Origin of the sequence: Phenylobacterium sp., assembly GCF_036963605.1 — a bacterium.
Classification (GTDB): Bacteria; Pseudomonadota; Alphaproteobacteria; order Caulobacterales; family Caulobacteraceae; genus Phenylobacterium.
Genome location: NZ_JBALUY010000008.1, coordinates 929 through 53,175, shown reverse-complemented (window position 1 = coordinate 53,175; position 52,247 = coordinate 929). Strand labels below are relative to the sequence as shown.

Annotated in this window: 76 protein-coding genes, 1 tRNA gene and 1 pseudogene (1 of these 78 cut by a window edge); 51 read left to right on the top strand and 27 right to left on the bottom strand. The window is 66.4% G+C overall.

Translation table 11 applies throughout. The annotated features are described in order from the left end of the window. The coding region annotated (locus V7702_RS03105; RefSeq protein WP_335648681.1) for an autotransporter-associated beta strand repeat-containing protein crosses the window boundary (this coding region is incomplete at its 3' end): on the bottom strand, positions 1-4,601 show 4,601 of its 7,184 nt. The annotated region extends 2,583 nt beyond the left edge of the window. 671 nt (positions 4,602-5,272) lie between these two features. Here V7702_RS03105 and V7702_RS03100 point away from each other — a divergent pair. Beyond that, positions 5,273-5,464: a hypothetical protein gene (locus V7702_RS03100; protein WP_335648680.1), complete on the top strand. Its 192-nt coding sequence runs from the start codon at positions 5,273-5,275 to the stop codon at positions 5,462-5,464. 55 nt (positions 5,465-5,519) lie between these two features. Continuing rightward, on the top strand, positions 5,520-5,837 hold the full coding sequence (locus tag V7702_RS03095; protein WP_335648679.1) for a hypothetical protein: 318 nt from the start codon (positions 5,520-5,522) through the stop codon (positions 5,835-5,837). A gap of 41 nt (positions 5,838-5,878) precedes the next feature. Here the strand turns inward: V7702_RS03095 and V7702_RS03090 are convergent, their stop codons facing one another. From V7702_RS03090 to V7702_RS03005, 18 genes are all read right to left on the bottom strand, one after another. Beyond that, positions 5,879-6,082, bottom strand: coding sequence for a hypothetical protein (locus V7702_RS03090; RefSeq protein ID WP_335648678.1), 204 nt, complete (start codon positions 6,080-6,082; stop codon positions 5,879-5,881). Continuing rightward, a complete protein-coding gene (locus V7702_RS03085) occupies positions 6,079-6,384 on the bottom strand; it encodes a hypothetical protein (RefSeq protein ID WP_335648677.1) in 306 nt (101 codons plus the stop codon). The genes V7702_RS03090 and V7702_RS03085 overlap by 4 nt, the downstream gene beginning before the upstream one ends. Then, positions 6,381-6,884 (bottom strand): DUF4326 domain-containing protein, encoded by a 504-nt coding sequence (locus V7702_RS03080; protein ID WP_335648676.1) that lies wholly within the window; start codon positions 6,882-6,884, stop codon positions 6,381-6,383. Before V7702_RS03080 ends, V7702_RS03085 begins: the two co-directional genes overlap by 4 nt. After that, entirely contained in the window at positions 6,881-7,378 is a 498-nt protein-coding gene (locus tag V7702_RS03075; protein WP_335648675.1) for a hypothetical protein, read from the bottom strand. Before V7702_RS03075 ends, V7702_RS03080 begins: the two co-directional genes overlap by 4 nt. Beyond that, positions 7,356-7,568 carry a hypothetical protein gene (locus tag V7702_RS03070; RefSeq protein WP_335648674.1) on the bottom strand — a complete coding sequence of 71 codons (213 nt, stop codon included), beginning with the start codon at positions 7,566-7,568 and terminating at the stop codon, positions 7,356-7,358. The genes V7702_RS03075 and V7702_RS03070 overlap by 23 nt, the downstream gene beginning before the upstream one ends. After that, positions 7,568-7,759, bottom strand: a complete 192-nt coding sequence (locus tag V7702_RS03065; RefSeq protein ID WP_335648673.1) for a hypothetical protein — start codon at positions 7,757-7,759, stop codon at positions 7,568-7,570. Before V7702_RS03065 ends, V7702_RS03070 begins: the two co-directional genes overlap by 1 nt. Beyond that, complete coding sequence (locus V7702_RS03060; protein WP_335648672.1) at positions 7,756-8,085, bottom strand: hypothetical protein; 330 nt, start codon at positions 8,083-8,085, stop codon at positions 7,756-7,758. The genes V7702_RS03065 and V7702_RS03060 overlap by 4 nt, the downstream gene beginning before the upstream one ends. Beyond that, positions 8,082-8,462, bottom strand: coding sequence for an HNH endonuclease (locus V7702_RS03055; protein ID WP_335648671.1), 381 nt, complete (start codon positions 8,460-8,462; stop codon positions 8,082-8,084). Before V7702_RS03055 ends, V7702_RS03060 begins: the two co-directional genes overlap by 4 nt. After that, positions 8,459-9,574, bottom strand: a complete 1,116-nt coding sequence (locus V7702_RS03050) for a recombinase RecT (protein ID WP_335648670.1) — start codon at positions 9,572-9,574, stop codon at positions 8,459-8,461. Before V7702_RS03050 ends, V7702_RS03055 begins: the two co-directional genes overlap by 4 nt. Before the next feature lie 2 nt (positions 9,575-9,576). After that, complete coding sequence (locus V7702_RS03045) at positions 9,577-10,593, bottom strand: PD-(D/E)XK nuclease-like domain-containing protein (RefSeq protein WP_335648669.1); 1,017 nt, start codon at positions 10,591-10,593, stop codon at positions 9,577-9,579. Between the two features lie 70 nt (positions 10,594-10,663). After that, entirely contained in the window at positions 10,664-10,936 is a 273-nt protein-coding gene (locus V7702_RS03040) for a hypothetical protein (protein ID WP_335648668.1), read from the bottom strand. Then, a complete protein-coding gene (locus V7702_RS03035) occupies positions 10,933-11,598 on the bottom strand; it encodes a hypothetical protein (protein ID WP_335648667.1) in 666 nt (221 codons plus the stop codon). The genes V7702_RS03040 and V7702_RS03035 overlap by 4 nt, the downstream gene beginning before the upstream one ends. Then, positions 11,595-11,717, bottom strand: coding sequence for a hypothetical protein (locus V7702_RS03030; RefSeq protein WP_335648666.1), 123 nt, complete (start codon positions 11,715-11,717; stop codon positions 11,595-11,597). The genes V7702_RS03035 and V7702_RS03030 overlap by 4 nt, the downstream gene beginning before the upstream one ends. Next, positions 11,717-11,941, bottom strand: coding sequence for a hypothetical protein (locus V7702_RS03025; RefSeq protein WP_335648665.1), 225 nt, complete (start codon positions 11,939-11,941; stop codon positions 11,717-11,719). Before V7702_RS03025 ends, V7702_RS03030 begins: the two co-directional genes overlap by 1 nt. Further along, a complete protein-coding gene (locus V7702_RS03020) occupies positions 11,941-12,177 on the bottom strand; it encodes a hypothetical protein (RefSeq protein WP_335648664.1) in 237 nt (78 codons plus the stop codon). Before V7702_RS03020 ends, V7702_RS03025 begins: the two co-directional genes overlap by 1 nt. A gap of 205 nt (positions 12,178-12,382) precedes the next feature. Continuing rightward, on the bottom strand, positions 12,383-12,706 hold the full coding sequence (locus V7702_RS03015) for a hypothetical protein (RefSeq protein ID WP_335648663.1): 324 nt from the start codon (positions 12,704-12,706) through the stop codon (positions 12,383-12,385). After that, on the bottom strand, positions 12,706-13,002 hold the full coding sequence (locus V7702_RS03010; protein ID WP_335648662.1) for a hypothetical protein: 297 nt from the start codon (positions 13,000-13,002) through the stop codon (positions 12,706-12,708). Before V7702_RS03010 ends, V7702_RS03015 begins: the two co-directional genes overlap by 1 nt. Positions 13,003-13,585: 583 nt before the next feature. Then, positions 13,586-14,260 (bottom strand): S24 family peptidase, encoded by a 675-nt coding sequence (locus V7702_RS03005; protein ID WP_335648661.1) that lies wholly within the window; start codon positions 14,258-14,260, stop codon positions 13,586-13,588. Between the two features lie 84 nt (positions 14,261-14,344). On the opposite strand from V7702_RS03005, the gene V7702_RS03000 reads away from it, so the two are divergent. The 44 genes from V7702_RS03000 to V7702_RS02785 all read left to right on the top strand — a co-directional run bounded on the left by V7702_RS03000 (position 14,345) and on the right by V7702_RS02785 (position 45,367). Then, positions 14,345-14,611: a hypothetical protein gene (locus V7702_RS03000; protein WP_335648660.1), complete on the top strand. Its 267-nt coding sequence runs from the start codon at positions 14,345-14,347 to the stop codon at positions 14,609-14,611. Further along, positions 14,608-14,844 (top strand): hypothetical protein, encoded by a 237-nt coding sequence (locus V7702_RS02995; protein ID WP_335648659.1) that lies wholly within the window; start codon positions 14,608-14,610, stop codon positions 14,842-14,844. Before V7702_RS03000 ends, V7702_RS02995 begins: the two co-directional genes overlap by 4 nt. A 110-nt stretch (positions 14,845-14,954) precedes the next feature. Further along, complete coding sequence (locus V7702_RS02990) at positions 14,955-15,275, top strand: hypothetical protein (RefSeq protein WP_335648658.1); 321 nt, start codon at positions 14,955-14,957, stop codon at positions 15,273-15,275. 53 nt (positions 15,276-15,328) lie between these two features. Beyond that, positions 15,329-15,805, top strand: coding sequence for a hypothetical protein (locus V7702_RS02985; RefSeq protein WP_335648657.1), 477 nt, complete (start codon positions 15,329-15,331; stop codon positions 15,803-15,805). A 46-nt stretch (positions 15,806-15,851) separates the two neighbouring features. Then, complete coding sequence (locus V7702_RS02980) at positions 15,852-16,466, top strand: hypothetical protein (RefSeq protein ID WP_335648656.1); 615 nt, start codon at positions 15,852-15,854, stop codon at positions 16,464-16,466. Continuing rightward, the gene (locus tag V7702_RS02975) at positions 16,466-17,002 is read left to right on the top strand and encodes a hypothetical protein (RefSeq protein ID WP_335648655.1); all 537 of its coding nucleotides are present in this window, start codon (positions 16,466-16,468) and stop codon (positions 17,000-17,002) included. Before V7702_RS02980 ends, V7702_RS02975 begins: the two co-directional genes overlap by 1 nt. Further along, complete coding sequence (locus V7702_RS02970; RefSeq protein ID WP_442958387.1) at positions 16,999-17,604, top strand: GcrA family cell cycle regulator; 606 nt, start codon at positions 16,999-17,001, stop codon at positions 17,602-17,604. Before V7702_RS02975 ends, V7702_RS02970 begins: the two co-directional genes overlap by 4 nt. Then, the gene (locus V7702_RS02965) at positions 17,601-17,795 is read left to right on the top strand and encodes a hypothetical protein (protein WP_335648654.1); all 195 of its coding nucleotides are present in this window, start codon (positions 17,601-17,603) and stop codon (positions 17,793-17,795) included. The genes V7702_RS02970 and V7702_RS02965 overlap by 4 nt, the downstream gene beginning before the upstream one ends. Continuing rightward, positions 17,796-18,140: a LexA family protein gene (locus tag V7702_RS02960; RefSeq protein WP_335648653.1), complete on the top strand. Its 345-nt coding sequence runs from the start codon at positions 17,796-17,798 to the stop codon at positions 18,138-18,140. It begins immediately after the preceding gene. After that, positions 18,140-18,481 (top strand): hypothetical protein, encoded by a 342-nt coding sequence (locus V7702_RS02955; protein WP_335648652.1) that lies wholly within the window; start codon positions 18,140-18,142, stop codon positions 18,479-18,481. Before V7702_RS02960 ends, V7702_RS02955 begins: the two co-directional genes overlap by 1 nt. Continuing rightward, complete coding sequence (locus V7702_RS02950; protein WP_335648651.1) at positions 18,478-19,077, top strand: MT-A70 family methyltransferase; 600 nt, start codon at positions 18,478-18,480, stop codon at positions 19,075-19,077. Before V7702_RS02955 ends, V7702_RS02950 begins: the two co-directional genes overlap by 4 nt. Continuing rightward, positions 19,074-20,555: a replicative DNA helicase gene (locus tag V7702_RS02945; protein ID WP_335648650.1), complete on the top strand. Its 1,482-nt coding sequence runs from the start codon at positions 19,074-19,076 to the stop codon at positions 20,553-20,555. The genes V7702_RS02950 and V7702_RS02945 overlap by 4 nt, the downstream gene beginning before the upstream one ends. Next, positions 20,552-21,559: a YdaU family protein gene (locus V7702_RS02940; RefSeq protein WP_335648649.1), complete on the top strand. Its 1,008-nt coding sequence runs from the start codon at positions 20,552-20,554 to the stop codon at positions 21,557-21,559. Before V7702_RS02945 ends, V7702_RS02940 begins: the two co-directional genes overlap by 4 nt. Continuing rightward, on the top strand, positions 21,556-22,203 hold the full coding sequence (locus tag V7702_RS02935) for a hypothetical protein (RefSeq protein WP_335648648.1): 648 nt from the start codon (positions 21,556-21,558) through the stop codon (positions 22,201-22,203). The genes V7702_RS02940 and V7702_RS02935 overlap by 4 nt, the downstream gene beginning before the upstream one ends. Positions 22,204-22,349: 146 nt before the next feature. Further along, positions 22,350-22,583, top strand: coding sequence for a hypothetical protein (locus tag V7702_RS02930; protein WP_335648647.1), 234 nt, complete (start codon positions 22,350-22,352; stop codon positions 22,581-22,583). Then, positions 22,580-23,401: a hypothetical protein gene (locus tag V7702_RS02925; protein ID WP_335648646.1), complete on the top strand. Its 822-nt coding sequence runs from the start codon at positions 22,580-22,582 to the stop codon at positions 23,399-23,401. Before V7702_RS02930 ends, V7702_RS02925 begins: the two co-directional genes overlap by 4 nt. Positions 23,402-23,405: 4 nt before the next feature. After that, positions 23,406-23,648 (top strand): hypothetical protein, encoded by a 243-nt coding sequence (locus V7702_RS02920; protein WP_335648645.1) that lies wholly within the window; start codon positions 23,406-23,408, stop codon positions 23,646-23,648. A 167-nt stretch (positions 23,649-23,815) separates the two neighbouring features. After that, complete coding sequence (locus V7702_RS02915) at positions 23,816-23,953, top strand: hypothetical protein (protein WP_335648644.1); 138 nt, start codon at positions 23,816-23,818, stop codon at positions 23,951-23,953. A gap of 2 nt (positions 23,954-23,955) precedes the next feature. Continuing rightward, positions 23,956-24,405 (top strand): hypothetical protein, encoded by a 450-nt coding sequence (locus V7702_RS02910; protein ID WP_335648643.1) that lies wholly within the window; start codon positions 23,956-23,958, stop codon positions 24,403-24,405. Next, a complete protein-coding gene (gene terL, locus V7702_RS02905; protein WP_335648642.1) occupies positions 24,341-25,891 on the top strand; it encodes a phage terminase large subunit in 1,551 nt (516 codons plus the stop codon). The genes V7702_RS02910 and terL overlap by 65 nt, the downstream gene beginning before the upstream one ends. After that, a complete protein-coding gene (locus tag V7702_RS02900) occupies positions 25,891-27,717 on the top strand; it encodes an anti-CBASS protein Acb1 family protein (protein WP_335648641.1) in 1,827 nt (608 codons plus the stop codon). Before terL ends, V7702_RS02900 begins: the two co-directional genes overlap by 1 nt. A 1-nt stretch (position 27,718) precedes the next feature. Then, positions 27,719-27,892: a hypothetical protein gene (locus V7702_RS02895; RefSeq protein WP_335648640.1), complete on the top strand. Its 174-nt coding sequence runs from the start codon at positions 27,719-27,721 to the stop codon at positions 27,890-27,892. Between the two features lie 7 nt (positions 27,893-27,899). Next, a complete protein-coding gene (locus tag V7702_RS02890; RefSeq protein ID WP_335648639.1) occupies positions 27,900-28,985 on the top strand; it encodes a DUF2213 domain-containing protein in 1,086 nt (361 codons plus the stop codon). Positions 28,986-28,998: 13 nt separating this feature from the next. Then, entirely contained in the window at positions 28,999-29,445 is a 447-nt protein-coding gene (locus V7702_RS02885; RefSeq protein WP_335648638.1) for a structural cement protein Gp24, read from the top strand. 12 nt (positions 29,446-29,457) lie between these two features. Then, positions 29,458-30,549 (top strand): DUF2184 domain-containing protein, encoded by a 1,092-nt coding sequence (locus tag V7702_RS02880; protein ID WP_335648637.1) that lies wholly within the window; start codon positions 29,458-29,460, stop codon positions 30,547-30,549. A gap of 57 nt (positions 30,550-30,606) precedes the next feature. Continuing rightward, positions 30,607-30,921 (top strand): hypothetical protein, encoded by a 315-nt coding sequence (locus tag V7702_RS02875; protein WP_335648636.1) that lies wholly within the window; start codon positions 30,607-30,609, stop codon positions 30,919-30,921. 3 nt (positions 30,922-30,924) lie between these two features. Continuing rightward, the gene (locus V7702_RS02870; protein ID WP_335648635.1) at positions 30,925-31,416 is read left to right on the top strand and encodes a DnaT-like ssDNA-binding protein; all 492 of its coding nucleotides are present in this window, start codon (positions 30,925-30,927) and stop codon (positions 31,414-31,416) included. 58 nt (positions 31,417-31,474) lie between these two features. Continuing rightward, a complete protein-coding gene (locus tag V7702_RS02865) occupies positions 31,475-31,669 on the top strand; it encodes a hypothetical protein (protein WP_335648634.1) in 195 nt (64 codons plus the stop codon). A gap of 3 nt (positions 31,670-31,672) precedes the next feature. Continuing rightward, positions 31,673-32,695, top strand: coding sequence for a hypothetical protein (locus V7702_RS02860; protein ID WP_335648633.1), 1,023 nt, complete (start codon positions 31,673-31,675; stop codon positions 32,693-32,695). Then, complete coding sequence (locus V7702_RS02855; protein WP_335648632.1) at positions 32,692-33,060, top strand: hypothetical protein; 369 nt, start codon at positions 32,692-32,694, stop codon at positions 33,058-33,060. The genes V7702_RS02860 and V7702_RS02855 overlap by 4 nt, the downstream gene beginning before the upstream one ends. Continuing rightward, positions 33,057-33,668 (top strand): hypothetical protein, encoded by a 612-nt coding sequence (locus tag V7702_RS02850; RefSeq protein ID WP_335648631.1) that lies wholly within the window; start codon positions 33,057-33,059, stop codon positions 33,666-33,668. The genes V7702_RS02855 and V7702_RS02850 overlap by 4 nt, the downstream gene beginning before the upstream one ends. Next, complete coding sequence (locus V7702_RS02845) at positions 33,622-33,981, top strand: hypothetical protein (RefSeq protein WP_335648630.1); 360 nt, start codon at positions 33,622-33,624, stop codon at positions 33,979-33,981. The genes V7702_RS02850 and V7702_RS02845 overlap by 47 nt, the downstream gene beginning before the upstream one ends. After that, positions 33,978-34,160: a hypothetical protein gene (locus V7702_RS02840; RefSeq protein ID WP_335648629.1), complete on the top strand. Its 183-nt coding sequence runs from the start codon at positions 33,978-33,980 to the stop codon at positions 34,158-34,160. The genes V7702_RS02845 and V7702_RS02840 overlap by 4 nt, the downstream gene beginning before the upstream one ends. A 1-nt stretch (position 34,161) precedes the next feature. Further along, positions 34,162-34,596 (top strand): hypothetical protein, encoded by a 435-nt coding sequence (locus V7702_RS02835; protein WP_335648628.1) that lies wholly within the window; start codon positions 34,162-34,164, stop codon positions 34,594-34,596. A gap of 83 nt (positions 34,597-34,679) precedes the next feature. Next, the gene (locus V7702_RS02830) at positions 34,680-35,111 is read left to right on the top strand and encodes a phage tail tube protein (RefSeq protein WP_335648627.1); all 432 of its coding nucleotides are present in this window, start codon (positions 34,680-34,682) and stop codon (positions 35,109-35,111) included. A gap of 4 nt (positions 35,112-35,115) precedes the next feature. Next, entirely contained in the window at positions 35,116-35,502 is a 387-nt protein-coding gene (locus V7702_RS02825; protein ID WP_335648626.1) for a hypothetical protein, read from the top strand. Next, on the top strand, positions 35,454-35,756 hold the full coding sequence (locus V7702_RS02820; protein WP_335648625.1) for a hypothetical protein: 303 nt from the start codon (positions 35,454-35,456) through the stop codon (positions 35,754-35,756). Before V7702_RS02825 ends, V7702_RS02820 begins: the two co-directional genes overlap by 49 nt. Further along, on the top strand, positions 35,749-38,328 hold the full coding sequence (locus tag V7702_RS02815; protein ID WP_335648624.1) for a tape measure protein: 2,580 nt from the start codon (positions 35,749-35,751) through the stop codon (positions 38,326-38,328). Before V7702_RS02820 ends, V7702_RS02815 begins: the two co-directional genes overlap by 8 nt. Beyond that, entirely contained in the window at positions 38,328-39,017 is a 690-nt protein-coding gene (locus V7702_RS02810; protein ID WP_335648623.1) for a hypothetical protein, read from the top strand. Before V7702_RS02815 ends, V7702_RS02810 begins: the two co-directional genes overlap by 1 nt. Then, the gene (locus V7702_RS02805) at positions 39,007-39,588 is read left to right on the top strand and encodes a hypothetical protein (protein WP_335648622.1); all 582 of its coding nucleotides are present in this window, start codon (positions 39,007-39,009) and stop codon (positions 39,586-39,588) included. Before V7702_RS02810 ends, V7702_RS02805 begins: the two co-directional genes overlap by 11 nt. Beyond that, a complete protein-coding gene (locus V7702_RS02800; protein ID WP_335648621.1) occupies positions 39,588-39,989 on the top strand; it encodes a DUF6950 family protein in 402 nt (133 codons plus the stop codon). The genes V7702_RS02805 and V7702_RS02800 overlap by 1 nt, the downstream gene beginning before the upstream one ends. Next, positions 39,971-42,529 carry a hypothetical protein gene (locus tag V7702_RS02795; RefSeq protein WP_335648620.1) on the top strand — a complete coding sequence of 853 codons (2,559 nt, stop codon included), beginning with the start codon at positions 39,971-39,973 and terminating at the stop codon, positions 42,527-42,529. Before V7702_RS02800 ends, V7702_RS02795 begins: the two co-directional genes overlap by 19 nt. 26 nt (positions 42,530-42,555) lie before the next feature. Further along, on the top strand, positions 42,556-44,628 hold the full coding sequence (locus V7702_RS02790; protein ID WP_335648619.1) for an SGNH/GDSL hydrolase family protein: 2,073 nt from the start codon (positions 42,556-42,558) through the stop codon (positions 44,626-44,628). Positions 44,629-44,641: 13 nt separating this feature from the next. Next, positions 44,642-45,367 carry a hypothetical protein gene (locus V7702_RS02785; protein WP_335648618.1) on the top strand — a complete coding sequence of 242 codons (726 nt, stop codon included), beginning with the start codon at positions 44,642-44,644 and terminating at the stop codon, positions 45,365-45,367. On the opposite strand, the gene V7702_RS02780 is transcribed toward V7702_RS02785, so the two are convergent. Continuing rightward, positions 45,364-45,771: a hypothetical protein gene (locus V7702_RS02780; protein ID WP_335648617.1), complete on the bottom strand. Its 408-nt coding sequence runs from the start codon at positions 45,769-45,771 to the stop codon at positions 45,364-45,366. The two genes, V7702_RS02785 and V7702_RS02780, sit on opposite strands and share 4 nt — an antisense overlap. A 45-nt stretch (positions 45,772-45,816) precedes the next feature. After that, entirely contained in the window at positions 45,817-45,939 is a 123-nt protein-coding gene (locus V7702_RS02775) for a hypothetical protein (RefSeq protein ID WP_335648616.1), read from the bottom strand. A gap of 190 nt (positions 45,940-46,129) precedes the next feature. Between V7702_RS02775 and V7702_RS02770 the strand changes: the two genes are divergently transcribed. From V7702_RS02770 to V7702_RS02750, 5 genes are all read left to right on the top strand, one after another. Next, positions 46,130-46,291 (top strand): hypothetical protein, encoded by a 162-nt coding sequence (locus V7702_RS02770; RefSeq protein ID WP_335648615.1) that lies wholly within the window; start codon positions 46,130-46,132, stop codon positions 46,289-46,291. Beyond that, entirely contained in the window at positions 46,288-46,524 is a 237-nt protein-coding gene (locus V7702_RS02765; protein ID WP_335648614.1) for a hypothetical protein, read from the top strand. The genes V7702_RS02770 and V7702_RS02765 overlap by 4 nt, the downstream gene beginning before the upstream one ends. Positions 46,525-46,550: 26 nt before the next feature. Beyond that, complete coding sequence (locus V7702_RS02760) at positions 46,551-47,321, top strand: N-acetylmuramidase family protein (RefSeq protein ID WP_335648613.1); 771 nt, start codon at positions 46,551-46,553, stop codon at positions 47,319-47,321. Continuing rightward, complete coding sequence (locus tag V7702_RS02755) at positions 47,318-47,440, top strand: hypothetical protein (RefSeq protein WP_335648612.1); 123 nt, start codon at positions 47,318-47,320, stop codon at positions 47,438-47,440. The genes V7702_RS02760 and V7702_RS02755 overlap by 4 nt, the downstream gene beginning before the upstream one ends. A 246-nt stretch (positions 47,441-47,686) precedes the next feature. Next, positions 47,687-48,016 carry a hypothetical protein gene (locus V7702_RS02750; protein ID WP_335648611.1) on the top strand — a complete coding sequence of 110 codons (330 nt, stop codon included), beginning with the start codon at positions 47,687-47,689 and terminating at the stop codon, positions 48,014-48,016. Here V7702_RS02750 and V7702_RS02745 read toward each other — a convergent pair. The 6 genes and pseudogenes from V7702_RS02745 to V7702_RS02720 form a co-directional block, all read right to left on the bottom strand. Continuing rightward, the gene (locus V7702_RS02745; RefSeq protein WP_335648610.1) at positions 48,013-48,213 is read right to left on the bottom strand and encodes a hypothetical protein; all 201 of its coding nucleotides are present in this window, start codon (positions 48,211-48,213) and stop codon (positions 48,013-48,015) included. The two genes, V7702_RS02750 and V7702_RS02745, sit on opposite strands and share 4 nt — an antisense overlap. A 409-nt stretch (positions 48,214-48,622) precedes the next feature. Continuing rightward, positions 48,623-49,816, bottom strand: a complete 1,194-nt coding sequence (locus V7702_RS02740) for a tyrosine-type recombinase/integrase (RefSeq protein ID WP_335648609.1) — start codon at positions 49,814-49,816, stop codon at positions 48,623-48,625. Between the two features lie 174 nt (positions 49,817-49,990). Then, positions 49,991-50,080 (bottom strand) — tRNA-Ser (locus V7702_RS02735). Between the two features lie 84 nt (positions 50,081-50,164). Next, entirely contained in the window at positions 50,165-51,115 is a 951-nt protein-coding gene (locus tag V7702_RS02730) for an NUDIX hydrolase (protein ID WP_335648608.1), read from the bottom strand. Positions 51,116-51,117: 2 nt separating this feature from the next. Beyond that, positions 51,118-51,711 (bottom strand): HD family hydrolase, encoded by a 594-nt coding sequence (locus V7702_RS02725; RefSeq protein ID WP_335648607.1) that lies wholly within the window; start codon positions 51,709-51,711, stop codon positions 51,118-51,120. A 124-nt stretch (positions 51,712-51,835) separates the two neighbouring features. Continuing rightward, positions 51,836-52,247 (bottom strand): annotated as a pseudogene (locus V7702_RS02720) (methyltransferase type 11); the annotation flags it as partial.

Genomic DNA, 52,247 nt, shown 5'->3' with positions numbered 1-52,247 from the left:
GTCACGCTGTTCAACAGATCGCCGCCCACCTCGCCGTCCACCAACAGACGCGCATCGGGACCGGAAACGAACATCTGGCCGGTGAAGTCAGCGCTGTCGCCAGTCAGGCGCGTGGTACCCGCCAGAGCCGACACCATGCCGGCGCCAGTCAATTCGGCGCTCAAGGCATAGTCCGTATCCGTGTGATTGAAATAGAGCTCGCCCTTACCCGGGCCGAACACGATCTCCGCAGCGTTCAAAACGCCCGTCACATCTGGGGCGCCGGGAACGCAGCCGCATCCGACGCCGCCGATGGTCAGCACGCCATAGCCCGCAGCGTCCGAGGCCAGGGTCAGCACGCCTGTGCCACCATTCAGGCTCAGGCTTCCGCCGTCGGTGAGCGTCAGATAGCCTTCGCCCTCTTCGCCCAACGTCAGGCTATCGAGGTTGAGAACGCCGTCTTCTGTCACCCATATTTCCGCAGAGCCGACTGCCCCGACACCCGCCCGGCCCACGCCGCCGGAGACCACGGCGCCGTCGCGGACCTGAAGCGCGCCCTCGCCCTCTTCGCCGATCGTGAGGCCGCCGTTGATGACCCAGGATGTGGCCGCATCCGTAATCACCGCCATGCCCAGGCTGTCGATATCCTGGCCAAGGACAGCGTTGCCCGTGGTCAGAGAGCCGGTTGCCTCGGCGTACAACGAGCCCCAACCTTCCTGACCGACGACGAAGGCGCCGGTGTTGGTCCACTGGCCGCCGTTGACCGTGGCTTGGGAGATGGAAGCCGCTCCCTCGGCGATGACCGTCGAGCCGCTTTGGATCACGCCGTCCTCGCCCAGATCGACGATCCCGTCGCCGGCGCGCCCCACCCACAAAGTGTTCTCGATGGAGGCAAGGCCGCCCTCAACTTCCAGCACGCCATATCCGTTCAGGACGCTGCCCAGCTCCAGGGAGCCGGCCCCGCCCGCAACTCCGACAGCGATCTGGAGCGAACCTCCATCCAACGCCTGAAGGTGGCCCTCGCCCTCGTAGCCGACGAACACTTCCTCGGCCGACCACCGGCCACCGGTCATCAACGTGGCCTGGCCATACGCGCCGGTGAGCAATCCGAGAAAGCCGCTGACGCTCTCCACGCTGCCGTCGTCGTCCACCAGCAGAACGCCGGTTTCGGCGAAGCCCAGGCTGAGGGCGCTTCCGCCGGTGACCCGTGATCCCGCACCGCTTACGATCATCGAAGCCATGGCGGCCGAATCCAGCTGGATCATGCCGTCGGCATGAAGGCTTGCCCCGGCCTGCACGGCGATCGACGCCGGCCCGGCGCCGGAATTGGCCACGTCACCGGACGCCTGAAGCCGTGAACCGGCTCCACTGACGGTCAGTCCGCCGCCGCCGGCGCCGCCCACCTCCACGTTGCCGAGCGAGACAAATCCTGCGCCGTCAACCAGCATCTCAGCCACGTCGGAGGAGCCCACCACGAACAGGTCGGATCCATTGATGATCGATCCGCCGCGCAGGATCAGACGGCCGTCATGCACGGTCGTGTCGCCGGTCCAGCTGTTGATCCCTCCAAGAATGAGCTCGCCGAGATCCGTCTTGGTCACCGCCGCTACGCCGCTCAGGTCGACCCCGATTTCGGCCGTTATCGCCGCGCCCGCCGCCGTGCCGTCGCCCACACGCAGGATGACCGGCTGGCCCGCCCCCGGCGCCTCCAGCTCAACGCCGTCACCGGTCAGGGTGTAACCGTCCACTGCGAACTGGGCGCCGGTGATCGTCACCATCCCGTCCGCGCCATCCACGGTCACGGTCCCGCCCGTCCCCAGGAACACGGCGAATCCTGGCTGCGGGGACATGGCCCCGTTGGTGTCGCCGTTCAGATCTGTCCAGTTGGTCGAGATTGCGCTCCAGACGCCTGCACCGCCCTGGATCATCCCGTCGTCGGCAGGCCCCGCGCCGTCCCAGAACAGAAGGTCGTCTGAATAGACCAGGTTCACCTGGCCTGCGTCAGCAGTCTGCACGCTCAAAGCCGCGCTCGCAGCGCCGCCCCGGTCGCCGATCTCAAGCCCGTTGTCCGTCAGCGCCCCGCCGTAATCGAAGAGGCGGTAGATTCCGGCCCCGAAGCCTCCAGCGTCTGTAATGTCGAGCGTACCGTCCAGCGTCAGGTCGCCGGTCACGTCGAACAAGGCTGTCGCGCCGGGACCGTCCAGGGTCACGTTGAGGATCGAGTCTGCGCCCAGAACCAGCGATCCCATGGTCAGGACCGCGCCCGATCCGCCGACCAGACTGCCGGCGCCGACGTTGACCGCGCCCAGCACGGAACCCGCGCCGCCCAGGGAACCGCCCGATACGGTCACGTCGCCGCCCAGAACATCCGCGATCCGGAGGTGCCCGCCCGCCACGAACGTGTCCCCGGTAAAGCTCGTGTTGTTGTTTGTGAGGGTGGTCAGGCCGGCCAGTGCACTTATCCGCCCGGCGCCGGTGATCAGAGCGTCGAATTCGTAACCGGTCTCGGTGTGGTTGAAGACCAGCGCGCCTGTTCCGGCGCCGAAACGCACCTCGGCAGCCTCGAGGGCGCCGGCCGCCACCGCGGTCTCACCCGCCGCCGCTCCTATGGAGAATACGCCTTCGCTGGTTGCACCGGTTCCGACATGAACCACGCCGGTTCCGTTGCCGACCCGCACCGTTGCGTTGTCGGCGATCACCAACGATCCGGAACCATTGAAACCGACCCGGAGAACGCTGCTGCTGTCCCAGAGCGAGGCCACGCCCGTCACTGTCGCCTCGCCGGTCGATCCTGCCGTGTGCCCGATGTAGCCGGTGGTATTGGTCACCTGGGCCGCATCGGCCACCTCAAGAACGCCCGAGCCCTGGTATCCGACATAAAGTATGCCGCTGTTGGTCCAACTGGAGCCGGTCCCGGTTACGGCGGCCTCCCCCATGGCGCCGATCAGAGCTCCCAGCACTCCCTGGGCGGCGCTGACCGCGCCTCCGTCCGAAATGGTCAGGGTTCCGTGGCCCGCGCTGCCCACGCCGAACTCACTGGTCACAGCCCATATGGAGCCAGGCCCAGTGACCGTCGCGTCGCCGGTGCTGCCGGCGCGCAAGCCGACACTGCCGTAAAAGGAACTGACCGAGCCTCCGCCGGAGATGGTGAGGATTCCGTCCCCTTCATCGCCGACACGGAAATTGCTTCCCCCGGCATCCCAAGCCGAACCGATCCCGGTCACCGTCGCTTCACCGACGGAGCCGGCCTCGAACCCCAGGGTGACGTTTCCGCTGTCGATGGTTCCGCCGCCGCGCAGGATCAACGCGCCGTCGTCACCCGATACCTGGCCCACCTGAAAGGCGCCGGCGCCTTGATTGCTGGCCCCCTCGATCACCAGCGTGCCGCCGTGAACGTACGTGGGGCCGGTCCATGCGTTGTCGGCCGTCAGGATGGTCGTGCCGGCAAGGTGGCTCACACGACCCGAGCCGGTGATCAGTGGTGCGAAGACGTAGTCCGTTTCGGTATGATTGAAGACCAGACTTGCCGAACCCGCGCCGAAACGCACCTCGCCCGCCTCGAGCGTGCCGGCCCCCGCCGCCGCTCCGTCGGCCGCCCCGCCAATACTCACGACGCCCGAGGAACCCGCGTCGTAGGCGACCGCCACGAGGCCAAGACCGAGGTCAACGACGCCGTTGTCGGTCACGATCAGAGCCCCGGAGCCTTGGTATCCGACGATCAGGGAGCCGCTGAGGGCCCACGAGGATCCGCTCCCCGTCACTGTCGCCGACCCCGTGGAACCGGCGATGAAGCCGAGATTGGCGTTCTGGCCCGTTACAGAGCCGCCGTCCGCGACGTGCAGTGCGCCATCGCCTTCCATGCCGACAAAAAGATCCGTAACAATCGCCCACTGCGAGCCTGCCCCGGCCACCGTCACCGCCCCGGCGGAGTCTGCGAACTCACCGATACGTCCGGTCGCGCTCTCGACCACGCCCCCGTCGGCGATCTGCAGATCGCCGACGCCGCGATAGCCGATGAACAGTTGGTCCTGGTGGTTCCAGCGTGAGCTCGCGCCGGTGACGATGGCGCTTCCGTAGGCGCCGCTCAATTCCCCGAGCAGGGCGTTGTTGGCGCTGGTGACGAGCCCGCCGCCGGAGATGGTCAGGTATCCCTCGCCGAAACTCGTGCCTGCGCGGATATAGTCCGTCGTAAGGGTCGATCCGGCCCCGTCCACGGTGAGCGAGCCGGTTCCCAAGCCTCCGATCATCGTGGTCAATGTGGTGACATCGGCGCCCGTCAGGATCTGCAGGTATCCCAGTCCTCCCGATCGACCGAGAGAGATCTCGCCGACGGGCGCGTTCAACTGACCGCCCAGCTGAACGATCAGATAGCCTTCGTCACCGGACTGATCGCCGATCAGGACCAGGTTATCGACATCGATGACCGCGCCCTCAATGCTGACGTTTGCTGCGCCACCTTGGCCTATGATGAGGCTTCCGCCGATATTTTCATCGGCGGTCAGGGCGGCGTTGGCGGCCGGGTAGACGCGATCCTGGGCACGCGCAGATGCTGCGCCGGTGGCGCAAATCGCAAGAGCGGAAACACAGGCGAGCAGGGCGGTGCGGCGGGGCGAATTATGCATGGATTCTTACCAGGACAAGGCGGTCGGGAACGGCCCTGTGCGTACGGACCACAAGGGCTCATTCGAGCACGTCTAGGAGCGGACCGGCGTCTTCAATTGTGTAGATGCTTCGCAGTCTGGGCAGCATCACGACGCGCCCACGCCGACCGAAGAGGCGTACACATGGATGCCTCGAAGCTACGTCTGCTCGGTGCCAGCCGACAAAGGCTGTCGCGCCAGGACAAGTCCCGCCGCGTCCTGAAAAAGCTGTCGCCCGCAGCGCTTCCATCCCGCGACCTTGGCGCAAACAGACGGTTTATCAGTAGCCGTAGCCGGAGGCAGCCGGTTCGAGCTTGGGCTGGTCCTGAAAACGGCGACAGGCCACGATACTCACGCCACTCTGACCGAACTAATAGGTGCGCTGAAAGGGGCCGTCCGCCGACGTGTCCCGGTCTGGAAAGCGCCAGCAGCGGACATTGAGGCTGACGCCGAAAGCAGAAGGTCGTACGCCGCAACTTACGCCCCCAGGATTGTGCCTCGGACGCGATTCAGCGCTCGTCCGAACACCCTTCCCACGCCATTTGGCTTTCTGGCTTTCTGGCTTTCTGGATTGCAAGAAAGCCTGAAATCGGTCCATTCTCTGGTCGCCGATGCGGTCTGGAGGGGCCGACCGTCATCGTAGGAGCCATGCAATGGCGCAGACCAAACGCGATGTATCGGGCCCGGATACGGGCGTCGAAACCGATCGCGGCGTCACCCTGAACTTCAAGGTGAGCCCTGAGTTCAAGAAGCAGTTCAAAGGGTTCGCGGTCTCCGAAGGGGTCAGCATGACCGAGCTCCTGAAAGAGGGGTTTGTCCTGTCCAAGGCCCGGCGGTGCCAGTGATCCGGATCGATCTTCAGAGGACGTCGCGGCGTTGGCGTCGGGCGGGGCGGCAGCCATGACGTTGGCCTTCGCCGACGCATCGGACCGCACGGCCGATTGGCTGTTCGCGGTCGCCAGGGATTCCGAACTCCCAGTCATCGACGGCCTCGTTTCGACCCGGGACTACGATCGCTCCCGCATGACGCCGGACCAGGTCGCGGTCATGGAGAAGGCGCGCAAATACAACGCTCGCGCGGTCTTCTTCGAGGCCGGCCGCCACGGCCGGGCCCCGATCCCCCAGGCCCTCGTGTTCGACGTCCGCGACCATCCGGACGACTTGCCTGGATCCAGCGGTGGCGGAGAGGGTGTCCGCCCAACCCGTGTTGTAGCGTAAGGGTTTGCGGCTCCTGAGCGGGCCTCACCCTAAAATGCGCCCTAAGCCGCGCGGTCGATAGACCCGAAAGCAGCCTCCAAGCTGGCGCGCAGAATGAACACTCGCCGGCCGCGGCGGCGAACCTCGAGCTCGCCGCTGCTGACCATCTCGGACAGCATGTTCCGGGTGGCGCCGGTGGCCGCGACCGCCTCCTTGTAGGAGTAGCAGATCTTCGACCCGTTATCGTTGGCGTGAGCCAGGGTCATGTCTCCCCGCCTCCTTGGGGAAGGGGGAGCCCGTATGCAGCGAACACGCCTTTCTTGCCCGCGGCCTCTGGGATGACCTGCTCCCACAGCTTCCAGCCGTGGTTCCATTGGAAGTGCACCGGCTCCCCACCCACCAGCAGTCCTGCGTCGCGGAGGGCTTGGGCCTGCTCCTCATAGACCTGCCACCATAAGACGGGCTGATTGTCAGCCGTGCACATTGTGGACAGCGGCGCATAGTCGTCAGGATCGACGCCGTAGCTTAGAGCAATCACCCGAGCGGCTTGGGATAGGGTGTCGCTCATGTCTTCTCTCCGGGGGAGGGTTGGTTGGGCTCATTCCGGCCCTGACGGGCCTCCATACCCATCGAGGCGCTGTCAGGCCGGTTGGCCAACTCCAGCAGCACGTCGGCGTGGCACGGCGCATCCAGCGCACACCAGCAAGCCAAGTTCTTGCCGCGAAGGAATGACGGGTTGGGCGGCGCGCCGGGGCACAGCACAAGGTCAAAAAGCGGATGGCGCACCATGTCGCCGATGAAGTAGCCAAACTCCCCAGCCATCCATCGGCGGAAACGGTCGATTGCCCCCTCGGCAGTGAGGGTTGGGCCGATGCTCACGACATGGCCGGAGTGGAGCTTGACGCGGCCCTCACCCACGAACCAGGGATTGCCCCAGCCGGTCCCGCGATCAACTTTCACGGTGTTCGGCGGCATCCTCCAGCCCTTCGCGCGGGACAGCTTGACGCGGACTGGTCGATCAGTCTCGGTGGGTACGGAGGCGCTTGCGCCGGAGTGAACCCTACTCATGACAATTCTCCTTGGGTGAGGGCTTGGCGGGCGACAGAGCGCATGTAGTCGCGCTCGCCATTCGAGCCCCACGCGGACGAATAGGACATCGGGCTGTCGCTGTCGGACCCGTCCTCGTTGGGCCAGAAACGCGCCGTCTCGGGAAACTCACCGAACCATCGCTCGATCTTCTCCAAAGCCCCCCGCATCCGCTCATAATCGGCTATGAGGGCGGGAAACTGATCGGGCCAAATCCACCACACTGGATATGTTCCTTCCTTCGTGGCGCGCATGAAGTCGCCGCCGTTCCGCATCCGGTTTCCGGCCTGATCGAAACAGAGCGCCGTGAAGTGATGCCCGCGCCAACCCTTCGTCTTGCCATGCTCGGCGTTGTTGTATTCGGGGTGCGCCGTCAGGACCCGAGAGGCGCGATTAATCCAGTCTTGTTCGCTGCTGAACGACTGGCCATCGATCGGCACGACGGGTTTCAGTTCATGGATGGCTTGGGGGGTCATGCGGGGGGCATTCTTTTGATTTGAGGGCGCTGAGATAGGCGTCCACCGACGCCTGCATTTTCTCGACCGAAGCCGACGGAACCGGGTCCGGAACTTGCTGCATCGACTGCTCAAAAGCCGCCGTCACCCCTTCATGGTCAGCAGCGGCGCGCATAGCCTCAAGCGCCTCTATTCTCGCGGTGTCATCCATCACAACACCACGCCCGAACGTCTGATGCTGTCGAACAAGGCTAGGATTGCCTCCGGGCGCGCCTGCTTGGCGAAGTTGGTGCGGTTGTACGGCGTGTCGTTGCGCACCACGTCCTCGGCCGCCCGGAAGAGAGCTCCGTGGGCTCCCCCACCAGGTACGGGGGCTGCCAGGCCGGAGTGAACCCCGCTCATGACTCCCCTCCACGCGCTTTCTGGAGGGCGGCGTCGATCTTGGCGACACACGCGCTGTCGATCAGGTCAGGGTCAGCCTGAATGAGAAGCCTTCTGGCGTCCGCCAAAGCCTCGGCCATATCCGGGGCGGCGGCGAGAAGATTGGCTTCGCGCTCGGCTCTCGCTTCCTCTTCGTCGTCGTCGGCATACGGTCCGATGCTTTCAGCGACGAGATACTCACCGTTCTCGTCGCGCCCGTAGACGGTCCATCCTTGCGAGTAGCTGGTGAAGCGAGCCTCCCAGCTCAGCCCCGCAGTCCACGGCTTATTGGTGTCGGCGGGGGTCATGATGCTTCCCTTCTGGCGCGAGCCGTGAGGCTGATCTCGCCGTTGAACTTGCGTGAGCGGTTGCCGAAGCCCTTGGGGCGGATGACGCCCGTGTGCTTCGCGCGAATGCGGTAGGTCTTGGACTTCTCCGCCACGTCCTCGGCGGTCTTCTCGCGGTGCTTGGAGCGGAGCGCCGGCGCCAGGTTGAACTCCCGGTGTTCGCCGCCGTTGATCAGCGCCACGATGTGGTCGCAGTCCCAAAGGTCGCCGGGCATGATCTTGCGTCCGGACAAATGGCAGCGGCCGCCGTGGCGCTCGAACACGCGGAGGCGGACACGCGGCGGGATCTTCGCGTCGGGCGTCTTGCCGATCCATTCGGGGACGGAGCGGCCGGTCATTGGCCAAACGCCCCCAGCGCATCCTTGAGGGCCTGTTCAACCCGATCTGCAGCGTCCGGGTCTTGAGCCCGAACGGCCACCACGAAGGCGGCGAACTTGCGATCCGCCTGAACGGTTTTCAGCTCGGCCAGGCTCTTGAAGGCGAAGTCCGCAATGACCTGATCGACCTTGGACAGAACGGTTACAGCCGAGCCCGCCCCTTCATCGGCCCCTTCGCCAACGGGCTCGGCTGCATCTTCTCCGGTGCTGGGTTTGTCACCGGGGAAATCATCGGCCCCCGCCTTTGACGGGTCATCGCCATCGGCGGCAGGGGCCTTGTCTTCCGCGTCCTCGCCACGCGGAAACTCGGGGATGTCGTCGTCGGACGCGTCGGGCGCCGAAAGGGCTTCGGTCTCGAACCCGGAGTGAAGGCGACGGACCTGCACGGGCTGAGGCTTGTTCAGGTCATAGAGCTCGTCGTCGCGCTCGATCACGGCCAGCAGATCGGTGGACATGGGCAGGCGCTTGGACAGGCGCCGGATGGCCGTCTTGCGCCGCATCTCGTCTGCGAAGGGACCGGACCACGGGCCGTTCTGAGCCCGGCTGATGGCTTTCACCGCCATGACCTGGGCCTCGGTCATGACCTCGCGATAGATGCCGCCGTCCTTGGTGTGGGCGACCGCGTAGGTGATGATCGGCTTGCCGCGGTCTCCGCCGATGAATGGCTTGTGGTGAATCCGCTCTTCGTCCCCGAGCATGTAGTCGAACTCGTCGTTCTCATAGACGACGTGGGCGCCGATGGACTTGAGCTCGCCAGACCGGCGCACCTTCGACAGGATGCCCGCCACCATGGGCATGTAGGTGACCTTGTTCTTGTGGATCACCAGCGCCGCTTCCCGCCCATCCGGGACCAGGCCGTCCTGCGCGCATTTCATCGACGCTTCGAAAAGCGACTGCCGGTCCTTGCTCAGCAGGTCGGGGTTGGACTGCACCGCCGTCATGACGACGCGAACGAAGCGTTCGGCGGGGACGTGAGGCGGCAGGGCCAGAGCGAACTGCGGCGCCATGGCCTCCAACTGCTGGCGGACCAGCTGGGCCGGGGGCGTAGGGCGCTCTTGGGTTACGGCGTTCATGGTCAGGCGGCTTCCTGCTGAGTTTCTGGGAAGGTGACGGGCTCGTTGATCCGCTCCAGCCACGGCGGGAACTCGTGATCGGCGGGCTCTTCGGTGACCTCGACCACGGCCCACGGCACGTCGAAGCCGAAGCGGTCACGGAAGGCGACGTAGTTGGACAGGGCCACGGCGGTCTTCTTCTGGCCGCTGAGGTAGGTGGCGTCGCCATGGGAGCGGAGGATGGGCTTCACGACCGGGGCGTGGCCCCTCTCGTCGTCCTGCCGCCGATAGAAGATCCAGCCCCACTGCCATTGCTCGACAGCGGCAACGCGCTTGAGCCAGTCCGCTTGCTTCGGGGTGGCGCCGTTGATCGGCAGAGACCGCATGGCCCGGCGCGCCTCGTCATAGGCGAAGCGCTGAACGTCCATCGACCGGCCGGCGACCAGACCCAGGCATTGCTGTTTCGTCGTGTCGCCCTTGGCGTCGCCGCCGAAGGTCTTGAGGTCCAACGAGAAGGCTGGAAGGAGCTTGTCGATGCGGCAGCGCAGCTTCACGCCGGTCTTCGGGTCGGTGTAGAGGATCGACACCTCCGACATGCCAGCCTGCATCGGCTCGCCAAGTTCGGGGTGGCGCCGGATCAGCGCATCCATGTGGCGGACCCGCCGGTCGGTGTCGGCGTCGATGACCGAAACGTCGGGCCTGTCATTGGCCTCAAGCCACGCCTTGCAGACGTTGGAGTTGCCGTTCCACGGCTTCACCTCGCCGGTCTTGGCGTCCTCATAGGTATCCGGCCTGATGACGAAGCCCTTGGTGTAGGCCTTCTCCCCCTCCAGCAGCAGGGCATGGAGCGCGGACCCGAAGACCATTTCTGGCGAGGGCGTCTTGGCCTTGCGGTTCGGGTTGTGGCGGCTCCGATACCACCAGTCCGCAGGGTCGCGGTGCAGCACCACCAGATCGGTGGAGCCGAGGCGATCCTGGGCGAAGTAGTCCTCAGCAGAGAGGCCCACATAGACGCCATCGGGCAGGTTGTTGTCGTTCATGGCTTTCGCCTCGTTGGGAGTGAGAGCGCCACCAGAAGCCCGGCGGCGAGGATCAGCAGGGAGAGGCCGTTCAGGCGTTCGTCTCCGTCGCGCGAAGGATGGCGGTCAGGGGCGGGGCCTTGAGCCGAAGGGCGTTGATCAGATCGACCGTGGCGTTGCGGAAGCCTGGGTGCGTGTTGTTCAGGCGGGTGAACTGTTCGCACCGGGCCAGCAGGGCGCGGGTGTCGGCCTCGATGGCTTGGGCTTCCTGAGCCGTCCACTGGCGTCCCTCGGCTTCGGCGTGGAGGGCCTTTTCAGCTGGGGTCAGGTCGGTGACGGAGCGGAGCATGGGGCGCATGGTCATGCGGCTTTCCTTTTGGGAGATGGCTTGCGGCCGGTGATCTTGGCCTCGGCGGCGGTCATGACGGGGCGCATCCAGTTCGGGACGCCGACCACGAGCGAGGCGCGCATCGGCATCAGGATGCCGAAGGCGTGGGGAACCCCGGTCCATTGGATAAGCGCGCCGCTGTCTTCGGTGACGCTCGTGAAGCGGATGGACGGGTAGGGCTCGGACGCGCCGCCGAGCGCCTTGCCCATTGCTACTGCGTCCGCGACGTATCGGAGATTAAACTGCGCCGAGGCCCGCGCCTGCGTCTTCAGGTCGTCGATGGCGATCTTGACCACGCGGCGATAGGTGGGGAAGTGCGCTCCCGATCCGATGCACTCCGGGTAGTGGACACCCTCGAACACCGCGTGAGCGCCGTCAGTGGTGATCGCGGCGTCATCGCCAGCCGCCTTGATGGCCTTCTTGAGCGCGGGGGTCAGATTGATGGATGAAGGCGCGCTGACCGTTCCGGCCCCGTCGTGAACCACAACGATGCGGTAACCATCCGTTGCGATGATGACCGCCCCGCCCTTTGGATGGGCGTGAGCGAATACCGCGTCCAAGCCACGGATAGCGTCAGTCCCCTTCATGGCCCACGCACTCGCGGCGAGAACCATCTTGGCGTTCAGCGAAAGCTTCATGCCGCTTCCTCCCTCTCAGGTTCGTTCTCGTTGATGGGTTGAGGCTCCGGCAGGGTGTTCACGCCGGGGGCTTCGGGGTCGTCGCTGAACTGGTCGGCCCAGCCGCAGGAGGCGCACATCAGGCGGAGCTCCCCTTGGCCTTCGCCTCACGCCGCTCGCGGGCGCGACGCATCTGGCGGGTTTCGACCGCAGGTTCCGGGGCCGGGTTCTCCCGGCGGCGCTTGGCGCGGCGGATTTCCTCAAGCTCTCGGTGAGACAGGCCGGAACCTTGCGATGCGGCAGCTAGGCTGGCGGCTGCTGCAAGGGCGCTCATGACGCCCGCGCCAATGAGAAGGCGGGTCATCAGTCGCATCCTCTCGGGGAAACCGCCCTGATGGCGGCATGGATTTCACGGGCGCAGCGGCGGCAGAAGGCGCGGGCTACATCGTCCAGACCGGGCTTGATGCTCTCGGCCAGATAGGACCGCCGCAGTTCCTGGGCCTCGTTCAGGGTGAAGTGGACGCCGCCGAAGCCCGCGATGGGGGCTGAACGGCTGACGGTCGAAGCCCAGAACAGGGCGAGGGGAGAGGGAGGGGCCATCAGCGTCCAGCCTTCAAGACGGACGCGGCGCGCCAGACGCGGACGGCCACGACAGCGAAGCAGAGCACGCCGACGCCGTTCCACAGTGCGCTGGGCCACCGGCCCTCAAGAGCCGCCAGCGCAGCTTCCGTGAGGGCCTCGAACGCGCCCAGACCCACAAGGATTGATGCCACCCGGACGGGGAATGCGAGGTCCGTTGCGTCGCTCATGCCGCCGCCCTTTCAGGAACAGCCACCGCCCCAGCTTCAGGAGGGGGAGGGGATTGCTCGGCGTCACGGATGGCGCGGAGCATGGAAACGAGGTCGCGAAGCTCCAGCTCGAACAGTTCATCGTCGGGCTGGCGCAGGGCGAGTTCGATCAGGTCGGGGAGCCGGTCCTGACGGGCTCGGGCCGGGCTCATGGTCCGCTGGGTGATCCGGTGACGGACCTTCCCGCCGACCGAAACCCACATGCCGGGCTGCTTCCACATGGCCTCGCGGATGCTGGCCAAGGCGCCCTTCATCGGCTCGCTGATGTGCTGGAGGGCCATCACGCAGCCTCCCGATAGAAGGCTTCCCGCGCCGCCGTCTCGGCCGCCCATTCGGCGGTTCCCGGCTCCACGACCTCGCCAGCGTCATTCGTGTAGGGGCCGCCGCGCTCGCCTTGGAACGGACGCCCGCGGGCAATCCATTCGTTCTCGGCCATCCGGTGAACGGCCTCGTTATAGGCCTTCGGATCATTCGCCCACTGGTTCAGGCAGGCATAGCGAAGGCTGATCAGGTCGCCGCAAGACAGGGCCTCAATCTGGGCTTTCGTCTTCGGCGCGGTGTCTGTGGTGGCGGGCATTTCGTCCTCCGTTCGATGAGGACAGAATATCGGAGCCGCCGATAATGTCAATCGGGAAAGCCGATAAAATCGGACGGAGCGCTGAACCCTATACACGGAAAGGCCCCGCCGGTCGGGTCCAGTGACGGCGGGGCCTCCTTGCCAGTCCCGCTGTGGGCCGGACGGCGCGCCTAACCCGTATGCCACAAGCAGAATATCGGAGCAATATCGGTGGAAATGAGCACAGAGTGTGAACATCGGCCATTGCGGGCGATGACGAAAGACGCTTTGCTGTCTTTGGCGACGCGAGTCGTCCCTAGCTGCGTCGTCGGGTCCATACGGCAGGGCGCAGCGGGAGAGCGCTTACTGTGGGATACCGATTACAGGCGAGGCCCGGTCCGAAAGGGTGGAGGGCAATCGGCGGCGGGACGCACCGTCGTAAGTAGCACCCAAGTCTGCCCGTGCGATCACGCGGCAGGCGCCCAAAGCGAGGGGTCGGCTCCGTCGATCAGACATCGCAAGGGCCGGACCGTCCTGACCTTCGGGTCGGGATGGTCGTCCTGTGCCCTTAGCTCAGGGTCTCACCATCGATCAGTAACCCAGGCTACATACGGCGAGTCACCCAGCGGACGCGCCCGATAACCCTGACACGCTCCTCGGGAACGCGGTATTCACCGTGAAGGGGGTTGTCTGACTTCAAGCGAACCTCGCTGGGCTCGCTGGCGGGTATGCGCTCCACCCTCTTGCACACCAGAGCGTCGCCATCCCAAATCGCAAAAATTCCGGGCAGACCGATCCGGGTGTCGCTCAGGTCGATCAACACGTAGTCGCCGCTCGAAAGGGTCGGCTCCATGCTGTCCCCGATGACCTCCTGAACCGTGGCCTGGTTGGGCGAGACATTGAGCCGCTCCACCACCAGAAAGCGGGGCAGGGGCCAATATCTGCGGGTGCTCTCCTGATCCACCTCGAAGCCGCCACCAGCAGACAAGCGAACGTCGTATTCGGGGATCGCCACGGAGTCCGGCATATCGCCGGCAGCGTCGATTTCAGGGGGCGACTCGGAAACCTCGTCGGTGCCCGGCTCGAAAAACGATTTCGGCTTGCCGAAAATGCGGGCCAGCGCGTCACGGTGAATGTGCCAGCTCTGAAGCCCGCCCCCTTCCAGATCCGACACGGTCGATTGGCCCACGCCGAGGCGCTCTCCCAGCTCCTTTTGCGTAAGATTGAGGCGCTTGCGTTCAAGCTTGAGCTTCATGCCGATGGGCAGGGGTTCCTTCATGCGGCCGTTGTGACCGATCCGGTATCGCTGCGCCCCCGATAAATCGGCCCTTGCGATTATCGCCGGTTCCGATATTATCGGCCCATGACCGATATTTCTCCCAACGTGATCGATCATCTGACCCGCCGTTTTGGCAACCAAACCCGGTTGGCTGAGGCCGCCGGAGTGCGCCAGTCATCCATCGCGGGACGCAAGAAGACCAACAGCCTGTCGCATGACCAGATGCGGCGCATCCTGCGAGAAGGACCACGCATGGGGGTCGCAGTCGCACCCGCTGACTTCTTCCCTGAGATGGCCCCCGGCCAGCCCGAAGCCGCCAACGATGCCGCCCCCACGGAGCAGGCGGCATGAGCTGGAATCGTGTTCAGCGCATCTGCGCGTTCGGCTTCATTGCGATGGCGCTGTTCGCTGCTGGCCTCGCCTTCGCAAGGGGTGACTGGCAGCAATCGCTCTGGGCGATCAACGGCACCATCTGGGCGGGTCTTTTCCTGATGGCAACCCGCCATTCGGCATCGATCATCACCATCTGCGTGGAAGCCGATGTGCCGCCTGCCGACCCCGCTGTCCGCAGAGAGTCCGCCTGACATGCCCTCCTTCCCGAAATCGCGCACCGTCCAGTCGCGCGCGATGGCCCTGCCGGGGTTCCCGTCTCCCTTCCCGACCCCGGCAGGGTTCCCCATCACGGGAGGCTCCGTTGGCGCGTAGCCTTCTTTCCGAGGCCCTGTCCCATGGCCACGCCTTCGCATCCGCCATCATCACCCTGGATGCGATGGCCAAGGAAGGTCGCCAGCCTGAGGCCCTGACCGCTCTGGGGAACCTCAGCAAGATCGCGGAGGCCAACCTCCCGATCATCAGCGCCGTCATCACCGCCCAGCGTCAGGCCGCAGAGATAGCGAACCTCCCTGAGCGGCCCCGACTGGTCGCCGGCGCCTTCGCCAACGTGCCCCAGCCACATCCTCACGCCACGAACGACCAACACCAAGCTCCCTCTGAACCTGACGACATCATCGCCTGAGACGGCGACCCGCTCACCCCTGAACGAAACCCCCGCCTTTAGGGCAACGAACAATGAACGCCTTCAATCCGATGAAACCCCGCGAGCCCGGCACGGTCTGGGAAGCAATCAGCGCGGCAATGGATCAGATCGGCGGCGCCGAGAAGATGGCCCAGGCCGCGAACCGCAAGACGTGGTGGGCCTACACAGTGAGTGACGAGGACGCCGCCGCGAACGCGCGGACCAGCCTCTCTTTCGCGGACGCCTGCGTTCTGGCGGAGAAGGGCGGCGTGGCCTTGGCAGAGCACATCGCGCTCAAGGCGGGCGGCGTCTTTATCCCGGCCGGCGCGATCGATGACGCGGTCCTGAAAGCCGAACTGGCCAGCTTCTCCAGCGAGAGCGGCGACCTCGTTTCCGAGATCATCCGGCGCACCGCCGATGACGAGTTCTGCGCCAAGGACGGCGCTGCTGCACTGCCACTGGTGAAGGGCGCTCTGCGCTCGCTGCTGTCCCTCTACCACCAGTGCACGAACCGCGCTCACCCAGGCTGATGAACGGGACTGACCGCCCCGTTGAGCGGTCATGATGGAGGGCCACATGGCCAAGAAACTGGAGACGGCCCCGACCGGGGATGACTACACCGAACAGGGCACCATCGGCGCCCCGAATGACGACCTGCCCAAGGGCGACAACAGCCGCCCCTCGCATGACGAAGTGCGGATGGCCGTCAACGAAATGGTCCAGTGGAACGAGAAGCGGAAGGCCCTGAACAACCAGATCAGCGCCTTCCGCAAGGGCCTCAAAGCCAAGGGCGTCACCCTCGGTGTTCTGGATGAACAGGTCCGCCTGCTGGAGTGGACGCCGGAAGAGGTCAAGGCGCACTACGCCGAGCGCGACTGGTACGCCGAGGCCATGCGCCAGCCCATCGGTTCGCAGCTGGAACTGTACGGCACCGACGCCACGCCCGACCCGGTTCGCGAACAGCTGAAATGGCGCAACATCGGCTTCAAGGACGGACTGGCCGGGAAGGGCTGGGCCAACGAGACGCCCGATGAATGCCCCCACGACTGCAAGCAGTCCTACGGCGAGGGCCATGAGGAAGGGCAGGCCACCGTCCGCCGCGCATTCCAGGCCCGCCTTGAGCGCAAAGCCCCCGCCACGAACGAAGCGCCGGCCAATGACGACGGCGACGATCAGCAGGACGCGGCCTGATGGAAGACGTGCGCGTCTCCAACCATCGGCCGATCCTTGGGCTGGATCTGGCGACGCGCACGGGCTTCTGCCACGGCGAGGCGGATGAGTGCCCGATCCTGGGTCACCACAAGCTGCCGTCGACCGGGCCTGATGTCGGGGCGTTCCTTGAGGCCGCCGACGACTGGCTGACCGGCTTCATCACCGCCGTGGCGCCGGGCGTCGTCTGTTTCGAAAGCCCGATACTTCCCCAGCAGACCGCCCTTCACACAACCCGGAAGCTGCACGGGCTGGCTGGCCTTCTCGAGCTGGTCTGCCGCCGCGCCAACGTGGAGTGCGTCGAGGTCCAGCCCAGCATCGTCAAGAAGGTGCTCACGGGCCGAGGCAACGCCAAGAAGCCTGACATGATGGAGGCGGCCCGGGCCATGGGCTTCTCCCCCGCCGTGGATGACGAAGCCGACGCCTTGGGCGTGTGGCTTGCCGTCGTTCGAATGCGCCACCCGGAAGCGGCCGGGCGGCTCGACCCCATCAACTTCACCCGGAGGATCGCGGCATGAACATCGACTGGACAGACGACGAGCTCGCAACCCTGAACAGGCTCTGGAAAGAGGGGAAGAGCGCCAGCGAGATAGCCCGCTCCCTTCGGACCAGAAGCCGCAACAGCGTCATAGGAAAGGTGCACCGCCTCGGGTTGGACAAGGTGACGCGGGAGACGCCTTCAGAGCCGCTTGAGCACCGATTCAAGGGCGTGGAGGCGGTGCGAAAGGTCAGATACCAGAAGGGCGCGAAGCCGCCCATGCAAAGCCCGCATCTTGGCCGACCCGGCCACGTCGTCGGGGACGATGCCGCTATTCAGCGTGTCCGCGACAAGAAGGCCGGCGAAGGCCGCAGCCTGGTGGAGCGCGTCGAGAACGGATGCGGCGTTCACAGCCCCAACGCCCGGCCCTTGCTGGAGGCCACCGGATGCAAATGGCCGATCCAGCGAGACGGGCAAACCCTCTACTGCTGCAACCCCGTCCAAGGGGAGGGGAAGGGGCGCTATTGGTGCGCCGGCCATCTGAGCGCAGGCGTGATGCGCCAGCCCGGCAAGTTCTCCGACAAGGCCATTGAGACGATGGTCAAGCATGACCGAGTTGAGCCCATGGCGGCCGCCGCATGACCCCCGCCCAAGCCGCCACAGCGATGCGCGAGAAGGCTGACGAGATCGCCTTGGCCCGCGCCCGCATGTCCACACAGATGCGCGCCGTCGCCCGCCTCGCCGGGAAGCAGGGCCTGCGCGCCATGTTCGAAGCCGAGTTCGAGAAGATCGACCCCGAGGGCGCGAACGATAACAGCCAGTGGATCGGATAGATGATCAGCCTCACCGCAAAGCAGGCCGAGCTGCTGGCCTTCATCAAGTCCTACATGGCCGAGAACAAGGGTCTGGCCCCCAGCACCGAAGAGATGCGCGAGGCCTGCGGTCTGGCCAGCAAGTCGGGCGTGAATCGACTTCTGAACGGCCTCGAAGAGCGCCGCGTCATTCGTCGCATGCATTTCCGCGCCCGCGCTATCCAGGTGCTGACCCCCGCGTCCACCGCTCGTTCAACGACCGACATTGCTGATCTGGTCTGCACCTTGGCGTTTGCCGCCAAGGCCAACGGTGAAGTGATCACCGTCAAGACCCTTCGACGCATCGTCTTGGAGGCCCTCGGCTGATGACCAACTCCAAGGAAAACTACCTCGTCGCCCGCATCGACAGGAAGCGCGAGGCCCCCTCTGCAAAGGCCGCCCGCCAAGCCGAGTTCTCAGAGATCGACAAGATGGCCGAAGCCCGGGTCAACGTCGCCTTCGCTGAACCCCGCCGCGCCCTGATGTTCCTCCGCTGCCTCGTCGGCCATGCCCTGAAACGCATGATCGCCATAGGGGGCACACCCAACGCCGTCTCCTACTTCGGCGCCATCATCAGCGGGCAGGACTACAAGGCCGTCGTCAGGGATCTGGATTGGGCGGAAGCGCAATGGCAGGGCGTCACGGCGAATGATCGGGAGGGCTCATGACGGAGCCTCTCCCTCCCGGACCCTTCCGCTGCATCCTCGCTGACCCGCCATGGCATCACGCCAGCCGTTCACCGAAGGGACAGACCCGGCGGTCCCCCTCTCATCACTACCCGACCATGAGCCTGGCTGACATCAAGTCCATGCCGGTGTCCGACGTGGCGGCCAAGGACTGCCACCTGTTCCTCTGGACGACAGGGCCGCATCTGCAGCAGGCCTTTCTGGTCATGAACTCATGGGGCTTCCGCTACTCCAGCCTCGCGTTCGTGTGGGTAAAGCGCCGGAAGCAGCCGGACAATGACCATGACGGCGTCCTGTTCATGGACCGCCGCGACCTGTTCACCGGCATGGGCTACACCACGCGCCAGAACGCCGAACTGGTCCTTCTGGGCCGCCGGGGAGCGCCCAAGCGCCTCGACAAGGCCGTCCACCAGATCATCACAGCACCGCGCCAGGAACACAGCCGGAAGCCCCGCGAGGTGCATGCCCGCATTGAGCGCTACTGCGACGGGCCGAGGCTGGAGCTTTTCGCACGGGCGCCAGCCGAAGGCTGGACCGTCTGGGGCAACCAGACCGACAAGTTCGCGGAGGCCGCATGACTGACCCCCGCGAACATGCCGAGGCGATGCCGCACAATCTGGAAAGCGAGCAAGCGCTTCTGGGCGCGCTTCTGGTGGACAGTAACGCCTTCGAGCGCGTCCCCGATCACCTGCGCGGCGAGCACTTCTATGAACCCTTGCACGGGCTGATCTATGACGAGATCGCCAAGGCCGTCATGTCGGGCGGGCGGGCTGAGCCTGCGCTGCTGACGGATGCTCTGGCCCACGTCCCTGCATTCAAGGAAGCGGGCGGGATCGCCTACCTGCTGGACCTGTTCGAAAAGGCTCCCCCGACGTTCTCGGCCGGGGACTATGCCCGGTCGGTCCATGACCACGCCATCCGCCGCGACCTGATCCGCATCGGCGGGGAAATGGCGGCCACCGCGGCCGATCCTTCGGCGTCGGCAAAGGAACATCTGGAAAGGGCCGAGGGAGCCCTGTTCAGCCTCGCGGAGACGGGAGAGCAGGCCAAGGGCGTCTGCACCTTCGCGGAAGCGCTGGAGGGCGCTCTGGCGCAGGCCCAGGCCGCATTCAGCCGGGACGGGAAGCTGACCGGGCTGGCGACCGAACTGGTGGATCTGGACCAGAAACTGGGCGGGCTCCACCCGTCTGATCTGCTGATCCTCGCCGGGCGCCCTTCCATGGGCAAGACGGCCCTGGCCACCAACATCGCGTTCAACGCTGCCCGACACTACCGGGGCGAGGTGCAACCGGACGGGACGGTCAAGACCCTGGCCGGCGGGCGCGTGTTCTTCGGGTCGCTGGAGATGAGCGCCGAGCAACTGGCTCTCCGCATCATCGCGGACAGGACCGGCATTTCCAGCGACAGGATCAGGAAGGGGCATGTCAGCCGGGAAGAGATGCAGCGCATGCTGGACGTGCGCGCCGAACTTGGGGCCATCCCCCTGCACATCGACCCCACGGGCGGGATCAACATCGCAAAGCTCTGCGCCCGCGCCCGGCGTCATCACCGCAAGCATGGCATCGACCTGATCGTGATCGACTACCTCCAACTGATCACCACGGACCACCAGAAGGGCGGGAACAGGGTTCAGGAGGTCAGCCAGATCACCGGGGCGCTCAAGGCTCTGGCCAAAGAACTGAACGTGCCGGTGATCGCCCTGTCGCAGCTGTCGCGTCAGGTGGAAACCCGAGACGACAAGCGGCCCCAGCTTTCGGACCTCCGGGAGTCCGGCTCCATCGAACAGGACGCCGACGTGGTGATGTTCGTCTATCGCGAGGCCTATTACCTCGGGCGCGCGGAGCCGACCGAAGGCACAGAGAAACACCTGAAATGGCAGGAAGACATGGAGCGGGCGCACGGCCAGGCCGAGGTCATCATCGGGAAGCAGCGTCATGGCCCCATCGGGACCGTCAAGCTCAGCTTCGACGAGGACACCACCCGCTTCGGCAACTTGGCGCGTGAACAGGACTATCAGGCCGCAGGGCCGCGCTATTCGTTCGGGGGTGAGGGATGAGCCGCCGCCCCTGGTATAAGCGATACGGCGGGGATTTCGTCCTCGGGACCATGGCGCTCTCCCTTGAAGAGAAGGGGGCCTACAGTCTGTGTCTGGACCTGATCTATGACCGGGGTGGCCCGATCCCCGACGACGCCCGCTGGCTGGCGGGCATGTGCGGCGTTTCTCTGCGGAAGTGGAGCGCCCTGCGCGAGCGCCTGATCTCGACCGGAAAACTCATCTGCGAGCACGGACACCTGACCAATGGTCGGGCGGAGCGGGAGATGGCCGAAGCCGCAGAAAGCAGCCGTGAACACGCCGAAAACGGCGCGAAAGGCGGTCGAAAACGCGCTGAAAACGCCGCGAAACAGGAACGAAATGTTCGCGAAATCGAGCGCGACCGACCGAAAAACAATCACTTAGGTCAAGCCGAGCTTAAGCCTAACCAGATACCAGAACCAGAAAAAGATCCCCCTGTAGTCCCCCCGAGGGGGACGAAGAGCCCGAAGGTCACGAAGGATCAGCTCAAGGCGGTCTGGGAAGCCTGCCCGTTGATCGCCCGACAGCGTTCAAGCCAGGCCGATGTGGAGAGCTCGCTGAACGCTGCCCTACGGCGCGGACACCAGCCGGAAGCCGTCCTCGCCGGTCTGCTGGCCGCCTATCGGTCGGACACCTACTCCGGCGACAAGGCCAAGGGTGTTCACCGGCTGATCGACAAGGACCGCTGGGCCAGCTTCATCGAGCCGGGTGGCGATGCGGCCGATGTGCCTACGCCAGCCACCTACGACGGCCCGCCTGAACTCCGCGCAGAAGTGGCGCGCCGCCTCGGTGAGCCCTACGCGGTGTCCTACATCGACCGCTGCCGATGGGATGGCGGAACCCGGACCCTTCACGCCGCAAACAGCTTCGCGCAGGCCAAGCTGGCGAAGGACCTGGACGACCTGTGCCGGGCATGGAAGTTCAGCGTCTCCCTGCCGTCGGCCAACGACCGCCAAGACCTGTTCGGAAAAGAGGTGGCGGCATGAGGGTGCTGATCGCTTGCGAGTTCAGCGGGACGGTGCGCCGGGCGTTCGAGGCTCGAGGCCACGATGCCTGGTCCTGCGACCTGCTGCCCGCAGAGGACGGCTCGAACCGCCACATTACCGGGGATGCCCGCGATGTCCTGAACGACGGCTGGGATCTGCTGATGGTGGCGCACCCGCCCTGCACCCGGCTCTGCAACAGCGGCGTCCGGTGGCTGTCCACCCCGCCGCCGGGCAAGACGGCCGATCAGATGCGCGCCGAGCTGGAGGAGGGCGCGGCCCTGTTCTCGGCCTTCTGGAACGCGCCGATTGATCGGGTCTGCATCGAAAACCCTGTCATGCACCGCCACGCCAAGGCGCTGATCGAGAACTACGAGCCGCCGGCGCAATCGGTCCAGCCGTGGCAGTTCGGGCATGGTGAGACGAAGCGTACATGCTTCTGGCTTCGGAACCTGCCGCCCCTGACGCCCACGGACATTGTGGAAGGCAGGGAGGCCCGTGTTCACCGGATGCCGCCCGGGCCTGATCGCTGGAAGGAGCGGTCCAGGTTCTTCTCCGGGATTGCCGAGGCCATGGCGGACCAGTGGGGAAGCCTCGACGGACTGACGCCGATTCAACGTGACCTGTTCTGGAAGGACGCCGCGTAATGCCGATCCGCCCCTGCCAGAAAGCCCGGTATCCGAAGGACTGGAAAGCGATCAGCCTAGAGGTGCGCGAGCGCGCCGGATGGCGGTGCGAGGGATCGCCCGGATTCTACCCGGACTGTCGAGCGGCCCATGGGGAGCCGCATCCTGTGACGGGGTCGAAGGTGGTGCTGACTGTCGCTCACCTCGACCACCAGCCGGAGAACAGCGGAGAACCGGGCGACCGCCCCAACCTCATGGCCATGTGCCAGCGCTGCCATCTGACATACGACGCCAAGCACCACGCTCATAACGCCGGGATCACCCGCTGGCGCAAGGCGGGGCAGCCAGACCTATTCGCCGCCAACACCCCATCTCCCACCCCGAAGGAAGACGCCGCATGACCAAGGCCAAGAACCGCCGCCAGAGGAAGGCCAGCCGTCACTACGGCAAGCCCTCGCTTCCCCGGGTTATCGGGGCGAACGACAACATCCATGCGGCGAATGACGATGACGTGGTGATCCGCGGCGTCCGGCTGGACAAGGACCGGATGAAGCTGCTTCGCCAGTCGGAGGCCAAGTCCGACTTGAGCCTGCCCTTGAGCGTCAGGCGTGACGGCGCCAAGGCGATGGCGGACCTGCAGGCGTGGGTTGACGGGGAACTGGACAAGGCCCGGCGTCAGGCTGACGACACCGAGGCCAAGGCGGTTGCGGCCCGGCACGGGGTCAAGGTCATCGCCCCGGAGAGCGACGGCCCCCTGAAGGTGACGCGGGACGGTCTGGAGACCATGGCCAGCGCCGAAGCCATCGACCGGACCCAGCATCTGGCGGGCCAGAAATACCGGGTGGACTACGAGCGCATCGACCCGGAGGGCGGACTGACCCCGCTTCCTGTCGACCAGTCCCGCAAGATCGTCCACGGCGGGGACGGCTGGGCTCAGAAGGTCCGGGAGAGCCAGGATCGCATCTGGCGCATCCACCTGATGCTCGCCGGGGTGGATTTCAGCCTATCAGCCCAGAGGGAGCCTGACAGCGGCCGGTCGGCCATGCCCACGCTTCCCGCCAATCACCCGGCCCGTCAGGCCATCTTTGCCCTTGATGAGATCGCGGGGAAGGGGAGGAACCTGCGCGACCTGTCGTCCAGCGGGTCGGTGCGCGCCCGGTTGTCGAAGGCCTTGATCGCCGGGCTGGACTGTGCGGCTATCGTGTACGAGCTGGAGTAGGTGGATGACGACGCGAAATGACCAAACACTGGCCGAGGCCGTAGACGATCTGAAACGGGCATTGGCTGACACCGCCGCGTGGCGGATGCTGGTCCGCTTCGTTGAGCGTCACCCACGAGTCTCGTTGCTGGCCTTTCCCGTGACCCTCACGGGCCTAGCCGCCTACTACGCCGTGACCGGCCACCATCTGGAAGCCGCCTTCATGGGGGGCGTGATGATCGCTTATCCGTGGATGATGAAGCGGTGACTCGGGCACCACATCTGGCGCCCGTCTTGACACCCGGACCAAAATAAGCGCACACAGGCCATGCGCGAAGCCGCGCCCAACAAAGCCCCGAGCCACCCGGCCGGGGTTTTCGCGTCTCTGGACCCGTCTATGTCTGCGCTACGGCAAAGGGCTAGCTCGGGGGAAGGGTGCGCGACACCGAACCGGAAATCACCATGCGAAAATCCCTGCTGCTCACTGGCGTGAGCCCGCGCGCGTTCTTCCCCTGGAATGACCAGCCCGACCTTGACGATTATGGGATGGGCGACGTCTGGACCCTGCGCTGACCGTGGCCAGACCCAGCAGCTACAGCGAAGACATCGCGGACGAAATCTGCGGGCTGCTGATCGAAGGGCTGAGCCTGCGGAAGATTTGCGATCGGGACGACATGCCGGACAGGCGAACTGTGATGCGGTGGCTCGACGCCCATCCAGATTTTGCCGCCAAGTGCGCGCGCGCGAGAGAGTTGCAGGCCGACCTGATGGACGACCTGATCCTCGACACAGCGGAGAAAACGACGTCGGACAACGCTGCGGCCGCGCGGGTGAAGATCGCCGCCTACCAGTGGCGGGCCGCGAAGCTCGCCCCGAAGAAGTACGGCGACGCCTCGACCCTTCGCCACACCGGTGCCGATGGCGGTCCGGTCCAGTTCGCCAACATGACGGAGGCAGAGATTGACGCTCGCCTCGCCGCTCTTGCCGGAGCATCTGTCCCGGCTTCCCCTTCCGAAGAAGCTTGAGGCCCTCGCTCTTCTGGAGCGCAAGGCCGAGCTGAAACGCCAGAGGGAGGCCGAAGAGGCGAGGGAGGCTGAACGGCTCCGGATTGAGCGGGACTTCTTCGCCATCCGCCAGCGATGCGAGACCCTGGCCGGCTTCGTGAAGGAGGCATGGCGGGTTCTGGAGCCGAACACGCCGCTGGTCTGGAACTGGCACCTCGACGCCATCTGCCAGCACCTCGAGGCGGTGACGGACGGCAGGATCAACCGGCTGGTGGTCAACGTCCCGCCCGGGTCGTCCAAGTCGATGATCGTGTCGGTGCTGTGGCCTGCGTGGGAGTGGGGGCCGCGGGGGATGCGATCCCTGCGCTACCTGACCACCTCGTTCGCAGAGGACAGCGTCAAGCGCGACACCCGGAAGCACCGGGATCTGACCCTGTCTGAGTGGTATCGGTCGCTTTGGCCGGAAGTGGTGCTGGTCCGTACCGGCGAGATGAGCTTCGCCAACGCCGACACCGGCACCCGTGAGGGAACGCCCTTCGGCTCCCTGACCGCCAAGCGCGGCGACCGGCTCATCATCGACGACCCCCATTCGACCAAGACCGCCGAGAGCGACGCCGAACGGACGGCGACGGTGCGCCAGTTCAGGGAAGGCGCGCTGAACCGCCTGAACGATCAGGAGCGGTCGGCCATCGTCGTGGTGATGCAGCGCCTGCACGAACAGGACGTCACCGGGGCGATCCTCAAGCTGGGCCTCGGCTTCGTGGTCCTGATGCTGCCGATGGAGTTCGAGCCGCAGCGGCGGTGCGTCACCTCCATCGGTTTCTCTGACCCCCGGACAGAAGACGGCGAGCTTCTCGACCCCGTCCGCTTCCCCCGCAAGGTGGTGGACGAACTCAAGGGCGGCATGGGCTCCTACGCCTACGCGGGCCAGTACCAGCAGCGCCCGGCGCCCAGAGAGGGCGGTCTGTTCAAGAGGGCATGGCTTCCCGTGGTCGACGCTCTGCCGAACGACATCGTGTCGTGGTGCAGGGCCTGGGACATCGGGGCCACCAAGGGCGGGGGCGACCCCACGGCCGGCGTCAAGGTCGGGCGCTCCAAGGACGGCGTCTTCTACGTCATGGACGTGGTCAGGGGCCAGGAAGGACCGGCGGACGTCGAGCGCACCATCCTCGCCACGGCCTCGATGGACGGAACGGGCGTCACGCTGCGGCTTCCTCAGGATCCCGGCGCTGCGGGCAAGGCCTACGCCCAGACCCTGACCAAGATGCTGGCGGGCTACCCCGTCAAGACCGTGGCCCCGACCGGCGACAAGGTCACCCGCGCCACCCCTGCGGCTGCCCAGGCCGAAGCCGGAAACGTCCGCCTCCTGCGCGGCTCATGGAACGAGGCCTTCATGGACGAGCTCTGCACCTTCCCGGCCGGCGCCCATGACGATCAGGTCGACGCCTTCGCAGACGCGGTGAACGAGCTGGCGCTTGGCTCGCGCTACAGCCTGGACAACGTCTGATGCTGTTCGTTGACCGCCTGTTCAACCTCGTCTCGTCTCTTGGGACGGCGAAGGACAAGGCCACGTCCACCCGCTACTTCGTGCAGGAGATGGACCAGCAGCAGGCGCTGGCGGCCTATCGGTCGGACTGGATCGCTCGCAAGGTCGTGGACATCCCGGCCTTCGACATGATCCGGGAGCGCCGGCACTGGCAGGCCAAGGCGCCGCAGATCGAAGCTCTGGAGGCCACGGAGGCCCGGTTGCAGGTGTGGCCGAAGCTGGCCAAGGCGCTGAAGCTGGCCCGGCTGTACGGCGGTTCGGCCATCATCCTCGGGACGGGTGACACGAACACGGCCGAGCCGCTGGACGTCAACCGCGTGGGCACGGACGGCCTGAGCTTCATCCATGTGGCCAGCCGCTACGAGATCACCGCAGGCCAGATCAACCGGGACGCAGCCTCAGAGCATTGGGGCGAGCCGGTCGACTACACGATGAACACCTCGACCGGCGCCGGGCTCAAGCTGCACCCGTCTCGGGTCATCCCCTTCATCGGGTCGGAAGTGCCGGACCTGACCTTCTCCCACGGCTGGGGCGACTCGATCCTGCAGGTGCTGGACGAGGCGGTGAAGAACGCGGGCCTCGCCGCCGGCGGGATTGCCCAGCTTCTCCAAGAGGCGAAGGTCGACGTCTTCAAGATCCCCAACTTCATGGCGAACGTCGGGGACGAGGCGTACCGGAACAAGGTGCTGGAGCGGGTCGCCCTGGCCCAGCAATCCAAGTCCATCGTCAACGGTCTGCTGATGGACGCCGAGGAAGAGTGGAACCAGAAGCAGATCAGCTTCACCCAGCTGCCGGAAGTGCTGCGGCTGTACCTCCAGATCGCGGCCGGCGCGGCAGACATCCCGGCCACCCGCCTGCTGGGTCAGTCCCCGGACGGCCTGAACGCCACGGGTGAGGGTGACCTCCGCAACTACTACGACCGCCTCGCCTCGGAACAGGAAGTCTACCTGCGGCCGCGGCTGGAGCGCCTGGACGAGGTGCTGATCCGCTCAGCCCTCGGGTCACGTCCCCCTGAAATCCATTTCGCCTTCGCCCCGCTGTGGCAGATCAGCGAGAAGGAAAAGGCGGACATCTTCAAGCTGAAGGCGGACGGCGCCCGCGCCATCGCCGGTAATGGAGGGACGTCGGAGCCCCTGATGCCGATTGAGGCCCTTTCCGACGCGCTGGTGAATTCCTTCATCGAGGACGGTTCTCTGCCGGGGCTGGAATCGGCCATCGACGAATACGGCAAGTTGTCCGAGCAGCCGGAAGACGATGCTGGACAGGAAGAAGCGGCGCTGCCGCCCATCCAGCCCGTGGAGGCGAACGATGCAGCGCCGCGCACCCTCTACGTCCAGCGCAAGCTCCTGAACGCATCAGAACTGATCGCATGGGCCAAGGCTCAGGGCTTTAAGACCACCACCCCGGCCGAGGACATGCACGTCACCGTCGCGTTTAGCCGTGTCGCGGTTGACTGGATGAAGGCCGGGGAGGCCTGGACCGGCGACAAGGACGGCAAGCTGACCGTGAACCCCGGCGGCGCCCGTCTGGTCGAGAAGCTCGGAGACAAAGGCGCGGTCGTCCTGCTGTTCAACTCGTCGGAGCTGTCGTGGCGGCACGAGGCTATCCGCCGGGATGCAGGAGCCTCGTGGGATTTCCCCGAATACCAGCCGCACGTCACCATCACCTACGCCGGCGGCGACCTCGATCTGTCCAGGGTCGAGCCGTACCGCGGCAAGCTCGTGTTCGGCCCGGAGATCTTCGAGGAGATCGACGATGACTGGACGTCTCGGCTGAAGGAAGCCTGACATGGCCGTCGACCAAGTCGCACAACTTCTCTACCGGCTCGCCCGCGATCACATGACGCGCGAGCAGATCGAGGCGGACATCGCCGAGACACGGCCTGAGGTTGCCGTCTTCGCGGACGCTGAGCGCGGACGCTGGGCCGTCGAGCAGTCCCGCCGCCTCTCCCGCGAGACCTGAGGACACCATGATGCAGTTCACGGACGCCGCGCCGATCGCGGGCGTGCGCCTGACCCGTGACGGTTACGCCGTCGCCGAGGTCCGCGCCGCTCGCACCGGGATTCAGCAGTACGCGGGGAGGGAGGTTGGACGCCCTGACCTGGCCGTCGTCAACGTCTACCGCCCGCCCGAGAGCGTGTTCTCGGCCGACAGCATGGCCAGCTACGGCTTCAAGCCGGTGACCATCAACCACCCGGCCCAAGGCGTCACGGCTGACAGCTGGAAGGACTTGGCTGTCGGCGTCGTCGGCGGGGAAGTGGTCCGCGACGGGGGCTTCGTGAAGGTTCCGCTCGCGCTGATGGACGCCGCGGCGATCAAGGCCGTTCAGGACGGCACCCGCGAGATCAGCATGGGCTACGTCTGCGACCTTGCCTTTGAAGACGGCGTGACGCCCGAGGGCGAGCCGTATCAGGCCATCCAGAAGGACATCCGGATCAATCACCTCGCGCTGGTCCCCAAGGGCCGCGCCGGACCCCATTGCCGTGTCGGAGACCAGGGCGCTCCCGAGACCGGCCAAGATCCTGCGCCCATTCACCATGGAGACCGTCACATGACGCTCAAGACCATCACCGTGGACGGCCTCCCGGTCGAAACCACGGACGCCGGCATCGCTGCGATCGAAAAGCTTCGCGGCCTGCTGAACACGGCAGACGCCGCTCTGACGTCTGCCAACACCGCCCATGCGGCCGCAATCGCCGCCAAGGACGCCGAACTGGCCAAGAAGGACGCCGTGATCGACGACCTGAAGGCCAAGGTGCTGGACGACGCCGCCATCGACGCTCTGGTCACCGACCGGGCTGACGTGATCGGCAAGGCCAAGGCCATCGACCCCAAGGTCGTGACCGATGGCAAGTCCATCGCTGAGATCAAGCGCGCCGTTCTTGGCGACGCAGCGAAGGACAAGCCCGACGCCTACGTGGACGCCGCCTTCGATATCAAGACGAAGGACGTCAAGCCCGCCGACCCGCTCCGCAAGGTCATCGCGGACGGCCAAACCGGTGGCGTTGTCGCCGCCTCCATCCGCGACGCCGCGCGCGCCGCCAGCCTGAACTAAGGGAGCCAGACCAATGGCAGTCAATCAGGACACCTACGCCGACAACTTGGCCGCCGGCTATGCGGGCATGGTCGCGAACGGCGAAACCTCCAACCGTATCTCGCGCACCTGCGAAGATTCGGGCGGCATCGGCTTCGGCGTCCCCGTCTATCGGGGCTCCGGCGATCACGGTTGCACCCGCACCCCGGGCGGCCAGTTCCTCGGCATCACCATCGCCCACGAAGCGCTGGGCCTGCTCTCCGGCCAGACGGCGGACGAGTACGCGCAGTACGACGACGTCGCGATCATGACCCAGGGCGTGATCTGGGTCACCGCCGGCGAGGCCGTCACTGACGGCGCGCAGGCCTACGACAGCGACACCGCCATCGTGGACACCTCCACCGACAACACCATCCTCACCGGGTGGTTCTTCGACACGACCGGCGCCAACGGCGCTCTGGTCAAGCTCGCCAAGCGCTAAGGGGCAACGGACATGATCATCAACTTCGCTGACGCGACCGGTGGCCTGTTCACCGACGCCGCGTCCTTCCTCGCCGCTGACGCAAGCCAGCGCGAGCTCGCCTTCCAGCGCTGGGCCACCCATGACGCCGCTCTGGCCGCTACCTTCGGGGACAAGGCCAACGAGTTCTTCGTGGACGCCCAGGTTGGCCGGGCCTTCCTGACGCCGCAGCTCTACCGGATCGAGACGCAGGTCTACATGCGCCGCTATCCGAACGCCGACCTGACCGGGATCATCCCGATCAATACGGACGGCGACATGTGGGACGTCGGGACCGTGTTCTACAGCATGGACGAGGTCGGCAAGGCCGAGTTCCTGAGCGGCAAGGGCTTCGACATGCCCTACGCCTCCACGCTGATGAACCAGAACAGCCGCGGCTTCTACCTGGCCGGCATCGGCTACGAATGGTCCACCCAGGAACTGCAGCGCGCCGCCAAGCTCGGCCGCTCGCTGTCCTCGGACAAGGCCGCCGCTGCTCGCAAGGCCGCGCAGTTCTTCAAGCGGTCGGTGGCCATGACCGGCCGCGCGCCGGGCACCGCCGCATCCGAGAAGGGCTGGACCGGCTTCGTGAACGACGCGAACGTCCCCGCCGCGAACGTGGCGGCAGACGGCACGGGTTCGGCCACGGCATGGTCCACCAAGACCCCGGACCAGATCAGCCGGGACATCTGGGCGGCCGTGAACGCGGTGGAGACCCAGACCGGGGAAACCCACACCGCGACCACGGTGGCCCTGCCGACTGCGAAGCTGCGCTACATTGAGCAGACCCGCATGTCGGACACCGGCTCGACCATCCTGGCCTATATCCGCGGCAACCGGGACGGAGGCGAGAACATCAACTTCGTGCCGATCCGCGAACTGGCCGGCGCCGGTGCTTCGACCACGGATCGCATGGTGGCCTACGACGCCTCCTCGGAGGTCGTGCAGTTCCACCTGCCGGGCGATCATGAGTTCCTGCCGCCGTTCCAGAAGTCGTCCATGACCTATGAGGTCGGCGGCATCATGAACGTCGGCGGGACTGAGGTCCGCCTGCCCAAGGCGATGACCTATCGCGACGGCATCTGAGGCAATCCGGCCCTGCGCTTCGGTGCGGGGCCGGTCCTCTTTTCAAGGAACAGGCACATGAAGTTCACCAACTACACCTCGGGTCCGAAGGGCCTGAACACGGTCAACGGCCTCGTCTATGTCGAACGGGGCCAGACCGTCGATGTTGAGATCAGCGAGGGCGAGGCCGCTTCGGCCAAGCGCACCGGCTGGTTCAGCCGCCCGAAGGCCGATGAGGTCGAGGACGACGGCGAAAAGGGCCTCGCTGACCTGAGCGTCAACGAACTGAAGGCGCTGGCCGAGTCCGAGCAGATCGACCTGGGCGACGCCACCAAGAAGGCCGACATCGTCGCGACCATCGAACTGGCCCGCGAAGCCAAGGCGGCGGGGTAACCCATGGCCGGGTACGGCACAGACGGGGCTTTCGCCACATGGGCAACGGCCAACGGCTACGCCCTGCCTGACGGCGCTCCGTCTGTCGCCGTGCTTCGCCAGCGGGGCAGCGCCTATCTGGACGCCCTGTACGGCGCCAAGGTCAACGCCCCCCGCTTCTCGGGGCAGCCGACTGGAGGGTTCGCCCAGGAGCGCGCATGGCCGCGCACCGGAGCCGAGGCCTATGGGGCGGCGATCCCCTCCGACATCGTCCCGGTCGCCATCGAACAGGCCAGCTATTTCGCGGCCTGGCATGAGGCCAACAATCCCGGAAGCCTCTCGGTGGCCACGTCCGCTTCGCGCTCGGTGAAGCGCCTCAAGGTGGACGTGATCGAGAAGGAGTTCTTTGAGGGCTCGGGCAATGCGGCCGAGGACGCCACCCTGCGCCTGACTGATGTCGAAGGGCTGGTCGCGCCGTTCCTGACGCAGCCGCTGCCCTCAATCTTTGTGGTCTGACCCGATGACCTGTGCCATGGTCCGCCCCGTGAGCGATGATCGGAAGAGCGCGCCGAAGGTGGCGATGGATCTGGCGTGTGACGCGCTGGAAGACATCATCTCAGCCGCCAAGGACATGCAGGACGTGATCGTGGCGAACGGCTCCCTCCAAGAGCGTGATCAGGCCAAGACGCGGGCGCGGGGGCATTTCGAGTCCTACATCAACCTGATGGAACAGGCCGCCGAAGCCACGAAGACGCCGGGCTCGGACTGACAAATGGCAAATCGCCGGCAGGCCCGCCGCCTCTACGAAGAGGCGCTGAACCGCTATGGGCTGGAGATTGCCGAGGCGTTCCGGGCCGCCGTGCGTGATCTGAGGGCGGGCGTCGACCTTCAGCGGGTGATCGCCGCCATCGAGCGCGGGAATATCGACGCCGCCGTCGAGGCGATGAACCTGGACCGGGCGGCGTTCGCTGATCTGGAGGCCAAGATCAGGGAGGCCTACACCACAGGTGGAGCCCTGACGGCCCAGACGGTCCCTGCTTCGGCTTCCATCGGGTTTCGGTTCAATCCGGGTGATCCGGGGGCTGAGCGGTGGCTTCGTGAGCATTCCTCGCGCCTGATCACGGGACTTGTCGAGGAACAGCGGGAGGCTGTCCGGGCCGTGCTGGTTCAGGGCCGCGCCGAGGGTGTCGGACCCCGCGCGCAGATAACCGAACTGGTCGGGCGGGTGTCTCGCGTCACCGGTCAGAGGGAAGGCGGCATCATCGGTCTGTCCCGCCCCCAGATCGACGCTCTGGCCCGCGCTCGAGCCGAACTGGCCTCGGCTGATCCGGAGGGCCTGAGGAACTACCTGACCCGGGCGCGTCGTGACCGTCGCTATGACCGGGCAGTGGCCAAGGCGCTGCGGGAGGGGACCGCCGTTCCTGCCGAGACTGCGCGGATGGCGGCCGAACGCTACGGCGCCCGCCTGCTGGCGCTGAGGGCAGAAACCATCGGAGCGACCGAAGGCCTAGCAGCGGTCAGGGCGTCGAAGCAGGAAGCCTATAATCAGCTGGTCCAGTCGGGCCGCATGGCTGAGGCGGATTTCGAGCGGGTCTGGCTGCGAACGGCGTCCAAGAGCCCGAGGGACACGCATCTGGCCATGGTGGGGCAGAGAGTGGGGCTGAACGAGCCGTTCAGGTCAGGGACCGGAGCGCTGATGATGTACCCGGGCGACGGGAGCCTCGGGGCAGGCGGGTCCGATCTCATCGGCTGCAAATGCGATTTCGCCGTAAGGATCAAGCGGAGGCCCGAATGAGCATCCTCGACGGCCTCGCTGAGGAAATGCTGGCGTCGTTTCAGGACGACTTCAAGGACGGGACGCTGCATGCCCCGGGGACGCAGACCAGCGACGGGCAGGGTGGCTGGATCGCGGGTGATCCGGTTGACCACCCCTGCAAGGTCATCGTCACCGACCCGAACGACTTCCGCCGCCTCGCCTTGGGCATCCCGGCCACGGACCGGCTGATCCTGGTGCTGGCGGCCTCGCTCACGATTGTTCCCCTGAATGGCTGGACCATCACGGCGCCGGACCCTGACGCGGGGTTCGCGGACAAGACGTTCCTCATCACGGGAAAGAAGGGCGACCCGGCGGGGGTGCTCTACAAGCTGCAGGCGCGATGATCGCGGTCTGCCTCGGTGGCGCCCTGAGCGTCTGGGACGACCTGAAAGAGGCCGAACGACTTCTAGGCGACCGGCCCCGGATCATGGTGGCCGCCAACTTCGCAGGGATCGACTATCCGGGGCATCTGGACGCCTTCTGCACCCTGCACCCGGAACTGATGGCCGCATGGCTCAGGGCGCGGGAACGGATGAGCCGCAACACCGACTGCTGGCGCTTCGTCTGGCGCGCTGAACGGGGTCTGGACGCCGAGGTCGTCAAGGAGCGGTGGCGCGGGTCGTCGGGCCTCTACATGGCGCAGGTGGCGCTGGATCAGCTTGGGGCGAAGGGCGTCATCCTCTGCGGCGTCCCGATGGAAAAGGATGCGGGTCATATCCGCGAGCCCGGACCCTGGCTGCGGACGGAGGTCTACCGGAAGGGCTTCCTCGAAGCCCGGAAGGTGATCGGGGGGCAGGTCAGAAGCCTGAGCGGGTGGACGTCCTGCCGCTTCGGAAAGCCGGACGCACAGTGGATCGCGAGGGCCTATGGCGAGAGTGACGCTGGACCTGTCGAAGCTGGACCGAATGGCGGATCGGACGGCCGAGAAGGGGCTCAGATCAGCCCTCGGTGAAGCCGAGACGATCCTGAAGGACGACATCCTGAACCGGGCAGGCACGGGCCAGCTGTACGGCAATCACCGCGCCTCGGCTCCCGGCGAGCCCCCGGCGCCGGACACGAACACGCTCCGGGCCAACACCAACGCGGACCCGACGCTGAGGCAGGACGGCGACGATCTGGTGGGCAGCGTGGTGGCCAACACCGAATACGCCGCCGCACTGGAGAAGGGGACCGAGGACATGGCCGCCCGCCCCTACCTCGGCAAGCTGAAATCCGACCACGGCCCGGCCCTGCAAAGCGCCTTCGTGAAGGGAGCGAAGACATGAAGCTGATCGTCAAGACCGTCGAGACGCCACGCGGCCCCAAGGTCATGCTCTGCGACGAAGGTGGCCAGCCGCTGCCCTGCCAGCGCGAGACGGTGACGGTGTGCGGCGTGGACCGCGTTGATGAGATCACTGTGACGTTCGTGGTCGATCGCAAGAGCGTCCTGATCGCGGCTGACTGACGTGAACTCGACCGCCACCATCTGGAGCCGCCTGACCGGGGATGCGACCCTGATCGCCGCCCTGGCCAACCACAACGGCAACCCCGCGATTTTCAACGAGAAGGCCCCTCCCGGCTTCATCTTTTCCATCGGCGTGAAGCCCTGCCTGATCATCGCCGCGCCGGCTGACGACCAAGGCGCCGAGACCTTCACCGAGAACGGCCGGGCCATCACTCAGGACGTGCGCGGCTATGCCTTCGACAACGGATCATCCGCCGCGCTGGACACCGTCATGCGCCGGGTCCGCGACCTGTTCCACAATCAGCCCCGCTCCCTGACCGTCACCGGCGGGAAAGCCATCCTCTCCCGCGTCACCGGCCCCGTCGCCAGCCCCACGTCCGAAGCGTCCGTGATCGGGCGCCGGGTGACGATCAGCCTGGAACTCCAGAACACCTGAACACGCGGCCGTGGCAGGCGGCGCGCGCTCTGAACGCCGTCAAGGCGCCCTGAACCCTGCCTGCCATTCATGGAGATCACCACATGGCCATCAAGACCAAAGGCAACGTGCAGCTGGAAGTGAACGTCGGGGGTTCGTCCCCTGATTGGGAAGTCGTCCCCGGCGTCTTCCAGAACGAAGGCGGCGGACGCACCGTCGAAGAGATCGACGCCACCGACTTCGACACCGCCGGTAATGACCGCGAGTACATCCCCGGTCTGGGCGACAACAACAACCGCACCTTCCAGATGCACTATGAGCCGGGCGACACGACCCAGGAATTCCTGCGCGACGCCAACATCGACAACTCCATCGTCGAGTTCCGCCTGACCTTCGGCGCCGAGGCCATGTCGGGCGGGGAAACCTGCACGTTCGACGCCTTCGTCCGCAACTACGGCGACCCGACCGGCCCCATCGACGGCAAGCTGACGGTGAGCTTCGAAATCCGCCAAACCGGCGCGGCGGTGTGGGCCTAACCGCGTGAGCGACGAACACCTCGGGATTGTCCGCCTGTCCATGCCGGACGGGCGGACGATTCCCCTGCGCTTCACCATCGGCCGCATGGGCCAGATGGGCCGCGATGGCATCGTGACTCGGATGCAGACGGTCATCGAAGGGCTTCCCGGCGACGGACAGGCCCTTGCCGAACTGCTGGACCTGACCTCGGGCGGGGAGATCAAGGCCAAGGACGTGCTGGAGGGTGAACAGCCCCCGCTGGATTTGGCGATCTTCGCCCTGAACGAAGCATGGGCGCTCTACCGCTTCGGCCCTGCCAGACAGCCGGAAGGCGAGGGTAGTGCAAACCCTCTGATCCGCCTGTGGACGCGGTTGAAGACGCTCTGCAGGCGGGTTTTCGCGCGGGGCTGAGCGCAGCCCAAACCCTCGACACGACCCTCTACCTGCTGCGCCTCGCCTGTCGCGGCGCCATGCAGCGTGAGCTTGGGCACGGCTGGTGGGCCGAGCGGTTCGCCCGTGAGCGGACCCTGCACCCACAAGCCCACTACACCGACGATCAGCCCGAAGCCGAAGTGAACCAGGCCGAAGCTCTGCGGAACTGGATCAAGGCCAACGACCGCCGCTTCAAGCGCGAGAAACGACGGAAGGGAGGCGCCGATGGCTGACGTGATCGGCTCCGCTGAGTTCGAACTACGGGCGTCCCGTCGCCAACTGGCGCGCGATGTCCAGAACGCCGAGCGGGATCTGAAATCGTCGGTTCAGCGCACAGAGCGGGACTACGCCCGGGGCGGACAGAACGCATCTCGGGCGTGGGCGCGCGGCCAGCGGGACATGGTGCGGGAGACGCGCCGGGCCGAGGGTGAGATCAGGGCATCGTCGGGCCGCATCTCTGCCGCCATCACGGCTGCGGCCGGCGCTCTGATCGGGGGCGTCACCGTTCAGGCGGGCATCCAGCTTTCGGACGCCTACACCCGGTTCGCCAACTCGCTGCGGGTGGCGGGCGTTGAGGGTGCGGCCTTCGCTGCGGTTCAGGACCGTCTGTCGCAAGCCGCGATCCGCAACGGGGCTGATCTGGAGAGCCTGGGCCAGCTGTATGGCCGGGCGTCTCAAGCGGCGGCTGAGCTTGGGGCTTCGCAGGGAGACCTGCTGCGGTTCACCGATGGAGTGTCAGCGGCCATCCGCATTCAGGGCGGGGATGCCGCCTCGGCTTCGGGGGCGTTGCTCCAGCTTTCGCAGGCCCTGGCTTCTGGGACCGTCCGGGCTGAAGAGTTCAACAGCGTCAACGAGGGCGCGCGGCCCATTCTGGAGGCCGTGGCCAACGGGTCCGATCGCTTCGGCGGTTCGGTCGCTAAGCTCCGTGAGGAAGTGCTGAACGGCACAGTCACGTCGCGCGATTTTTTCGACGCCTTCCTGCGCGGCTCCGGCGAACTGGAAACCCGCGCCGCGAAGGCCCCTCTCACGGTCGCGGCGGGCTATACCAACCTCCGCACGGCCCTGACCCTGTATGCCGGGGAGAGCGGCGTAGCGAAGGGCGCTACCGAGGCGCTGGGCGCGGCCCTGACCGGCGTGGCGGAAAATCTCGACATCCTGATCCCGTCGCTCGCGGCTATCACCGTGGGTGCGGGAACGGCCTATGTCGGCGGGGCGATTGCGGCGGCCGGGGCGACGACCATCTGGACCACGGCGGTTCGTGGCCTGAACGTCGCCCTGCTGACGATCTCGCGCCATCCGATCATCGCGGCCCTGACCGTCATTGCGGCGGGCCTGACCTTCGTGGCGGTGCGCGGGCGAGAGGCGTCCGGCAGCATTCAGGACCTGACGAACCGCATCAACGAGAACGCGCGCGCTGCGGGCACTCTTGCGGAAGAAACCAATCGCCTCGGCGGCGACATGGACGCGACTGCGGCATGGGCGGCCAACCTGACCGGCGAAGTGGACAAGCTGGCTGACGCCCACTGGCGCGCCGCTGCCGCCGCCAAGGCGCAGGCCATCGAGACGCGCCGCCTTCGTCTTCTGGAGGCGACAGATCAGCTCAACGCCGCTCGCGAGAGTTTCGCCGGCCGCCAACGGCGTGAGGCCCGCATCGCGCGCGGTCCAATCGAGCCCGGCTCCCGCGCCGCCACCGCTGGAATGGCCGCCATGGGGATCGATCCCCAACAGGTCGCCAATCAGGCCGTGCTGCAATCGCCGGAATACCGCGCTCTCACGGCGGCCACCCGAAACGTCATCATCCAGACCAACGAGCTTCGCGGCGAGATGGCGCGGACGCTGGAAACCTACGTCCCGGCCAGAACAGGGGGAGGTGGGGGTGGCGGCGGATCGGGAGCCGCGGCGGGGGCGGCGGGTCCGACCGCTGCTGAGATGCAGGCCCAGGCCGAAGCCATGGCGATGCTGGACAGGCTGGCCGTTGCGGTCGACGCGGTTGAAAGCCATCGCCTTGCGACCCTAGAGGCCATCAACCTTGCGATGGAAGAAGGGGAGCGGGCTGCGGAAAGGCGCAATGCGCTGGCGGCGATGGCCTTGTCGGATCAGATCGAACTGGCCCGCCTGTCGGGCGACCAAGGCCTGCTTCGTGAACTTCTGAGGGAAGAGGAAATCCGGCGCCGCATCGTGGACCTGATGCGGTTGACCCCGGGCCTGACGGAGGAAGCCGCCCGCGCCCAAGCGACGCGCACAGCGGACCTTCGTGATGCTGCCGCCCGCCAAGGCCAGATGCAGGATGACGCGCGTCATGCGGCGCGGACCATCGTGGATGTTCTGCGCTCCGACGACATCTGGGACGAGGCAGGGCGGCGGTTCCGGGACGCTGCCTTCGACAATCTGGAAGACCTTTTCGCCAGCCTGCTTTCTGGAGGCTTCGGCGGCGGCAAGGGTGGCGGCGGGGGCTGGGTTGCCGCCATCGGATCGGCCCTGTTCGGCGGCGGTCGCCAGTTCGGCGGCTCCGTCAGCGCTGGCCGTGCTTATCGCGTGGGGGAGGCGGGCGCTGAGACGTTCGTGCCGGCCAGTGACGGCTACATCGTGCCGAACGCGGCGGGAAGTGGGAGCCACCAGCCCCGACCGATCCCTGTGAGGGTCATGGTGGAGTCCAACGACGAGAAACTTCGGGTCTTCGTCCTCGATGCGGCGAGCCCGATGGTGCAGGCGTCAGAACGTCGCGCTGTCCAGACCTCGCTTCGTGCCACGTCGAAGTCGGCACCAGCCATGCAAAGCCGAATGCGGAGGCTGGGCACCCCCTGATGATTACCTGGCCCTTCACGACGCTCACACCCTATGAGGAGCGCTGGTCCCTTGATGGGGTGGCCTTGACCGGCGGCCCTTCGGTTTCCGGGCTCAACCGCTTCGCCCGGACAGATGGGGGCGGATTCTGGACGTGTCAGCAGAAGTTCTTCTTTCACAGCCCTGCCCAGATCAAGGCGGCGCGGGCGATTGAGGCGCAACTGGACGGCGGGGCGACGTCCATCATCATCCCGGCGTTCGAGCGGCCCTTCGCGCCCTATCCGAATGGGTATTCCTCCCATCTGGTCCCGCACAGCGACGGGACGCCGTTCAGTGACGACACGCTTTATGAGGGCGGGCTGATCGACGTGACGCTTGCCGAGGCGGCAGCGCTTCGAGCGACAAGCCTGCCGTTGACCGTCACAGCGGCTGCATCCCTTGAGGGCGGCGAGCGGTTCAGCATCGTCCACCCGGTGCTCGGCAAGCGGCTCTACACGGTCGCCAGCGTCGGGGAGGCGGTGGACGGGGTGCAGGCCATAACCTGCCGCCCGCCCCTGCGTGAGGCCGCTACGGCGGGCACAGAGCTGGACTTCGACAAGCCAGGCTGCGTCATGCGGTTGGCCAATGCGCGAGAGTTCCTGAGCGCCCTGAACGTGGCTCGGCACATGACCTGCGAGTCCGTTTGGGTGGAGTCCTTCGATGCTTCCTGAACAGGCGGCGGTGATGTCGGCGCTTGAGGCGCCGCGCTACGCCCTGCTGGTTCGACTGGAGACGACGGACGCTGTGTTCCGGCTGTGGACGGGGGTAGGCGGCTACGCCACGGCGGCCGGGGATGAACTGGACCCCGAGGGGGCGACCTTCACCGGGATCGGCATCATCGGTGATGTGCCGGCCCTTCGCCAGTTGATCGGCGGGACGGCTGAGCGGGTAAACTTCTCGCTGGACAGCCTGACGGATGCGCTGCTGTCCCTTGCGGATGAAGACGCGGCGACGGTCAAGGGTGCGCTGGTCAACGTCGGGATCGTGTTCTTCGACGGTGATTGGCAGGACGTGGCCCCGGTGGCGTGGCTGTGGGACGGAACGGCGGATGTGCCCTCTGTGCAGAAAGACGGCCTGAGCCGCGCCGTTTCGCTTTCCGTGGGCACGGCCTTTGTCGATCGGACCAGGGCGCCGTTCGCCTATCTGACGGACCAGGATCAGCGCCGTCGGTCAAGCGACGACCGCTTTTGTGAGCTGACCGCGATCTACAACATCGAGTCCACGATCAAGTTCCCGAGCTGATGCTGGATCAGTTTCTGGAGGACGCGGCGGCCCGGAGCTTTCGGGACGGCGAGTGGGATTGCCAGCTTTTCCCGGCGGAGTGGGTGCGGCGGGTCACGGGTCTGGACCCGGCGGCGGAATGGCGTGGGCGATACCGCACCGTTCTGGGCCGTGAGCGCATTCTGAAGCGCGAGGGCGGCCCCCTGGCGGTGATGACTCGGGGTGCGGAGTCCGTCGGGCTCCAGAGAACGAACGACCCGAGGCGCGGCGACGTGGGCCTGATCCGGGTGGCCGGGCGCCACTACGGAGCCGTGTGCCTCGGCGCGCGATGGGCCGTGGTGGATGCGATGCGCGGCCTTGCCGTGACTAAGCCGGACGCAGTGCTGAGGGCGTGGGAGGTGGCATGGCAGACGGGTTCATAACGGCCGCCGCCAGTGCGGTGGCGAACTGGTTCAGCGGCGCCGTTTATTCCGGCTTGACGCAGGTGGGGGTTTCCGCCGCAACCGCCTCCACTGTCAGCATGTATGCCGCGTCGATCTCTGGCGCCTTGACGGTCGGCGGCATCTACGCGGGTCTCACCCTTGCCGCGGTGCCCAGCATCCCGAAGCCGGAAGCCGGGCGCCGGCCAATCCGGCAGGCCCGCCCGTCGCGCATCTATGGCGTAGGCGGCTATTGCCGCGTGTCCGGGGCCTACATGCACCGGGAGACGGCCAACAACAAACTGGGCGTCGTGCTGGCCCTGATGGAAGGCCCGGCTGAATTCTCAGGCCAGTACTACCTCAACGACGACGCGGTGACCCTGACCGGCGGATTCGTCGACGAGGGCGACGACGGCCGGTATCGCGGCGACCTGGTGCAGATCCAGACGCGGACGGGCCTGGCGACCGAAACCGCCTATGCGCCGATGATCACGGCGTTCCCCGACACCTGGACCTCGGCGCACCGGGGCGACGGCATCTCCAGCCTGATGATGCTGGCGACGCACACCAAGCGCGAAAAGTTCAACATCGAGTATCCGAACGGCGAGCCTATCCCATCGGCCGTTCAGCGGGCCAGGTGCTACGACTGGCGCGACCCGGCGCAGGACCGCGAAGACCCGACCACGTGGGAGGCCTCGACCAACCCCATCGTCTGGCTGGTGCACTGTGAATGGGCGCGCTTCGGCCGGTCATGGTCGCGCTGTATCGAGCCGGTTCTGGACGCCCTCACGGTAGAGGCCGACTACTGCGACGATGTGGTGGCCAAGGTGGGCGGGACCGAGCCCCGCTATCAGTGCGCGGGATGGTATCCAGCGGACATCGAGCCAGACGCGGTGCGGCAGGCCCTGCTGGCGTCATGCGACGGCTGGATGACCGCGGACGGCCGGGGGCGGCTGGTGATCAAGTCCGGGCGGTACGAGGCCCCGACGTTCACCATCACCGGCGAGCACATCGAGGGCTATCTGTGGCGCGCCGGGCGCGAGGCCGAAGAGGACGTCAACGAGCTGGTGGTCAGCTTCACCTCGGCCGCCCACGACTATTCGGAAATCCACTGTGACCCGTGGCGCGACGAGGACGCCATCACGGCGGCGGGCAAGGTCTATTCGCAGAACCTGGAGCTGACGTGGGTTCCCTCTTTCAGTCAGGCCCGCCGTCTGGCCAAGCGCAAGATGAGCCGGTTGCAGGCCCTTCGCTCGGGTCAGGTCAGGACGGGCATCTACGGCCTGAATGGTCTGGGCCAGCGCTATATCCGCATCCAGAACCCGGACCTGTCCTCCATGTCGGACGTGGTGTGCGAGGTCACGAATGTGGAGATCGACTTCCCCTCGGGGCAGGTGATCTTCGACATCATCCAGGCTGACCCGAACATCGACGCATGGAACCCGGCGACTGAGGAAGGGGCTGAGCCTGTCGTTGGGGAGCGCCCCGCGCCGGAAGCCCTGTCAGCCCCGACCATCGAGGGCGTCACGCCGTTCTTCGAGGCGGGTCAGACCCGGCTGGAGATCGAGACCACGGGGCCGAACCGCACTGATCTGGACTGGTTCTGGCGCTGGCGGGTGACCGGGACCACCACATGGGCCGAGGGCGCGGCCACGGACGTGACGGGCACGGGGGAGGTCACCTTTGCAACCGGCTTCGTCGCGGCGGAGGCGTCTATCGACGTTCAGGTGGCCTATATCACCGGGGGCGGCAGTCAGTCGCCGTGGTCTGATACGACGGTTACGGACGGCCAGCCGGTGGAAGACCCGGCGCAGGAAGCGCTGGACGCCTATCTGGACGCCATGACGGTGCAACCGAGCCCGACGCGGGCCGGGCGATACTACGACCTCATCAAGGCCCTGATGGACGCGGGCGTATGGGCGAAGGAACGCTGGATCCAGATCGCCGCCGCCCATGACGCACAGGCCGGCCTGATCAACCTGAAAGACCCGACCGAACTCGCCACGGCGGTCGCCAGCCCGACGTTCACGGCCAGCGGGGGCTATCAGGGCAACGGCTCCACCTCGTATCTGGAGACGGGCTTCGACCCCTCAGACGGCGACAGCCTGTTCACCCTGAACGACGCGCACATGGGTGTCTGGTGTCTGACCGAAGGGCAGGAAGCGGCCCCGATCTGCGGCAACACCCAATCGCGCATCGTCCCGCGCAACACGTCCGACGCCATCGTGACGCGGGCCAACACCTCGGAATCGGACGCGGTCGCCACGGCTTCGGCCCTTGGACACACAGCGTGGGTTCGCACGGACAGCGGGAACACCCGGACCTTCCGCAATGGCGTGATGGTGGAAGCGGAAACCAGCACGTCGGTCGCGTTCATCGCAAACGAAACCTTCCGCATCGGCGGGTCCGACAACACCGGCACGGACAGCTTCTCGAACAAGCAGGTCGCCGTGTTCCACTTCGGCGCGGCCCTGACTGACGGCGAAATGGCGGCGCTGCATGCCGCCCTGAACGACTACCTGACCGCAGTCGGCGCGGTCTGATCCTTCTCTGACAATCGAGGTTGACTATGGGCAGCATCAAGGATGCGGGCGACGCGTGGCTGCGCGACTATGTGACCGATGGCGTTCCGACTTCGGGGTTCAATGAGCCTCTTAAGTCCGAAGGTCGGGCGGTCTTCGACCTGATCGATACCGAGTTCTTGTCGCTGCAATCCGGCCTGATCCGCCGCGATCCGGTGCGGGCTCTGGCTGCGTCGAACGTCAACCTGACCACGGACGTTGACGCGGGTTCGACGCTCGACGGCGTGACCCTGGCTGAGAACGACCGCATCGCCCTGATAGGCCAAACCGCCCCTGCTGAGAACGGGGTCTATGTGGTTCCTGCGGCGGCCGGCACAGCCACCCGCGCCACGGACATGAACGAGGGGACAGAGTTCCCCGGGGCGACCTTCCTCGTGCGGGAAGGCTCCACCTATGCGGGCACCACGTGGAGCTGCACCAACGCCAGCGCCCCCACGGTCGGGACCGACGCCGTGACCTTCGTGCAGACAGGGCAGGAGGCCGATTACTCGGCGCTGGAGGCCCGGGTTACGGTCAATGAGGGCGATATTGCCGATCTTGAAACGCGGATCGATGACGCAGAGTTGGTCACCGACCTCGTGAAGCCCTCGCCCGTAGATGACAACCCCATCATTCTCGGCATCACCGACGAAGCAGGCTTCGCCTTCCGCACGATCCGAGCCGATGGAACCGAGCGGGGGCCACTCTATGACGTGACCCCGGAAGCCGTTGGTCGCTTGGTCGTCACCGATCCCAAGGGCTTCGTTATGGCCGATCTGGAGGTTGAGTCCGAAGCCGAGGTTGATCCAGTGGCCGTGCTTCCGGCCCGCGTCTATCTCGATGGTGACAGCCGCTCCGATCTGTGCACGAACCCCGGCCGTTCCCGCTCGCAGGGCTGGCTGTTCTGGGCTCAGACCAAGCTCGGCGGTCGCTTCGACATCAGCAATGACTGGAACAACGGCGTCGGAGGACAGGACAGCCAGGAAATGCTTGATCGCGTGGAGAACCTTCGCGCTTTCGAGCCGGGTCTGGTCATCTGTATCTGCTCCACCAACGACCGAACCGGGACAGGCCAAACCGCCGACTGGACCATTGCTCGGCTGGCTGAGTATCAGGCCGCCGTTCTGGGCATGGGGCACCGGCTTCTGTGGATCGCGGAAACCCCTCGTGGCGATAGCGTAAACACCAGCTACGACATGACCTCGACGCAGGTCGCCTATCAGCAGCGCGTCCGGCAATGGCAACTGGATCAAGGGGCGGTTCAGGGGGTCTATGTGGCGGACCCTTACTCCCTGATGGTGGACCCGGCCTCTACAGATGGCCGAGCGCTCGACACCATCCTGCGCGACGGCATCCATTGGGGAGCCTTTGGGGCGTGGTATGTGGCAGAGCCGGTCATCGAAGCCCTTCAAGAGCTGTTCCCGCCCCGCCCGGTCCTGCCGACCACCAATGCCGATGTTTATTCATCCAACAACCCGACCGGCGCCCTGAACCCGAACCCGATGCTGCTGGGCACTTCCGGCACGGCAGGGACCGGATGCACCGGCAACGTGGCCACGGGCTGGGAGGCGGTCGCCGGGGCGGGGCTGTCCGCCACGCTGTCCAAGGTCACGTCCGGCGGCCACGAATGGCAGCAGATCGTCGTGACCGGCGCGCCTACCGATACTGCCGACACGGACACCGACGCGAACCTGGACCCGCGCCCTGTCTCCGTTGTCCTCTCGGCCGACCTGTCGAATGTGAACGAAGGTGACATTCTCGACGCCGTGGCGGCGATTGAAGTGGACGCCGGGGCAACCGGTCTTCGCGGCGTGAGCCTCTACATCGAGGCGGTAACGGCCTCCACGAACGTCCTCTACGCGGCGGGCGAGCCGGACGTGATCCGCTCTCAGATCAACCTCGATGTGCCGGACGAGGCGTGGGACGGGGTGCTTCGCGTCCCGGTGACCGAAGCGCTTGAGGGCACGATCACGGGGGCCACGCTCAATCTGGTGATCTCAGGCGCCAACTTCGTCAGCACCGCCGAAACCATCTCGGCAACCATCCGCGTCCGGGCCGCCAAAGCCCGCAAGATCCTTTAACCGGAGAACTACCATGCGCCTCATTGTGCGTGACGCCGACACCGAAGCCACCGCCCGAGAAATCGTTCCGCCCGTCGCGGATGATCTGCTGTGGTGGGGGTTCCTGAACACCGATGACGACAAGGTTGAACGGAATTTTTCTGACGGTTCCCTCGGGTCGCTGGCCGGCGCCCCGACAGTGGAGTCGGGCTACACCACCTTCGACGCCCCCGCTCAATATCTTTCGGCCGCCATTGCCGAAACCGACTACATGACCTTCTGCTTCGCCATGAAGGCGGTCAGTGATCCGGCCAGCACAGCGACCGCCCCGGTGGCGGCCGGCAACTATGTGTCCAGCCCCCTGAAGGGTCTGATGATGTGGTTCACCGCCGCGGCAGGCGGTTCGCCCTTTCCCGCCGCAGCGCTTCGCTTCACCGTGGTCACGGACTCGGCCAACCAGTGCGCCTTACAGGTGACCGACGCCGACGAGTGGAAGTTCTACATCGGCGTGGCGCGGTCTGGCGCCGTCGATCTCTACAACATGACCGACGGCACGTCGGCGACCCTGGTCACCACTGGCGCCCGTGCAAAGAACACCGACCGAATCCGTATCGGCGCCGGCGTCTCTCAGTCCTTTGGTGGAACCATGGATATTGCGGGCGGCTGCATCTACGGGCGCGCGCTCGACGAGGATGAGCGGTCGGCGGTCTATACCTATTGGAAAGACACCTATCTGCCTTCCAAGTCGATCACGGTTTAACCGATCAAGTAGCCTTCCAGACTGACCTGCGCGCCGTTTGAGAAGGTCACCGTCAGGATGTTCATGCCCGCGACCTCCGACCATCGGTGTCCTGTGATCGTGGACCCGACCAAGCCCTTGGCTTCCTGCTCGGGCAGGCCTGTGGGGAAGGCGAAGCGGTTCTTCAGCAGAGCATACCAGACCGGATCGTCGTCCGGTTCGATGGCCTCAAGGCACTCTACGGAAACAACCGCCTTCCCCACGGGATCAGCAATCGAAATCCAGTCCGCATGGGACAGGTTGTTGGCCCGGTAGAGCGTTCCGAACTCGTCGGACACCATTCCATCCCTGACAAGCTCTCTGAACATGCCTAGCCGGAGAAGATCGTTGCCGAGGGTCTGTGGGGGATGGTCCATGGCGCTCATGCGCCGTTTGTAGTGCAACCCGCCCCGCCTCGCCAGCGGGGTTTTCTAGTCACACCGCCAGTCGTCCTGCTGAAGGACGAAGGCGCAGACGTCCCACGCGATCCGCTCGGGCGGGGCCGCGCCGTTGGGCGGCAGCCAGAACAGCAGGGTCAGGGCCAGCAAGCGCATGGCTCCAAATACCATCAATCGAGACTGAACCGGAGCCGCCATGCCAGCAGGAGCCTGGGTCGCGTTCGCATCTCTATGCGTCGTGGTCGTCATCAATGTCGCTGTGTGCGCCTTCATGCTGGGCAGGCTTTCCCAGCGGGTGGCGACCTTGGAGCGAGACGGGTCCGTCCTTCAGGAGCTCCGGGACGCCGTGACCCGCCTGACGACACAGATGGAAGGGGTGCTGCCCGATCTGGCGCACTTGTCTCGCGACATGGCCTCGATCCAGCGGGCGCTGTCCAACCTGACCACAGACCGAGCGAGCCGCCTGGTCGAGCTTCCCGCGACGCGGGGGAGGAGGAAGCCCGAATGAGCCGAGCGGATCAGATCAAGCACTTCATCGGAGACATCGCGCGGCCTTATTGCCTGATCGCAGTGGGTACGGCGACGGCTCGCGTCATCTGGGAAGGCCAGAACGAGGGCGCGATCTATGCGGCCGGCGGTGTGCTGGCCGTGCTCTACGGCGCCAAGGCGGCTGAGGTGGCCTTCGTGAACCGCAACCGCCGGGCGACGGACGCCACGCCGGAAATCCCTCCGCAGGGCTGACCCCCACCACAACCTAGGAGAACGCGATGGATCGAACAGCCATGTTCGAGGCCCTGCGCCCGTTCGCGCCTGACCGCAGGTTCACCGACCCGATGGTCCCGCTGATCGATGCGGTGGCGGACGCTTTCGGGCTTCCCCCTGCCGGTAATGGCGGGGCGGTCCAGCTTGAACTGACTGAGAAGGACTTTGCCGACGCGGCGGCCCGGCTCGAATGCTCAGTTGCCCAGATCAAGGCTGTGTTCGAGGTGGAGGCGTCCGGCGCCGGGTGGTTCACCGATGTGCGCGGCGACATCCTGGCCCTCGATGGGGAGGGCGGCTTCATCGACGGCGCCCATCTGCCGAAGATCCTGTTCGAGGCCCACATCTTCGACCGGGAGACGGGGGGGCGGTTCCGCGCCACTCATCCGAACCTGTCGTCGGCCCGATGGAACCGCGCCCTCTATGTCGGCGGGCAGGGCGAGTATGAGCGTCTGCACCGGGCGATGCAGCTGGACCGCACCGCCGCGCTTCGCTCCGCATCGTGGGGCGCGCCTCAGATCATGGGCTTCAACCATGCGCTCGCGGGCTTCGATACCGTGGACGCCTTCGTGGACGCCATGAAGTCGGGCATCCGGGCGCACCTGATGGCCTTCGTCGCCTTCGTGGAGAACAGCGGCCTCGCGCCCGCCCTCCGCCAGGTGACGACCTATCACGCCAGCGCGGTCCCGTTCGCCCGAGCCTACAACGGCAGCGGCTACGCCAAGAACGAGTACCACATCAGGATCGCCCGGGCCTTCGCGAAGTGGAGCAGGGCATGACCGACCTCGCCACCGGCGCCGCGCTCGGGGCCCTCGCCGTCATCCTGTTTGAAGCCGTCATCATCGGCGCGGCCCTGCTGATCGGCCGCCGTGCCATCGAAAGGAGTCTCTGGCGATGAACCCTCTCGACCTTCTCCGCATCCCCGGCCGGGCGGGATGGGCCATCGTGGTCGCCCTGATCATCGTCGTCGCGATCCTGGCCACCTGCTCCTACGCCGGATTGCAGCGCAGGGCCGCTCAGGAGGCCCGTGGAGCCGCGGGCATGGCCGCCGGCAGGACGCAGGCCGCCCAAGACGCCAGCGCCATCAGGGACCGCTCTGACGCCCGAAACGAAGCCATCACTTCAACCACGAAGGAAGCCGCCGATGAAATCCGCTCTGCGCCTGACGACGATGCTGCCGCTGCTGCTGCTCTCAGGGGCCTGTGCAGGCTCTATCCAGGCCGTGACCCTCGGTGCGGGATGCAGTTCTCTGATCCCGGCCGGGTGGGCTGAACCTGTTCCGTCCGCCGCCTTTCCGCAGGACGGCGCCACGATCCGCGACTGGCAGGTGTTCGGGGTCGATCAGACCGGGCAACTGGTCCGCGCCAATGGCCGCACGTCGGACGTGATCGAGGTCGTCCGGTCCTGCGAGGCCAGAGACGCCGAGGCCATCCGACAGATGCGGCCGTGGTGGAAACGCCTTGTGCCTGGCTAGACGGGTTCCCATCCGCTAGGTTCAGTCTCGATTTCCTTGCCGTCGTCGGCATACCAGCCGGGCGGAATCCATATCTCGCCTAGCTCAAGGCCGCCGCACCAATAGCCCAGAACCACCTCACCATCGACGCACAGTCGAATGCGCGGGCCATAATCGGCCAGCGGCGAGTTCTTCGGGGCGGTTTCCATCGACTGCATGAGGCCATCCTAGCACATAATCCCCAAGCGTTGAGCCCAGCGCTCCGCTATCGAGGCCCGCTTCCTTCGGGAGGCGGGCCTTTTCGCACGTCTGGGGCTTGCCACTTCCCGCCGACCACCCGGAACCCCGCCGCCTCCAGCCTCTCCCGCTCGCCATCATGGTAGGCCCAATCCTCCGCGCTTCCGTCCTTGATGGTGTCCAGAGGATAGGCCCAGAGCCCGTTCATCCGCTTGAACCGGACCCGGCCGGGGCATCCGGGCTGACGACAGCGAGGGCGCCGGTTGGCCAGGCTCCAGCCCCCGCCCTTGGCCCGCTGTATGGCGATCAGGTCCACAGGCCCGACACGCTGGCAGACCTCGCAGTCCCAGATGACGACGTGACCGGCGTTGATCAGATCGGAGACGCGCATCACGCCCCCGGGAACGCCAGAACCTTCCCCGCCTTCTCGCCCGCACAGAACGCGCCCCAATCGGCCATCATGACCCGGCGCTTGGCCAAGGCGTTGCCCCGCCTGTAGGCCCGCTCCACAGCGCTGCCGACCGTATGGGCGAGGGCTTCCTCGGCAAGCTCCCTCGGGTAGCTTGTACAGTCGCCGGCCCAATCCCGGAAGCTGGATCTGAACCCGTGCGGGGTGGCGTCCCTCACGCCCATTTTCCGCATGACCATCAGCAGCGCCATGTCGGACAGGGGGCCGTTGAGCCCGGGGAAGATCAGGCCCTGTCGGGTTTCCTCGGGGATGGAGTTCAGGACGTCGACGGCCTGGCGGGAGAGCGGGACTGAATGGGGCTTGCCCGCCTTCATCCGCTCGGCCGGCACTCGCCAGACATCGCCCTCGATCTCATCCCATGTCGCGCCCCGGACTTCGCCAGACCGGGCGGCCGTGAGTATCAGGAACCGCACGGCCTGAGCGGAGACGCTGTGGCGCCCTGACAACTGCTCCACGAAAGCCGGAACGTCCTCATAGGGCATCGCCGCGTGGTGGCCACGGGACCGCTGGGGTTTGAGGAGAAGGATGGACAGATGTCCTCGCCACCGGGCCGGGTTCTCGCCTGACCGCAGGCCCCGCGCCTTGGCGGCGTCCAGCACCCGCTCAATCCGACCCCGGACCCGGGATGCTGTCTCCGGCTTGGCGGCCCAGATCGGCCGGAGCGCGGCGAGAACCATCTCCGTATCGACCGCAGCCACGTCGGCCTTCCAGATCGCCGGGGCGTGGGCTTTCAGGCTGGCCTCCCATTGGGCCTTAGACTTCGGACTGCGCCACGTCTTGGCCAGGTCGGTCATCAGCCCGTCCGCCACGGCGGCGAAGGTGTGATCCTGGGGCGGGAGGGATGCGGCCTTGCGCTCGGCTATCGGGTCGCGGCCCTCGCGCACAGCCCGCTTCATGTCCGCAGCCTCGGCCCTCACGTCGGCCAGCTTGCGATCAGGCGTGGCGCTGCCCAGCCCCATTTCCCGGCGCCGGCCGTGCTGGTGGAAGATCAGCACCCAGCGCTTCGACCCTGTTTCATCGATCCGCAGATAGAGGCCGGCGCCATCGGCATGGAGTCCGGGCGTGTCCAGGCTCTGCACCTGTCGCCAGTTCAGCCGGTTGACCTCGCGCGCCATCTCGCCTCCAGAACAGGACGAGAACATAGCCCAACGTCAAACCCGGACGCCGCCCTAAGTTCCGCCCTAAGATCGGGCAGGCGATTGAAACCCGCGCCGGTCAAGGGAATGCGCGGCAATCCTTGTCTGGAAAGGGGGAGGGGGTGCAACCCCTGACATTGACGGGCATGATTGTGGCGGAGAGGGTGGGATTCGAACCCACGGTACGCTTCCACGTACGCCGCATTTCGAGTGCGGTACATTCGACCACTCTGCCACCTCTCCGCGGTCGCTGTTTCCCCAAGGGGTGGTCGAGCGAGGCGGGATGTCTAATCGGCCCGGGCGTTTCCCGCAAGCGTTCCGTTGCGATTATCGCTGGCCGGGCAGGGACAGGCCGGTGACCCCGCCGCCGGAGGCTTCGGCCCCCCGGTAGCGGTACAGTTCGGCGGGCCGCCCGCCGGTGGCCGCGCTGAGCCGTCCGGTGGGCTCCACCAGCCCCGTGCGCTCCACGCCGCGGCGGAAATTCTGCTTGTGCAGGGACAGGCCGGACACGGCCTCGGCGGCGGCCTGCAGCTGCGACAGGGTGAAGGTGTCGGGGGTCAGGTCGAACAGGACGGGGCGGTATTTCATCTTGCTGCGCAGCCGCGCCAGGGCGGTGGCCAGGATGCGGCGGTGGTCCGACACCATGGCCCGGCCGGGCAGGGGGGCCGCCCGCTGGTCGTGGTCGCGCCCCGCTTCGGGCGCGAGGCCGGCCTCGTACAGCAGCTCATAGCGCTCCAGCACCTGTTGCTCGTTCCAGCGGGCGCCGGGCTTCAGGGCGAACAGGCGCTCGACCCGGGCGGTCCGGGCGGCGGAGTCCTTCCGGGCCGCCCAGGCCATCAGCGGCGGCGCCAGGACCTGGTCGATGACGGCGGGGCGGCCGTCGCGCCAGTCCTCCCACGGAAAGAAGTCCAGCACCGGGGTCCAGGCCGCGCCCGGCCCGGCCACCGCGCTGGCGTCGTGGGTCAGGGCCAGATAGCCCACCGAGACCACCCGCCGCGCCCCCACGCCCATCTCGGCGCGCGGCGATTCCCGGCCCGCGTCGCCGAAGGTGTAGAGCTGTTCCACATAGCCCAGCGGGAAGGTGGTCTGCTCGGCCACGAAGTCGCGCAGGGCCAGTTCGAAGGTGCGGTGCCGCGCCGGCTCGAACGGGCCGAAGGGCAGGCCGGCGCCGTCGGGGCCGCCGCCGGTGGTCAGCACCACCGCCTCGCCGTCGCGCAGGGCGAACACCACCACCGACAGCCCGATCAGCACGCCCTGGTCCTGAACGGCGCCGGTCATGGTCACTCCGTGTGCCAGGCGTCGGCGGCGGGCAGCACGCCCATGGCCCCGGCCAGCAGCTGGTACCGCTCCAGATACCGCGCCTGGGCCTGCCCCGCCGGCAGGGGGTGAATCGTCAGGTCGTAGCCGGCGGGCGGGGCGCCGAACAGCTGCAGGGACTCCTTGCGGTCGAAGCCGGCCAGCTGGGTCGCCTCGAAGAAGGCGCAGGCCCGGTCGGCCTTCTTGATCAGGGCCTTGACGGCTGCGGGGGATTTCGGCGGCAGACCGAAGCGCAGGTGAATGGCGCTCTCCAGCCGCGCCTCGAATTCCTTGTAGTTGAAGCCCAGGGCCGACTTGAACGGCGAGATCATGTCGCCGATGACGTATTCCGAGGCGTCATGCAGCAGGGCCGCCAGCCGCCATTTGGGGGCGATGTCCGGCTGGATGTGGGCGACGATCTCCTCCACCACCACGCTGTGCTGGGCGACCGAAAAGGCGTGCTCGCCGAGGGTCTGGCCGTTCCAGCGGGCCACGCGGGCCAGGCCGTGGGCGATGTCCTCGATCTCGATGTCGAAGGGCGAGGGATCCAGCAGGTCCAGCCGCCGCCCGGACAGCATTCGCTGCCACGCGCGCGGCGCCTTCTCGCGGGTCGTTTTTCGCGCCTGGGCCAAGATCGCTCCGTCGGTTCAAGGCCCCCGGAGGTGACGCATTCGGACACCGCGATCAAGCCCGCCGGCCCGCTTAATCCCCGACGTTCAGGCGCACCAGGGCCTTGGCGGCGTCGAACACCTCGTCCTCGCGGCGATCCTTGCTGCGGACCAGCGCCACCACCAGCGGCCCGCCTTCCGGCCCCCGCGCCTCCAAGCCCACCAGCCGCCAGTCCAGGTCAGAGCCCCGCTCGTCCACCAGGATGTAGGTGGCCCGGACCCCGCGCGTGGTGTCGCGGGTGCGGATCTCCACGGCTTCGTCCCGGGCGCGGATCCGCACGGCGTCGTTGTCGGTGCTGATGTTGACCTGGTCGCCGGCCTCGTCGCTGCGGACGCTGAAGCCGCCCACGCGCACGCTGGACTGGCCGCCGTCGGTGTCGATGCTGATGCCGGGGATCCGGACCGTGGCGGACTCGCCCTCGGCCTGGATGCTGACGCCGGGCACG

Coding starts and splice junctions, on each gene's coding strand:
- V7702_RS03100 (WP_335648680.1), top strand. CDS start 5,273: ATGGCGCAGACCAAACGCGATGTATCGGGCCCGGATACGGGCGTCGAA.
- V7702_RS03095 (WP_335648679.1), top strand. CDS start 5,520: ATGACGTTGGCCTTCGCCGACGCATCGGACCGCACGGCCGATTGGCTG.
- V7702_RS03090 (WP_335648678.1), bottom strand. CDS start 6,082: ATGACCCTGGCTCACGCCAACGATAACGGGTCGAAGATCTGCTACTCC.
- V7702_RS03085 (WP_335648677.1), bottom strand. CDS start 6,384: ATGAGCGACACCCTATCCCAAGCCGCTCGGGTGATTGCTCTAAGCTAC.
- V7702_RS03080 (WP_335648676.1), bottom strand. CDS start 6,884: ATGAGTAGGGTTCACTCCGGCGCAAGCGCCTCCGTACCCACCGAGACT.
- V7702_RS03075 (WP_335648675.1), bottom strand. CDS start 7,378: ATGACCCCCCAAGCCATCCATGAACTGAAACCCGTCGTGCCGATCGAT.
- V7702_RS03070 (WP_335648674.1), bottom strand. CDS start 7,568: ATGGATGACACCGCGAGAATAGAGGCGCTTGAGGCTATGCGCGCCGCT.
- V7702_RS03065 (WP_335648673.1), bottom strand. CDS start 7,759: ATGAGCGGGGTTCACTCCGGCCTGGCAGCCCCCGTACCTGGTGGGGGA.
- V7702_RS03060 (WP_335648672.1), bottom strand. CDS start 8,085: ATGACCCCCGCCGACACCAATAAGCCGTGGACTGCGGGGCTGAGCTGG.
- V7702_RS03055 (WP_335648671.1), bottom strand. CDS start 8,462: ATGACCGGCCGCTCCGTCCCCGAATGGATCGGCAAGACGCCCGACGCG.
- V7702_RS03050 (WP_335648670.1), bottom strand. CDS start 9,574: ATGAACGCCGTAACCCAAGAGCGCCCTACGCCCCCGGCCCAGCTGGTC.
- V7702_RS03045 (WP_335648669.1), bottom strand. CDS start 10,593: ATGAACGACAACAACCTGCCCGATGGCGTCTATGTGGGCCTCTCTGCT.
- V7702_RS03040 (WP_335648668.1), bottom strand. CDS start 10,936: ATGACCATGCGCCCCATGCTCCGCTCCGTCACCGACCTGACCCCAGCT.
- V7702_RS03035 (WP_335648667.1), bottom strand. CDS start 11,598: ATGAAGCTTTCGCTGAACGCCAAGATGGTTCTCGCCGCGAGTGCGTGG.
- V7702_RS03030 (WP_335648666.1), bottom strand. CDS start 11,717: ATGTGCGCCTCCTGCGGCTGGGCCGACCAGTTCAGCGACGACCCCGAA.
- V7702_RS03025 (WP_335648665.1), bottom strand. CDS start 11,941: ATGACCCGCCTTCTCATTGGCGCGGGCGTCATGAGCGCCCTTGCAGCA.
- V7702_RS03020 (WP_335648664.1), bottom strand. CDS start 12,177: ATGGCCCCTCCCTCTCCCCTCGCCCTGTTCTGGGCTTCGACCGTCAGC.
- V7702_RS03015 (WP_335648663.1), bottom strand. CDS start 12,706: ATGGCCCTCCAGCACATCAGCGAGCCGATGAAGGGCGCCTTGGCCAGC.
- V7702_RS03010 (WP_335648662.1), bottom strand. CDS start 13,002: ATGCCCGCCACCACAGACACCGCGCCGAAGACGAAAGCCCAGATTGAG.
- V7702_RS03005 (WP_335648661.1), bottom strand. CDS start 14,260: ATGAAGGAACCCCTGCCCATCGGCATGAAGCTCAAGCTTGAACGCAAG.
- V7702_RS03000 (WP_335648660.1), top strand. CDS start 14,345: ATGACCGATATTTCTCCCAACGTGATCGATCATCTGACCCGCCGTTTT.
- V7702_RS02995 (WP_335648659.1), top strand. CDS start 14,608: ATGAGCTGGAATCGTGTTCAGCGCATCTGCGCGTTCGGCTTCATTGCG.
- V7702_RS02985 (WP_335648657.1), top strand. CDS start 15,329: ATGAACGCCTTCAATCCGATGAAACCCCGCGAGCCCGGCACGGTCTGG.
- V7702_RS02980 (WP_335648656.1), top strand. CDS start 15,852: ATGGCCAAGAAACTGGAGACGGCCCCGACCGGGGATGACTACACCGAA.
- V7702_RS02975 (WP_335648655.1), top strand. CDS start 16,466: ATGGAAGACGTGCGCGTCTCCAACCATCGGCCGATCCTTGGGCTGGAT.
- V7702_RS02970 (WP_442958387.1), top strand. CDS start 16,999: ATGAACATCGACTGGACAGACGACGAGCTCGCAACCCTGAACAGGCTC.
- V7702_RS02965 (WP_335648654.1), top strand. CDS start 17,601: ATGACCCCCGCCCAAGCCGCCACAGCGATGCGCGAGAAGGCTGACGAG.
- V7702_RS02960 (WP_335648653.1), top strand. CDS start 17,796: ATGATCAGCCTCACCGCAAAGCAGGCCGAGCTGCTGGCCTTCATCAAG.
- V7702_RS02955 (WP_335648652.1), top strand. CDS start 18,140: ATGACCAACTCCAAGGAAAACTACCTCGTCGCCCGCATCGACAGGAAG.
- V7702_RS02950 (WP_335648651.1), top strand. CDS start 18,478: ATGACGGAGCCTCTCCCTCCCGGACCCTTCCGCTGCATCCTCGCTGAC.
- V7702_RS02945 (WP_335648650.1), top strand. CDS start 19,074: ATGACTGACCCCCGCGAACATGCCGAGGCGATGCCGCACAATCTGGAA.
- V7702_RS02940 (WP_335648649.1), top strand. CDS start 20,552: ATGAGCCGCCGCCCCTGGTATAAGCGATACGGCGGGGATTTCGTCCTC.
- V7702_RS02935 (WP_335648648.1), top strand. CDS start 21,556: ATGAGGGTGCTGATCGCTTGCGAGTTCAGCGGGACGGTGCGCCGGGCG.
- V7702_RS02925 (WP_335648646.1), top strand. CDS start 22,580: ATGACCAAGGCCAAGAACCGCCGCCAGAGGAAGGCCAGCCGTCACTAC.
- V7702_RS02920 (WP_335648645.1), top strand. CDS start 23,406: ATGACGACGCGAAATGACCAAACACTGGCCGAGGCCGTAGACGATCTG.
- V7702_RS02900 (WP_335648641.1), top strand. CDS start 25,891: ATGCTGTTCGTTGACCGCCTGTTCAACCTCGTCTCGTCTCTTGGGACG.
- V7702_RS02895 (WP_335648640.1), top strand. CDS start 27,719: ATGGCCGTCGACCAAGTCGCACAACTTCTCTACCGGCTCGCCCGCGAT.
- V7702_RS02890 (WP_335648639.1), top strand. CDS start 27,900: ATGATGCAGTTCACGGACGCCGCGCCGATCGCGGGCGTGCGCCTGACC.
- V7702_RS02885 (WP_335648638.1), top strand. CDS start 28,999: ATGGCAGTCAATCAGGACACCTACGCCGACAACTTGGCCGCCGGCTAT.
- V7702_RS02880 (WP_335648637.1), top strand. CDS start 29,458: ATGATCATCAACTTCGCTGACGCGACCGGTGGCCTGTTCACCGACGCC.
- V7702_RS02875 (WP_335648636.1), top strand. CDS start 30,607: ATGAAGTTCACCAACTACACCTCGGGTCCGAAGGGCCTGAACACGGTC.
- V7702_RS02870 (WP_335648635.1), top strand. CDS start 30,925: ATGGCCGGGTACGGCACAGACGGGGCTTTCGCCACATGGGCAACGGCC.
- V7702_RS02860 (WP_335648633.1), top strand. CDS start 31,673: ATGGCAAATCGCCGGCAGGCCCGCCGCCTCTACGAAGAGGCGCTGAAC.
- V7702_RS02855 (WP_335648632.1), top strand. CDS start 32,692: ATGAGCATCCTCGACGGCCTCGCTGAGGAAATGCTGGCGTCGTTTCAG.
- V7702_RS02850 (WP_335648631.1), top strand. CDS start 33,057: ATGATCGCGGTCTGCCTCGGTGGCGCCCTGAGCGTCTGGGACGACCTG.
- V7702_RS02845 (WP_335648630.1), top strand. CDS start 33,622: ATGGCGGATCGGACGGCCGAGAAGGGGCTCAGATCAGCCCTCGGTGAA.
- V7702_RS02840 (WP_335648629.1), top strand. CDS start 33,978: ATGAAGCTGATCGTCAAGACCGTCGAGACGCCACGCGGCCCCAAGGTC.
- V7702_RS02830 (WP_335648627.1), top strand. CDS start 34,680: ATGGCCATCAAGACCAAAGGCAACGTGCAGCTGGAAGTGAACGTCGGG.
- V7702_RS02815 (WP_335648624.1), top strand. CDS start 35,749: ATGGCTGACGTGATCGGCTCCGCTGAGTTCGAACTACGGGCGTCCCGT.
- V7702_RS02810 (WP_335648623.1), top strand. CDS start 38,328: ATGATTACCTGGCCCTTCACGACGCTCACACCCTATGAGGAGCGCTGG.
- V7702_RS02805 (WP_335648622.1), top strand. CDS start 39,007: ATGCTTCCTGAACAGGCGGCGGTGATGTCGGCGCTTGAGGCGCCGCGC.
- V7702_RS02800 (WP_335648621.1), top strand. CDS start 39,588: ATGCTGGATCAGTTTCTGGAGGACGCGGCGGCCCGGAGCTTTCGGGAC.
- V7702_RS02795 (WP_335648620.1), top strand. CDS start 39,971: ATGGCAGACGGGTTCATAACGGCCGCCGCCAGTGCGGTGGCGAACTGG.
- V7702_RS02790 (WP_335648619.1), top strand. CDS start 42,556: ATGGGCAGCATCAAGGATGCGGGCGACGCGTGGCTGCGCGACTATGTG.
- V7702_RS02785 (WP_335648618.1), top strand. CDS start 44,642: ATGCGCCTCATTGTGCGTGACGCCGACACCGAAGCCACCGCCCGAGAA.
- V7702_RS02780 (WP_335648617.1), bottom strand. CDS start 45,771: ATGAGCGCCATGGACCATCCCCCACAGACCCTCGGCAACGATCTTCTC.
- V7702_RS02775 (WP_335648616.1), bottom strand. CDS start 45,939: ATGCGCTTGCTGGCCCTGACCCTGCTGTTCTGGCTGCCGCCCAACGGC.
- V7702_RS02765 (WP_335648614.1), top strand. CDS start 46,288: ATGAGCCGAGCGGATCAGATCAAGCACTTCATCGGAGACATCGCGCGG.
- V7702_RS02760 (WP_335648613.1), top strand. CDS start 46,551: ATGGATCGAACAGCCATGTTCGAGGCCCTGCGCCCGTTCGCGCCTGAC.
- V7702_RS02755 (WP_335648612.1), top strand. CDS start 47,318: ATGACCGACCTCGCCACCGGCGCCGCGCTCGGGGCCCTCGCCGTCATC.
- V7702_RS02750 (WP_335648611.1), top strand. CDS start 47,687: ATGAAATCCGCTCTGCGCCTGACGACGATGCTGCCGCTGCTGCTGCTC.
- V7702_RS02745 (WP_335648610.1), bottom strand. CDS start 48,213: ATGCAGTCGATGGAAACCGCCCCGAAGAACTCGCCGCTGGCCGATTAT.
- V7702_RS02740 (WP_335648609.1), bottom strand. CDS start 49,816: ATGGCGCGCGAGGTCAACCGGCTGAACTGGCGACAGGTGCAGAGCCTG.
- V7702_RS02730 (WP_335648608.1), bottom strand. CDS start 51,115: ATGACCGGCGCCGTTCAGGACCAGGGCGTGCTGATCGGGCTGTCGGTG.
- V7702_RS02725 (WP_335648607.1), bottom strand. CDS start 51,711: ATGCTGTCCGGGCGGCGGCTGGACCTGCTGGATCCCTCGCCCTTCGAC.